The 56892-nt window shown below is 68.8% G+C and carries 57 protein-coding genes (1 of these 57 only partly in view); 26 read left to right on the forward strand and 31 right to left on the reverse strand.

Features of this window, described 5'->3' with window-relative positions:
• Positions 1 to 169 precede the first annotated feature (169 nt).
• The 5 genes from QC765_RS15550 to QC765_RS15570 are packed head-to-tail and all read right to left on the reverse strand — an operon-like array spanning position 170 to position 3376.
• Entirely contained in the window at positions 170 to 1408 is a 1239-nt protein-coding gene (locus QC765_RS15550) for a SatS C-terminal domain-containing protein (protein ID WP_278315352.1), read from the reverse strand.
• 9 nt (positions 1409 to 1417) lie between these two features.
• Positions 1418 to 1723 carry a YbaB/EbfC family nucleoid-associated protein gene (locus QC765_RS15555; protein ID WP_278315353.1) on the reverse strand — a complete coding sequence of 102 codons (306 nt, stop codon included), beginning with the start codon at positions 1721 to 1723 and terminating at the stop codon, positions 1418 to 1420.
• The gene (locus QC765_RS15560; RefSeq protein ID WP_278315354.1) at positions 1720 to 2007 is read right to left on the reverse strand and encodes a hypothetical protein; all 288 of its coding nucleotides are present in this window, start codon (positions 2005 to 2007) and stop codon (positions 1720 to 1722) included. Before QC765_RS15560 ends, QC765_RS15555 begins: the two co-directional genes overlap by 4 nt.
• Positions 2004 to 3059 (reverse strand): C40 family peptidase, encoded by a 1056-nt coding sequence (locus QC765_RS15565; RefSeq protein WP_278315355.1) that lies wholly within the window; start codon positions 3057 to 3059, stop codon positions 2004 to 2006. The genes QC765_RS15560 and QC765_RS15565 overlap by 4 nt, the downstream gene beginning before the upstream one ends.
• Positions 3059 to 3376 (reverse strand): type VII secretion target, encoded by a 318-nt coding sequence (locus QC765_RS15570; protein WP_278315356.1) that lies wholly within the window; start codon positions 3374 to 3376, stop codon positions 3059 to 3061. The genes QC765_RS15565 and QC765_RS15570 overlap by 1 nt, the downstream gene beginning before the upstream one ends.
• A 177-nt stretch (positions 3377 to 3553) precedes the next feature.
• Between QC765_RS15570 and upp the strand changes: the two genes are divergently transcribed.
• Entirely contained in the window at positions 3554 to 4183 is a 630-nt protein-coding gene (gene upp / locus QC765_RS15575; protein ID WP_278315357.1) for a uracil phosphoribosyltransferase, read from the forward strand.
• 39 nt (positions 4184 to 4222) lie between these two features.
• Here upp and QC765_RS15580 read toward each other — a convergent pair whose 3' ends face one another.
• From QC765_RS15580 to QC765_RS15600, 5 genes are all read right to left on the reverse strand, one after another.
• Positions 4223 to 5809 (reverse strand): phospho-sugar mutase, encoded by a 1587-nt coding sequence (locus QC765_RS15580; protein ID WP_278315412.1) that lies wholly within the window; start codon positions 5807 to 5809, stop codon positions 4223 to 4225.
• A gap of 59 nt (positions 5810 to 5868) precedes the next feature.
• Positions 5869 to 6699, reverse strand: coding sequence for a purine-nucleoside phosphorylase (locus QC765_RS15585; RefSeq protein WP_373876776.1), 831 nt, complete (start codon positions 6697 to 6699; stop codon positions 5869 to 5871).
• 12 nt (positions 6700 to 6711) lie between these two features.
• Positions 6712 to 7593, reverse strand: coding sequence for a universal stress protein (locus QC765_RS15590; protein WP_278315359.1), 882 nt, complete (start codon positions 7591 to 7593; stop codon positions 6712 to 6714).
• 124 nt (positions 7594 to 7717) lie between these two features.
• Entirely contained in the window at positions 7718 to 9427 is a 1710-nt protein-coding gene (locus tag QC765_RS15595; protein ID WP_278315360.1) for a sensor histidine kinase, read from the reverse strand.
• A gap of 61 nt (positions 9428 to 9488) precedes the next feature.
• Positions 9489 to 10130, reverse strand: coding sequence for a response regulator transcription factor (locus QC765_RS15600; RefSeq protein ID WP_278315361.1), 642 nt, complete (start codon positions 10128 to 10130; stop codon positions 9489 to 9491).
• Positions 10131 to 10268: 138 nt separating this feature from the next.
• On the opposite strand from QC765_RS15600, the gene QC765_RS15605 reads away from it, so the two are divergent.
• Positions 10269 to 11153, forward strand: coding sequence for a universal stress protein (locus tag QC765_RS15605; RefSeq protein WP_278315362.1), 885 nt, complete (start codon positions 10269 to 10271; stop codon positions 11151 to 11153).
• Positions 11154 to 11159: 6 nt separating this feature from the next.
• The gene (locus QC765_RS15610) at positions 11160 to 11894 is read left to right on the forward strand and encodes an SDR family oxidoreductase (protein ID WP_278315363.1); all 735 of its coding nucleotides are present in this window, start codon (positions 11160 to 11162) and stop codon (positions 11892 to 11894) included.
• Between the two features lie 123 nt (positions 11895 to 12017).
• Here QC765_RS15610 and QC765_RS15615 read toward each other — a convergent pair whose 3' ends face one another.
• Complete coding sequence (locus QC765_RS15615; RefSeq protein WP_278315364.1) at positions 12018 to 12995, reverse strand: Acg family FMN-binding oxidoreductase; 978 nt, start codon at positions 12993 to 12995, stop codon at positions 12018 to 12020.
• A 201-nt stretch (positions 12996 to 13196) separates the two neighbouring features.
• On the opposite strand from QC765_RS15615, the gene QC765_RS15620 reads away from it, so the two are divergent.
• The 5 genes from QC765_RS15620 to QC765_RS15640 are packed head-to-tail and all read left to right on the forward strand — an operon-like array spanning position 13197 to position 18886.
• Positions 13197 to 13898, forward strand: coding sequence for an enoyl-CoA hydratase-related protein (locus tag QC765_RS15620; protein WP_278315365.1), 702 nt, complete (start codon positions 13197 to 13199; stop codon positions 13896 to 13898).
• 52 nt (positions 13899 to 13950) lie between these two features.
• Positions 13951 to 15123, forward strand: a complete 1173-nt coding sequence (locus tag QC765_RS15625; RefSeq protein WP_373876777.1) for an amidohydrolase — start codon at positions 13951 to 13953, stop codon at positions 15121 to 15123.
• Between the two features lie 45 nt (positions 15124 to 15168).
• Positions 15169 to 16218, forward strand: coding sequence for an iron ABC transporter substrate-binding protein (locus QC765_RS15630; RefSeq protein ID WP_278315366.1), 1050 nt, complete (start codon positions 15169 to 15171; stop codon positions 16216 to 16218).
• Between the two features lie 14 nt (positions 16219 to 16232).
• On the forward strand, positions 16233 to 17834 hold the full coding sequence (locus QC765_RS15635) for an ABC transporter permease (protein WP_278315367.1): 1602 nt from the start codon (positions 16233 to 16235) through the stop codon (positions 17832 to 17834).
• Positions 17831 to 18886, forward strand: a complete 1056-nt coding sequence (locus QC765_RS15640; protein WP_278315368.1) for an ABC transporter ATP-binding protein — start codon at positions 17831 to 17833, stop codon at positions 18884 to 18886. The genes QC765_RS15635 and QC765_RS15640 overlap by 4 nt, the downstream gene beginning before the upstream one ends.
• Positions 18887 to 18939: 53 nt before the next feature.
• Here the strand turns inward: QC765_RS15640 and QC765_RS15645 are convergent, their stop codons facing one another.
• Positions 18940 to 19410 carry a gamma-glutamylcyclotransferase family protein gene (locus QC765_RS15645; protein WP_278315369.1) on the reverse strand — a complete coding sequence of 157 codons (471 nt, stop codon included), beginning with the start codon at positions 19408 to 19410 and terminating at the stop codon, positions 18940 to 18942.
• A 150-nt stretch (positions 19411 to 19560) separates the two neighbouring features.
• On the opposite strand from QC765_RS15645, the gene QC765_RS15650 reads away from it, so the two are divergent.
• Positions 19561 to 20964 (forward strand): NAD(P)H-quinone dehydrogenase, encoded by a 1404-nt coding sequence (locus tag QC765_RS15650; protein ID WP_278315370.1) that lies wholly within the window; start codon positions 19561 to 19563, stop codon positions 20962 to 20964.
• Positions 20965 to 21105: 141 nt separating this feature from the next.
• On the opposite strand, the gene glpK is transcribed toward QC765_RS15650, so the two are convergent.
• Positions 21106 to 22644: a glycerol kinase GlpK gene (glpK, locus tag QC765_RS15655; RefSeq protein WP_278315371.1), complete on the reverse strand. Its 1539-nt coding sequence runs from the start codon at positions 22642 to 22644 to the stop codon at positions 21106 to 21108.
• A gap of 235 nt (positions 22645 to 22879) precedes the next feature.
• Here glpK and glpD point away from each other — a divergent pair, with 235 nt between their 5' ends.
• Entirely contained in the window at positions 22880 to 24628 is a 1749-nt protein-coding gene (gene glpD / locus QC765_RS15660; RefSeq protein ID WP_278315372.1) for a glycerol-3-phosphate dehydrogenase, read from the forward strand.
• A 157-nt stretch (positions 24629 to 24785) separates the two neighbouring features.
• On the opposite strand, the gene QC765_RS15665 is transcribed toward glpD, so the two are convergent.
• The 14 genes from QC765_RS15665 to QC765_RS15730 form a co-directional block, all read right to left on the reverse strand.
• Positions 24786 to 25322, reverse strand: coding sequence for a glycine cleavage system transcriptional repressor (locus QC765_RS15665; protein ID WP_309297311.1), 537 nt, complete (start codon positions 25320 to 25322; stop codon positions 24786 to 24788).
• Positions 25323 to 25374: 52 nt separating this feature from the next.
• A complete protein-coding gene (locus QC765_RS15670) occupies positions 25375 to 26664 on the reverse strand; it encodes an alpha/beta fold hydrolase (RefSeq protein ID WP_278315373.1) in 1290 nt (429 codons plus the stop codon).
• Between the two features lie 52 nt (positions 26665 to 26716).
• Positions 26717 to 27328, reverse strand: a complete 612-nt coding sequence (locus QC765_RS15675) for a hypothetical protein (RefSeq protein WP_278315374.1) — start codon at positions 27326 to 27328, stop codon at positions 26717 to 26719.
• A 92-nt stretch (positions 27329 to 27420) separates the two neighbouring features.
• Positions 27421 to 27768, reverse strand: coding sequence for a VanZ family protein (locus QC765_RS15680; RefSeq protein ID WP_278315375.1), 348 nt, complete (start codon positions 27766 to 27768; stop codon positions 27421 to 27423).
• Entirely contained in the window at positions 27765 to 28763 is a 999-nt protein-coding gene (locus QC765_RS15685) for a malate dehydrogenase (RefSeq protein WP_278315376.1), read from the reverse strand. The genes QC765_RS15680 and QC765_RS15685 overlap by 4 nt, the downstream gene beginning before the upstream one ends.
• A gap of 75 nt (positions 28764 to 28838) precedes the next feature.
• Positions 28839 to 29204: a GNAT family N-acetyltransferase gene (locus QC765_RS15690; protein WP_278315377.1), complete on the reverse strand. Its 366-nt coding sequence runs from the start codon at positions 29202 to 29204 to the stop codon at positions 28839 to 28841.
• A gap of 42 nt (positions 29205 to 29246) precedes the next feature.
• Positions 29247 to 29675, reverse strand: a complete 429-nt coding sequence (locus QC765_RS15695) for a DUF1707 SHOCT-like domain-containing protein (protein ID WP_278315378.1) — start codon at positions 29673 to 29675, stop codon at positions 29247 to 29249.
• A 55-nt stretch (positions 29676 to 29730) separates the two neighbouring features.
• Positions 29731 to 31512, reverse strand: a complete 1782-nt coding sequence (locus QC765_RS15700; protein WP_278315379.1) for an acetyl/propionyl/methylcrotonyl-CoA carboxylase subunit alpha — start codon at positions 31510 to 31512, stop codon at positions 29731 to 29733.
• 249 nt (positions 31513 to 31761) lie between these two features.
• Positions 31762 to 32187 carry a SufE family protein gene (locus tag QC765_RS15705; RefSeq protein WP_278315380.1) on the reverse strand — a complete coding sequence of 142 codons (426 nt, stop codon included), beginning with the start codon at positions 32185 to 32187 and terminating at the stop codon, positions 31762 to 31764.
• Positions 32184 to 33080: a sulfurtransferase gene (locus QC765_RS15710; protein ID WP_278315381.1), complete on the reverse strand. Its 897-nt coding sequence runs from the start codon at positions 33078 to 33080 to the stop codon at positions 32184 to 32186. Before QC765_RS15710 ends, QC765_RS15705 begins: the two co-directional genes overlap by 4 nt.
• Before the next feature lie 134 nt (positions 33081 to 33214).
• Positions 33215 to 34111 (reverse strand): ABC transporter substrate-binding protein, encoded by an 897-nt coding sequence (locus QC765_RS15715; RefSeq protein ID WP_278315382.1) that lies wholly within the window; start codon positions 34109 to 34111, stop codon positions 33215 to 33217.
• Positions 34112 to 34219: 108 nt separating this feature from the next.
• Positions 34220 to 34879, reverse strand: a complete 660-nt coding sequence (locus QC765_RS15720) for a Maf family protein (protein ID WP_278315415.1) — start codon at positions 34877 to 34879, stop codon at positions 34220 to 34222.
• The gene (locus QC765_RS15725) at positions 34876 to 35139 is read right to left on the reverse strand and encodes an acyl-CoA carboxylase epsilon subunit (protein WP_278315383.1); all 264 of its coding nucleotides are present in this window, start codon (positions 35137 to 35139) and stop codon (positions 34876 to 34878) included. The genes QC765_RS15720 and QC765_RS15725 overlap by 4 nt, the downstream gene beginning before the upstream one ends.
• Complete coding sequence (locus tag QC765_RS15730) at positions 35136 to 36797, reverse strand: acyl-CoA carboxylase subunit beta (RefSeq protein ID WP_278315384.1); 1662 nt, start codon at positions 36795 to 36797, stop codon at positions 35136 to 35138. The genes QC765_RS15725 and QC765_RS15730 overlap by 4 nt, the downstream gene beginning before the upstream one ends.
• A 157-nt stretch (positions 36798 to 36954) precedes the next feature.
• Here QC765_RS15730 and QC765_RS15735 point away from each other — a divergent pair, with 157 nt between their 5' ends.
• The 4 genes from QC765_RS15735 (at position 36955) to QC765_RS15750 (ending at position 40515) form a co-directional block, all read left to right on the forward strand.
• On the forward strand, positions 36955 to 37797 hold the full coding sequence (locus QC765_RS15735) for a biotin--[acetyl-CoA-carboxylase] ligase (protein WP_278315385.1): 843 nt from the start codon (positions 36955 to 36957) through the stop codon (positions 37795 to 37797).
• 5 nt (positions 37798 to 37802) lie between these two features.
• Positions 37803 to 38336, forward strand: coding sequence for a PH domain-containing protein (locus QC765_RS15740; protein WP_278315386.1), 534 nt, complete (start codon positions 37803 to 37805; stop codon positions 38334 to 38336).
• Between the two features lie 106 nt (positions 38337 to 38442).
• Positions 38443 to 39129: a response regulator transcription factor gene (locus tag QC765_RS15745; protein ID WP_278315387.1), complete on the forward strand. Its 687-nt coding sequence runs from the start codon at positions 38443 to 38445 to the stop codon at positions 39127 to 39129.
• Positions 39130 to 39183: 54 nt separating this feature from the next.
• Positions 39184 to 40515 (forward strand): sensor histidine kinase, encoded by a 1332-nt coding sequence (locus tag QC765_RS15750; protein ID WP_278315388.1) that lies wholly within the window; start codon positions 39184 to 39186, stop codon positions 40513 to 40515.
• Positions 40516 to 40728: 213 nt separating this feature from the next.
• Here the strand turns inward: QC765_RS15750 and QC765_RS15755 are convergent, their stop codons facing one another.
• Positions 40729 to 41292, reverse strand: a complete 564-nt coding sequence (locus QC765_RS15755) for a GtrA family protein (RefSeq protein WP_278315389.1) — start codon at positions 41290 to 41292, stop codon at positions 40729 to 40731.
• 104 nt (positions 41293 to 41396) lie between these two features.
• Here QC765_RS15755 and QC765_RS15760 point away from each other — a divergent pair, with 104 nt between their 5' ends.
• From QC765_RS15760 to QC765_RS15775, 4 genes are all read left to right on the forward strand, one after another.
• On the forward strand, positions 41397 to 42674 hold the full coding sequence (locus QC765_RS15760) for a 5-(carboxyamino)imidazole ribonucleotide synthase (RefSeq protein ID WP_373876778.1): 1278 nt from the start codon (positions 41397 to 41399) through the stop codon (positions 42672 to 42674).
• A 75-nt stretch (positions 42675 to 42749) separates the two neighbouring features.
• Positions 42750 to 43262, forward strand: coding sequence for a 5-(carboxyamino)imidazole ribonucleotide mutase (purE, locus tag QC765_RS15765; protein ID WP_278315391.1), 513 nt, complete (start codon positions 42750 to 42752; stop codon positions 43260 to 43262).
• 161 nt (positions 43263 to 43423) lie between these two features.
• Positions 43424 to 44584 carry an acyl-CoA dehydrogenase gene (locus tag QC765_RS15770; protein WP_278315392.1) on the forward strand — a complete coding sequence of 387 codons (1161 nt, stop codon included), beginning with the start codon at positions 43424 to 43426 and terminating at the stop codon, positions 44582 to 44584.
• Positions 44585 to 44612: 28 nt separating this feature from the next.
• Positions 44613 to 45836, forward strand: coding sequence for a sensor histidine kinase (locus QC765_RS15775; protein WP_278315393.1), 1224 nt, complete (start codon positions 44613 to 44615; stop codon positions 45834 to 45836).
• On the opposite strand, the gene QC765_RS15780 is transcribed toward QC765_RS15775, so the two are convergent.
• A complete protein-coding gene (locus QC765_RS15780) occupies positions 45833 to 46834 on the reverse strand; it encodes a YdcF family protein (RefSeq protein ID WP_278315394.1) in 1002 nt (333 codons plus the stop codon). The genes QC765_RS15775 and QC765_RS15780 overlap by 4 nt on opposite strands.
• 64 nt (positions 46835 to 46898) lie before the next feature.
• Here QC765_RS15780 and QC765_RS15785 point away from each other — a divergent pair, with 64 nt between their 5' ends.
• The 4 genes from QC765_RS15785 to QC765_RS15800 all read left to right on the forward strand — a co-directional run bounded on the left by QC765_RS15785 (position 46899) and on the right by QC765_RS15800 (position 49903).
• Positions 46899 to 47600 (forward strand): response regulator, encoded by a 702-nt coding sequence (locus QC765_RS15785; protein ID WP_278315395.1) that lies wholly within the window; start codon positions 46899 to 46901, stop codon positions 47598 to 47600.
• A 114-nt stretch (positions 47601 to 47714) separates the two neighbouring features.
• Entirely contained in the window at positions 47715 to 48596 is an 882-nt protein-coding gene (gene trhO / locus QC765_RS15790; RefSeq protein WP_278315396.1) for an oxygen-dependent tRNA uridine(34) hydroxylase TrhO, read from the forward strand.
• Positions 48586 to 49506, forward strand: coding sequence for a pseudouridine synthase (locus QC765_RS15795; RefSeq protein WP_278315397.1), 921 nt, complete (start codon positions 48586 to 48588; stop codon positions 49504 to 49506). The genes trhO and QC765_RS15795 overlap by 11 nt, the downstream gene beginning before the upstream one ends.
• A 67-nt stretch (positions 49507 to 49573) precedes the next feature.
• Entirely contained in the window at positions 49574 to 49903 is a 330-nt protein-coding gene (locus tag QC765_RS15800) for a hypothetical protein (protein ID WP_278315416.1), read from the forward strand.
• A 142-nt stretch (positions 49904 to 50045) separates the two neighbouring features.
• Here QC765_RS15800 and QC765_RS15805 read toward each other — a convergent pair whose 3' ends face one another.
• Together QC765_RS15805 and QC765_RS15810 are read right to left on the reverse strand one after the other, a co-directional pair.
• On the reverse strand, positions 50046 to 50753 hold the full coding sequence (locus QC765_RS15805) for a TIGR03089 family protein (RefSeq protein ID WP_278315398.1): 708 nt from the start codon (positions 50751 to 50753) through the stop codon (positions 50046 to 50048).
• Between the two features lie 22 nt (positions 50754 to 50775).
• Entirely contained in the window at positions 50776 to 52461 is a 1686-nt protein-coding gene (locus QC765_RS15810; protein ID WP_309297312.1) for an LCP family protein, read from the reverse strand.
• 187 nt (positions 52462 to 52648) lie between these two features.
• Here QC765_RS15810 and rfbD point away from each other — a divergent pair, with 187 nt between their 5' ends.
• The 4 genes from rfbD to QC765_RS15830 form a co-directional block, all read left to right on the forward strand.
• Positions 52649 to 53566: a dTDP-4-dehydrorhamnose reductase gene (gene rfbD, locus QC765_RS15815; protein ID WP_373876779.1), complete on the forward strand. Its 918-nt coding sequence runs from the start codon at positions 52649 to 52651 to the stop codon at positions 53564 to 53566.
• Positions 53567 to 53636: 70 nt separating this feature from the next.
• Complete coding sequence (locus QC765_RS15820) at positions 53637 to 54515, forward strand: glycosyltransferase family 2 protein (protein ID WP_278315399.1); 879 nt, start codon at positions 53637 to 53639, stop codon at positions 54513 to 54515.
• Between the two features lie 6 nt (positions 54516 to 54521).
• Positions 54522 to 55667 carry a mannose-1-phosphate guanylyltransferase gene (gene manB / locus QC765_RS15825; RefSeq protein WP_278315400.1) on the forward strand — a complete coding sequence of 382 codons (1146 nt, stop codon included), beginning with the start codon at positions 54522 to 54524 and terminating at the stop codon, positions 55665 to 55667.
• 107 nt (positions 55668 to 55774) lie between these two features.
• A protein-coding gene (locus QC765_RS15830) for an NAD(P)/FAD-dependent oxidoreductase (protein ID WP_278315401.1) crosses the window boundary here: on the forward strand, positions 55775 to 56892 show its 5' portion. Its footprint extends 262 nt past the window's final position; only the first 1118 of its 1380 coding nucleotides appear in the window; it begins with the start codon at positions 55775 to 55777; its stop codon lies off the right edge, out of view.

A 56892-nucleotide genomic window follows, 5' to 3' on the forward strand; every position in this document is an offset into this window, starting at 1 on the left:
CTGCCGAGGCCCTCGCTAGGATGTTGTCCGAGGAGCCGGATCCGCCTGGTGTTGCGACGACCGCATGAATCCACCGCAGTGAAGCTGTCGTAATTCGCACACCCGCGGCTCGGGCGTCGCACACCCACGCCACGGGCGCCGAACACCCGCGGTGCCTCGCTCGACGGGGTCACATGATGCGCAGGCGCGCCTCGAGGCCGTGGAGGAGCTCGCGGAACGCTGCTGCCTCGGCATCATGGGGCGCAGAAGGCGCGAGGCGGCTCGGATCGGGCTTGAGCACGTAGGAGACGTACCAGCCGAGCGGGGTGGTCTTGGCCAGCGCGTTCTCGACGGCGTCGTCATCGGCGAAATCGGCAGCGTCGTTGAGCAACTCGACAGCGAGGTCAAGCTGATCCGCATCGACGTGCTTGGGCCCGGAGGCGAGGTCTTCGACAAGGCCGGTGAGCAGGTACGTGTTGTCGTCGATGACAGTGATGTCGAGGGAACCGTCGGTCGCGGCGGTAGCGATCTCGGGGTAGGTGCTGACCTCGGCGAGCTCGTGGTCGTGGGGGTCAGCGAGGTAGCGGGCAAGCGCGCGGGCGGTCCGGAAAGCGAGGATCGTGCCGTCCTTGCCGAGGAAAATGGGAACGTCGTCGAGGTAGCAACGCAGGGTGTAGAACTCGTCGCTCCCGTTGATGATCTTGATGGGGTCGATGCCGACGTGCGTCCAGAAATCGTCCGCCTCGTCCTCGTCGTCCTCTTCATCCTCGTCGAGCGGATCCACGTCGTCGCTGTCCTCGGCAGCGTCGTCGGCCTCGACATCATTCTCGTCGGCCGTGAGCAGCTCGGCCTCGGCGAGCGCCACAGCGGCCTCGTCGACGTCCGGCGTTGTCATCGCCCCATCGATGGCATCGAGCACCGCGTCCCAGCCGTCGACGATGGCCTTGCCGATCTGGGTCCACGCCTTGGCGCCGCTCGAACCGGCGAATGCCGCGTGACCGAGGGAGAGCTTGCCGAGGTCGGGATGCGAGTCGAAAAACTCGATGACGACGTCGAGCTCGCACACATCACCGAGGTTGCGCGCCATGGAGAGGATGTCGTCAAGCTCCGCGACCGTCAATGCATCGGGGGTGCCCGCAGCGAGCTCGGGGACGCCCACGAGGTCGAAGACATGCTCATCCTCGGGCTCGAGCTCAGCGGCGGACAATGCCTTGACGACGTGCCAGGAGGGATGCTCGGCGAGGTCGTGATCGTCGTCGTTGCGGATGAACGCGGCGAGCTCCGCGACCCCGTCGAACACGAAGAAGTCATCGTCACGACCGAGGAAGGCCTGCCACTCGTCGTCGCCCTCGCGCCACTGCGGTGCCCACAGCGTCACGACGTCGCCGTCGGTCAGACCTAGCTCGATGGGGACGATGTCTCCTGTCATGCGCACAGCCTAACCATCGGTCGCGCCGAAAGCACGACCCAGCTCCGCGTAGCGGGCGAGCCGTGATTCAGCGGCTGCCGCCGCAGCCTGGTTGGTGGCCTCGAGGATCAGTTCCGACACCTCGCGCGGGGAACGGCGGGTCACGGCATCAGCGATCTCGAGGCCGACGAGCTTGCCCTGTGCTGATACCTCGGCGACGATCTGGCCCTCCGCGCTCGTGCCGCGCCCACGCAGGGTCGAGAGGCCGGACAGGGCATCGTCGAGCGCGTCCCGCTGGGCCACGGCGCGCTGCAGGATTTCCTCGAAATCGATCACCGGGTGATTCCGATCCTGTCGAGCATGGTGGCGGAGGGCGCTGAGGCGTCGAGCTTGGCGATGTCCGTCGCGGTGGGCAGTCCCATGGCATCGAGGGTGCGCCGGTCGATGCCGAGGGCAGCGAGCTCCTGGCGCGCCTGCAGCCCTCCGATCATCGCTGCCTGGTGGCATTGCCGCAGGATCTCCGCAGCGAGCTGGTCCCCGCCGAGGCGCAGTGCCTGGTGCGCTAGGTCGATGCGGGTGGGCAGCCCGTGGTCATCGGCGCTCATTGCCACCCCGTTCATGCGGTGGGCCTATAGACGCCGTAGAACGCTTGCCCCATGTTGTCGGTGCGGATCGGCGACACGCTCACAGGATTTCCCGCCTCGACCATCTGGCCGTTGCCCAGGGCCATCGCGACGTGGCCGTCCCAGACGACGAGGTCACCAGCCATCGCTTGGTCGACCCCGACCGGGGTGCCGACACCCTGCTCCTGGGCGAGCCGGGGGATCTCGACACCGCTTTCCCGGTAGGCCCACTGGGTGAGGCCGCTGCAGTCGAACCCGGAGCCTGGCGAGGTGCCGCCCCAGACGTACGGGACGCCTTGCTGGCTGAGCGCGTTGCGCACCGCGGCGGCAGCCTCGGGAGTGGGGGCCACGGTGGTGCTCCCGTCGGGCAGCTGGACGGTGGTGCCGCCGGTGGTGCCGTCGAGATCGCTGCTGCCACTGTCGGAGGACAGCGAGACGGAGGCACCGTCCTGGCCCATCGAGGAGCCCAGCGACGGCCCCATCGAGGAGCCCGCGGCACTCATCGCTGAGGAAGTCATCTGTCCCCCTCCGCCCCCGGGCAGAGCAGGCATGCCATTTCCGATCGCGTCGAGGTTCCCGGAGGCCTTGCTGAGCTCGGTGCTCAGCCGGATCACCACATCGATGGCGCGCGAAAGGTGATCAAGAGCTTCCTTGAGCAGGACGAGCTGCCCGAGGGGGTTGCTCAGCAGTGCCTTCGAGCTCTGCAGCACCGTCACGAACGAGGCACCGATCAGGGCGAGATCGCCCACCCCGCGCAGGACCGCCTCGAGCGCGGCGAGCCAGTTGACGCTGAGCTCCTGCCCATCGTGCGCGAGCACATCTGTCGCGGCAGTGATATCCCGCGAGGCGTTCGCGGCGGCATCCGCGGCAATGCCCTGCCAGGCTGGCTCGAGCTGCTTGACCGCGCTCATGCCCGCGTCGCCCACCTGCTGCAGCGTCGTGGCGACCCGGGTGAACTCCGCCACCGGGTCGGCGCCCGGGACGATTCCCGTGCCGAGGGTCGCAGCGAGATCATCAAGCGGCTTCTTCAACAGCATCACATCGATCATCAGGCCATTCCGCCCGTCTGGAGGATGCGGGCAGCGCTATCGGCATCGCCACGCCGATACAGCTCGGCAGCATGGTGCGCGGCGTCGGCACTATGGGCGCATGCCGCGCTCGTGGCCGTGGCATTGTGCCGGAAACGCTCCTGCGCGGAGGCGTAGGCGGCGAGGAACCCCGCCCCGATCGGCCCGAGCGCGCTCGTCGCCAGCTCTGGCTTCAAGGCCGCGACGGCATCGGCGAGCCCGGCGATCTCCTCCGACTGCAGCGCTAGCCGCCGACCGAACTCATCGATGCCAGCGGGGTCCGCGGTAATCCCGGTCATGGCGCATCACCTCTCTCTAGCTACGCCAGGCGGGCGCGCTGATCGCATATTGGTCGCTACAAGAAACATGGACGCATCGAGGGACCCGTTTGGTTCCCATTGGGCCGAAAAAGTTCAGATCTGCTTTCTGGCCGTCAGGACTAGCGCCACGAGTGGGAGCGGATAGGCTCGCTAGTCATGGAGACACGGGTCGTCGATCATCCTCTGGCCGCAGTCCGGCTCACGACGCTGCGCGATGCCCGCAGCGACCGCGCGGTGTTCCGGTCGGCGCTGCGCGAGCTCACCCAGATGCTTATCTATGAGGCCATGCGCGGAGCCCCCACCGAATTGTTCGATGTGGAGACCCCGGTGGCGACGGCGAGCGGCGCGAGGCTGGCCGCGCCACCGCTGCTCGTGCCGGTGCTGCGGGCCGGGCTGGGCATGGTCGACCAGGCCAGCATGATGGTTCCCGAGGCGCAGACCGGCTTCGTGGGCATGGCGCGCGATGAGCACACGCACGAGCCGCGCCCCTACCTCGAGGCACTGCCGGCGGATCTCGCTGGCCTGCCCGTGTTCGTGCTCGACCCGATGCTGGCGACTGGTGGCTCGCTGCTGCACACGCTGGAGCTGCTCGTCCAGCGGGGGGCCACCGATATCACTGCGGTGTGCGTGGTGTGCGCGCCGGAAGGGCTCCGAGCTCTGGAGAAGTCGGGCTACCCAGTGCGCGTGGTCACCGCCGCCGTCGATGACCGGCTCAATGATGATGCGTTCATCGTGCCCGGGCTCGGTGATGCTGGGGATCGCCAATTCGGGCCGCGCAATATCTAGCCAGCCCGGCCCGACTCACCCGAATCCTGCCCCGCCCAGCTAGAGCGCGCGGGCGAACTCGCGGCCGTGCTCCAGTATCTTCTCCGCCCGCGCGCGAGCACCTTCGAGGTCGCCGCCAACGACATCAGCGACGGCCTGCAGGTAGCACTTGAGCTTCGGTTCGGTGCCGGAGGGGCGCACGACGATGCGCAGGTGATCGGTGCGGAGCACCACCGCATCGGTGCGGCGCTGCCCGCGCGCGGCATGCAGATCCTCGACGGTGACGGGCTCGCCGCCTAGATGCTCGGGCAGCGCCTCGCGCAGTCGTTGCATGGCCGCGGTGATCTCATCAAGGTCGTCGAAGCGGCGGGACACCTGGTCAGTGACGTGCACGCCATGCTCGATCGCAAGCCGGTCAAGCTCGCCGAGCAGGCTGCGTGACCGCTGCTTGAGGCGCGCGACGAGATCGCACACCGCGACGGCGGCAGCGATGCCGTCCTTGTCGCGGACGTGGGCGGGATCCACGCACAGACCAATCGCTTCCTCGTAGGCGAACACGAGCCCCTGCCCGGCACGGACGAGCCATTTGAAGCCGGTGAGAGTCTCGGCGTAGCGGGCACCGTGGGCAGCGGCGATGCGCCCCAGCATGCTCGACGAGACGATGGTGGTGGCGACGAGCCGGTCGCCGCTGGTCGCGGCGAGGATGTCGTCGCCGAGCAGCACCCCGGCCTCGTCCCCGCGCAGCATCCGCCACCCAGAAGGGCCGGGCACGCCCACCGCGCACCGGTCGGCATCCGGGTCGAGCGCGATCGCCACATCCGCGTCGACGTCGCGGGCGAGGTCGAGGAGCAGATCAGTGGCGCCGGGCTCCTCGGGGTTGGGGAAGGCGACGGTGGGGAAGGCGGGGTCGGGAGCGAACTGTTGCTCGACCACGTGCACATCGGTGAAGCCCGCGCGGCGCAGCGCTTCCACTGCGATCTCGCCCCCCACGCCATGCAGGGGAGTCAACGCGATGCGCGCATCCCGGGAGGCGCCGCGCGGCAACGCGGCGACCGTCGCGAGGTACTGCTCGATGAGCTCGGCCCCGGCCGGCTCGACTGCGCTTCGCGGCACCGAGCGGGCTGGCCCGATCCGCGCGATGGCGGCCTCGATCTCCCGGTCGGCGGGGGAGACGAGCTGCGCGCCGCCGTCCAGATAGAGCTTGTAGCCATTGTCCGCGGGCGGGTTGTGGGAGGCCGTGATCTGCACGGCAGCGGCAGCCCCGGTGGCGCGGCAGGCATGCGCGAGCACAGGGGTGGGCAGCGCGCCGGGAAGCAGGGTCACGGCGAAGCCCGCGGCAGCGAAAACCTCGGCAGTGGCGCGGGCGAACTCCGCGGAGCCGTGGCGGGCATCACGGCCGACGATGATGCGGGAACCGCCGAGGCAGCGGTCGTGCAGCCAGGTGGCCACGCCCGCGGTGGTACGGGTGACCACGGCAACGTTCATCCCGTTGGGGCCGGCCCGCACTGGGCCGCGCAATCCGGCGGTGCCGAAAGCGAGGGGCGCGGAGAAGCGGTCCGCGAGCTCGGCCGCGGGAAGGCCCGCTAGCTCGGTGCGCGTCGCGGGGTCGGGGTCATCGTCGATCCAGCGCGCCACGGCCTCCTGCAAGACCGGCGGCGCGGTCCCGGGCGGTTGGGTCCCGGGCGGCTCGGTCCCCGGCGGTTCGATCACAGTCGCGTGACCAGCTTGTGCAGGAGGGTGCCCATGCGTTGCGCGGACGCGCGACCAGCATCGAGGACTTCCTGGTGGTCGAGCGGCTCGCCGGTGATGCCGGCGGCAAGGTTGGTCACCAGCGAGATGCCGAGCACCTCGGCACCCTCGGCACGCGCGGCGATGGTCTCGTGCACCGTCGACATGCCCACGAGGTCCGCGCCCAGGGTGCGCAGCATCCGGATCTCGGCGGGGGTCTCGAAGTGTGGCCCGGGCATTCCCGCGTAGACGCCGTCCTCGAGGCCCGGCTCGATCTCCCGGGCGATGGAGCGCAAGCGGGGGGAGTAGGCATCCACGAGGTCCACGAATTGCGAACCGACCAGCGGGGAGCGGCCGGTGAGGTTGATGTGGTCGCTGATGAGGACGGGCTGGCCTACCGCCATGCCGTCGCGCAGCCCCCCGGCCGCGTTGGTCAGGATGATGGTGCGCGCCCCGGCCGCGCAAGCCGTGCGGACCGCATGCGCCACGGTGGACAGGGGATGCCCCTCGTAGGCGTGCGCGCGGCCCAGCATCACCAGCACGTGGGTGCCCTCGACGTCGAACGAGCGGATCTCGCCGCCATGCCCCGCCGCGGTGGGCTCGGCGAACCCCGGCAGCTCGGGCATCGGGATCGTCGCGGTGGGAGCGCCCAGGACGGAGACCGCGGGCGCCCATCCCGAGCCCAGCACTACCGCGATGGGGTGCTCGGCGATGCCGGTGCGCGCCGCTATGGCGTTGGCGGCGGAGCGGGCGACGACGTGTGGGCTGTCGATGTTTCGCACGTCCACCACCCTAGCGGCGATCAACACGTGCTGTGGTGCCTACCGGGCGAGGGGAACGATCATCAGGGGGCATTGCACGCTATGGGTGAGCGCGCGGGAGGTGGAGCCGAGCATCATGGTGGCGAACCCGCCCCGGCCGCGGCTGCCGACCACGACCAGCCCGGCGGCGGCCGAGAGGTCGGTGAGGTAGCGGACGGGGCGGTCCTTGACGACGAGGCGGCGCACCTCCACGTCGGGGTACTGCTCGCCGAGGCCGGCGAGGGACTCGGCGAGGCGTGCCTCCTCCTCGCTGATCAGGTCCTCCCAGGGCAGGCCCTGGTGCAGGGAGAGGCTCTTGGGAAGGGCTGTGTCGCTCCAGGCATGGACGGCGATGAGCTCGGCGCCGCGCAGCGATGCCTCCTGGAACGCGGTCTCCACGGCGGGGCGGTTCTGCTCGGATCCGTCGACGCCCACGACCACGGGGGCGGCGGGAGTGGTGTCCCATCCGGCGGGGAGCTCCTGGACGATGACCATGGTGGAGTGCACGTGCTGGATCACGGATTGCGTGACCGAGCCGATCAGGCTGGCGCGGAACGCGGAGATGCCGCGGGACCCCATGACCAGCATGTGGGCGTTCTTCGACTCGGTGATGAGGTCCACGTGCGCGTATCCGGTGAGTACCTCGCTGTCGATGTCGGTGCAGCCGCTTTCCTTGGCGGTGCGCGTCGCGTCAGCGAGGCGGGCCTCGGCGTGCTGGGTGGCCTCGGCGATGTAGGTGGAAGGGATGGCAAAGTCGCCCCAGTACTGCGGCGGCCCGTCGAGAGCGGTCACGATGCGCAGGGGCAGCTTGCGCAGGAGGGATTCGCGCGCGGCCCAGCGGACGGCGTTGGTGGCGCTAGTGGATCCGTCGATGCCGACGATGATGGGCTGGCGAGCAGGCATGGCCGTGGTCCTTCCGTGCGGTTACCGGGGTACTTCTCCAGGATTCCGCTAGGGCGGGCCGCGCGGTAGGGCCACACGTCACTGGCAAGCAGGTGACCTATGACACTTAGTGTGGGCCCGCTCGTCAGTCCGGGAGCGGGACGGACCAGTGGATCGTGGTGCCGCGGCCGGGCACGGAGGCAGTCGTGCAGGTGCCGCCGCATTCGAGCGCGCGCGCCTCGAGGTTGGCCAGCCCGCTGCGGCGGCCGGTATCGCGGATGCCGGTACCGTCATCGCTGATGGTGAGCTCGAGATCGTCGGCCACGCTGACCTTGATGCTCACGCTCGAGGCCCCCGAGTGCCGCACCGCATTGGTCACGGCCTCACGAATAACGGCGATCGCATGATTGGCAAGGTTCTCCCCGACCACCGAGGCTGGCCCGGAGACGTTGAGGGTGTGGGTGATCTCGGAGGCGTGGGTGACCTCGGAGACGACGTCATGAATGCGATGACGCAGCGTGGTGGTGGGGGTGCCGGCGCGGGAATGCAGGTCGAAGATCGCGGTGCGGATGTCCTGGATGATCTCGTGCAGGTCGTCGACGAGGAGATTGAGGCGATCGCGAACCTCGGGGCTCTTGGTGCGGGGCAGGGTGCCCTGCAGGCTCAGCCCGGCGGCGAAGAGCCGCTGGATGACGTTGTCGTGCAGGTCCCGGGCGATGCGGTCGCGGTCGGATAGGACGGACAGCTCGCGCCGCTCCTTCTGCGCGACAGCAAGGGTGAGCGCGAGCGCGGCGTGGTCGGCGAACGACGCCATCATCGAGATGTGGCGTTCCTCGAATGACGTCTTGTCCTCGCCGCGCATCATCACCAGCACGCCACTAACGTTGCCGCCGGTGCGCAGGGGCACGACGATCGCCGGCCCGGGCCGCGCATCGGGCGTCTTGAGTGAGGGATGGGAGAAGCGGTCGCTGCTCAGAGGGTTCTGCTCGACGAATGCCCGTGCGGGCAGCGAGCCGTCGATCGGGATGGACCGTTGCAGCGCGCCAGTCGATCCGGCGCCGGAGGCAACCGCGACGATCAAGGAATCCGTGTCCTCGAGAGGGAGGTCCGGGTCGTGGGGAATGGCGAGGAACGCGTGATCGGCATGCGTCAGGTCCCGGGCAAGGTCAGCCACGAGCTGCAGCGTGTGCGAGGGGTCGGAGCCGCCGAGGAGGTCGTTGCTGATCTCGTTGAGCGCCTCGAGCCAGCGCAGCCGGTCGCGGGATTCCTCGTAGAGGCGGGCATTCTCGATAGCGATGCCCGCAGCGGACGCGAGGAGCTGCACGATGATCTCGTCATCGTGGGAGAACTGGCCACCGTTCTCCTTCTCCGTGAGGTAGAGATTGCCGAACACCCGGTCCCGGATGCGGATCGGCACTCCGAGGAAGGAACTCATCGGCGGATGATGCTCGGGGAACCCCACCGAGGCCGGATGCCCCGATAGGTCCGCGAGGCGGATCACCTGCGGATCGTCGAAGAGCAGGCCAAGGATGCCCAGGCCCTCCGGGAGGTGGCCGATGCGGGCGGCGTCGGTGTCGCTGATGCCCTCGTAGATGAAGCGGGACAGCTTGGTGCCCGGCCCGCGGATGCCGAGCGCCCCGTAGCGTGCCCCGGTCAGCCGGATGCCCACGGTCACGACCCGATGGAGGGTGTCCTCGAGCCGGAGCCCGGTGGATACCTCGAGCATCGCCTCGAGAAGGCCCTCGAGGTGGTCGCGCGCCCGGCTCAGGTTGTCGAGCTGATCGCGCAGATCGCTGATCACCCCACCCGGGGGAGGGGTGCCGCGGCGATCTCGGTTCGACGGAGAATGGTTCACGATGCGATGCTTCCGGTCCTTTGTTGGTCGGCGGCAGCCAGTGGTGGCCAGCCGCGGCGGGCTAGGGCTGCTGGGGCTTCTTCAGGCGCGTGGCGAGCACCGCTGCCTGCGTCCGGCGCTCGACACCGAGCTTCGCGAGCAAGCGCGACACATAGTTCTTGACTGTCTTCTCCGCCAGGAACATCCGCTCGGCTATCTGCCGGTTCGTGAGGCCTTCCCCGAGCAGCCCGAGCAGGACCAGTTCTTGCTCGGTGAGCGTCGGGAACGGGCTCGCATCCTGAACGCCGTCCCGCAAGCGGGACATCAGCGCCGCTGCCGCGCGATTATCGAGCAGCGACTTGCCCTCGGCGACATCGGTGATCGCCTTGGTGAGATCCATGCCCCGGATGTCCTTGATGACGTAGCCGGCCGCACCGGCGAGGATCGCATCGACCATCGCTTGCTCATCGGTGAACGACGTCAGGATCAAGCACTTCAAGCCAGGATCGGCTGACTTGAGGTCGCGGCACAGCTCGATCCCGTTGCCGTCCGGCAGCCGCACATCGAGCACCACCACATCTGGCCGGGCCGCGGGGATCCGCGCGAGGGCCTGGGCGCACGAGCCGGCCTCGCCCACCACATCGAGCTCGGGATCCGCGCTGATCAGGTCAACAAGCCCGCGCCGGACGACCTCATGGTCATCGACCAGGAACACTGTATGCATCGTGGCTCCTCACACCCGGTGTCACTCATCGTAACGTGGGACCATTGGCCGATAATGAGGGTTCCAAAGCCCCTCGGAATTCACTCATGGATGCAGTGTCATGGAGATATGGCCGCTGCGGTAACGAAAGGCACACGGATGAACCAGCCCGACCCGAAGGCGCGCACCTCCAGCGGAGGTAGTGCCCCCCGTCGCGCGCCCATCGCGGTTGTCGTCGATGGCAGCGCCGAATGCCATGCCGCGATCGCCTGGTCAGCACGGGAAGCGGCGATGCACGGCACCGGCATCCAGCTGATCCACGTCCGGGGAGCCGTGCGAAACCGCTCCGGCAAGGCGGCATTCGCCGATGCGCGTGCCGTCCTCTCGGCCATTCCTGGTGGCACGAGCGTCGAGGCCACCGAGCTCGCGGTCGGCGGGCTGCTCGGCTCGGGATTCGTGCCCGTCACCGCCCGTGCGCACATGCTGGTGATCGCTGCGGGATCCACCCAGGGCAAGCGCACCAGGGTCGGAACCCCCTATCCGGCGCTGCTCGCGGCGAAGGCACTGTGCCCGGTGGTGGTCATTCCGCGCGAGGTGACCGACGGGGAGCATGTCGTCGTGGGCGTCGACGGTACCGAGAGCAGCGAGGATGCCATCGCGGTGGCATTCGAGGAGGCCGCGGGCCGGGGGGTGGCGCTCAAGGCCGTGCACACCTGGAACGATTTCCAGCTCAGTACTGCCATCGCCCATGACACCAACCTGCCCTGGGATGCGGTGGAGACCGGCGAGAAGGTCGTGCTCTCCGAGCGGCTCGCGGGCTGGCGGTCCCGGTTCCCCGACGTGCCAGTCATCGAGATCGTGACGAAGGACAGCCCCGCGCGGCAGCTCGCGCACCAGTCGCGCGGCGCAGCGCTCCTCGTCATCGGCAGTCACGGGCGCGGGCCCATCTCGGGGCTCGTGTTCCGCTCCACCAGTGAATCACTCATGTATGCGTCCCGCTGCCCCCTCGTGGTGGTGCGGAAGGGACTGCGCAAGGAAAGGTAGGCCGCCATGTCCGCGACAGCACGTGTAGCAATCATCACCGGGGCAGCCCGGGGGATCGGCGCAGCGACAGCCGAAGCCCTGCACGCCGCAGGGATGCACGTGCTCATCGCGGACGTGCTGGACGACGAGGCGCGGCAGCTCGTCGCCCAGCTCGGCGACCGTGCCGACCAGGTCCACCTCGATGTGCGGGATGAGCAGCAGTGGCGAGACGCGGCCAGCCTCGCGGCCAGCAGGGGCCAGCTCGCCGCCCTCGTCAACAACGCGGGGATCCTGCGCTTCGGGGCCATCGAGGAGCAATCCGTCGAGGACTTCCGGCTCGTTCTTGATGTGAACCTCATCGGCGCCTGGCTGGGCATCCGTGCCTGCGCGGCGCAGTTGCGCGCGAGCAAGGGCGTCATCGTCAACATCTCGTCCACCGCGGGCCTCGCGGGCTACTCCGGCATTGGTGCGTACGTGGCCAGCAAATGGGCACTTCGCGGGCTCACCAAGACCGCCGCGCTCGAGCTCGCGGGGAGTGGCGTGCGGGCCTGCAGCATCCATCCCGGGCCCATTCGCACGCCGATGACCGCCGGGTTCGATGACACGATGGTCGCCGACCAGCCCATACCGAGGTTCGGGGAGCCCCGCGAGGTCGCCGACATGGTGGACTTCCTCATCCACCGGGCCACCTACTCCACGGGCACGGAGTTCGTCGTCGACGGCGGCGCGCTCACCGGCACCATGCTTGCCCCGCCAGAGTAGGGGCGGCGGGGTAGCGCCGTGCAGGGATTCGCCTATGAGGCTCAACTAGAAGCGGGCAATCCGGACAGGTGGCGTTGAGTTTTGTAGGCCGTTTCAGTCGCCGCCGTTTCAGCCGCCGCCGTTTCAGCCCTGCAGGATCTCGTCGAGCGGGCGGCGACCGGTCTCGGGCGGCATCGCGGTATCGAGGCGCTCGCCGATGCGCATGACGACCTGCGGGTAGCGGTACATCTCGTCCGCGCTCGCCGTGGCCTCCCGGACGAGCGCGCGGCTCTCCTCGAGCTCGGTGACATGCGTTATCGGGCAGGAGCCAAGGCGCTCGGTCGTGGCGGTGAGCAGCATCGCGGACATGGCCTCGCCGCAGCGCAACCAGTCCTCGGCGGAATCGCCGCTGGTGCTCAGCACGAACAGCGCGGCCTGGTCGTCATGCCCGTGATCGCTGGTGAGCGTGCCCGCGGGGAAGTCCCGGCCCGACGGCACGGTCGGCTTGGTGCCGCTCGAGACCAGCGCGGAGCGGGGCACGCCCTCGAACAGCCGGTAGTGGCCGCTCCACCAGGACAGCTCGCGCTGGTACTGCTCGTCGTGGAGGCGCTGGGCGATGGCCACCTCGGAGGCGCGGCGGAACGCGTCCTTGCCGGTGCTGGTGATCGCTACGGCGGAGACATTGTCGTCGTGGTACGAGCTGCGAAGCTGCTCGATGGCCTCGGTGCTGAGCGCGCCGAGGGGCCGGCGGTCGCTGCGCCGCTCGAGGATCGCCTTGGCCAGCGCACGGTTCTTCTCGTCCACGTAGCGCGCGCGGGCGACGCTGACCGTGGCGAGGTGCTGCGGATCCTCGGGGTCCGGCATGCGGTCGATGGTGGTGTCGTAGCCCGAGTCGTGCAGGCTGACGCAGAGCTGGTGCAGCATGGCGCCACAGCTGATGATCATCTGCCGACCGGTGGGATCGGCCACCTGCATCTGCCGCTCGGGATCGGCGAACAGGTCGAGGTGGTCGCCGCGCAGCGTCCACGACCACGGTTGCGTATTGTGCACGGACGGAGCCCGGGAAGCTGCCGCGACGGAGTTGCGAATGATCCGTTCCTGGATGGACTGCTCATCGGTCATGGCCCGACCTCGCTCGTTGCTCGTGGTGCCAGTGCTGGTGATGCCAGCAATCGTGTTGCCACGGTGTGCATGGCTCTCCACCATCCTCGCGCTGCGCGCGTGACTCCGATAGTGCCACTTGGTGCGGGGCGCCGGGGCCAGAAGTCCCAAAAGCGAGGTGACCGATGCGCCCGGCCGGGCCGGGCGGTTTAAGCTCAGGGAATGCCATATCTGTCACGCGAGGGTGAAGTGTTCGTCCTGTACCTCGGCAACGAGGGCGAGGACGACAATGAGAGCCGGTTCCATCCGGACTGGATGGACGCCGTGCACGCGCGGCTCGACGAGGTCGAGGCGTCGGAGGGGCCGGCCGCGCTAGTGGTGACCGCGACCGGCAAGTTCTTCAGCAACGGGCTCGATGTGGAGTGGATCTTCGGCAACCTCGACGGGCTGCCCGAATATCTTGATCGCTCGCACACCATCTTCTCCCGGCTGCTGGCCTTCCCGATGCCGACGGTCGCCGCGATCAGCGGTCACGCCTTCGGTGCCGGGGCGATGCTCGCGATGTCCACCGACTTCCAGGTGATGCGCTCCGACCGTGGCTTCTTCTGCCTGCCCGAGGTGGACCTCGGCATGCCGTTCACCGTCGGCATGAGCGCGCTGCTCAATAGCCGGCTGCCGAAGCAGGCCGCGATCGAGGCGATGACCACCGGTCGCCGCTATGGTGGCGCTGATGCGCTAGCGTCCGGGATCGTCCAGGCGGCGTTGCCCGGCGAGGAAGTGCTGCCCACCGCGATCGAGCGGGCAGCCAGCCTTATTGCGAAGCGGGGCCCGAACCTCGGCAGCATCAAGCGCAGCATCCATGGCGCGTTGCTCGGGGACCTGGCCATCACTACCCGCGAGACCGGCTTCTCGTTCGGCCAGTAGCCGCGCTGTCGCGGCACGGGAGGAAGCAGCAAGCAAGCGAGGGAGAGCAGGGATGCCCGTGTGGGGCCATATCGAGCAGTGGCTGGCGAGTCATCGGGCGCAGATCGTCCAGTGGCGCCGCCACCTGCACCGGCATCCCGAGCTAGCCCGCGCCGAGCACCGCACCACTGAGTTCCTCGAGGAGAAGCTCCGGGCGGCGGGCCTCGCTCCCGTGCGGTTCCCCGGCGGCACCGGCCTGCTGCTCGACATGGGGCCCGCGGACGCGGACGGGCGCAGGCTGACGATCCGCGCGGACATCGACGCGCTGCCGATGCAGGAGCGCACCAACGCTGAGTACGCCTCGACCATCCCCGGCGTTTCCCACATGTGCGGCCACGACGCGCACGCGACGATCCTCCTGGCGACCGCGCTGGCGCTAGCGACCGTGCCGGAGCTGCCCCGGGGCGTGCGGATGATCTTCCAGCCCGCGGAGGAGGTCATGCCCGGCGGGGCGCTCGACGTGATCGCGTCCGGCGCGATGGAAGGGGTGTCGCGGATCTTCGCGCTGCACTGCGACCCTCGTCTCGAGGTGGGGCGCATCGGCATCCGAACGGGCGCCGTCACCTCGGCCGCGGACTTCGTGGAGATCGGTTTCTCCTCGGCGGGCGGGCACACCTCGCGCCCCCACCTGACCACTGATCTGGTCTATGCCATGGGCCTGGTGATCACCAGCGTTCCCGCGCTGCTCACCCGGCGGGTCGATCCCCGGACCTCCACGGTAATGGCCTGGGGCGCCGCGCACGCCGGGGATGCCGCCAACGCGCTGCCCCGCGAAGGGGTGCTGCGGGGCACCATCCGCACCGGGGACCACGCCACCTGGGCCCTGCTGGAGCCGTTGGTGCGGGAGATCATCACCTCGGTCATCGCGCCCACCGGTGTGGAACTAGAGATCCGGTACCGGCGCGGTGTGCCCCCGGTGGTCAATGATGCTGCCTCGACGGCGATGCTGCGCCGCGCCACCGAGCGAATCGGTCCCGGTGCGGCCGCGCCCACCGAGCAATCCGGTGGGGGAGAGGATTTCTCCTGGTACCTCGAGCATGCGCCGGGCGCCATGGCGCGGCTCGGCGTGTGGTCGGGCGCGGGTCCGCAGTCCGACTTGCATCAACCGACGTTCGACATCGATGAGCGGGCCCTCGAGAATGGCGTGCGACTGCTCGCGGGCCTCGTGCTCGACACGAATGGTTAGGATAGCCTAGTCGCAATTGTTCGATTCGAATCATGAGGAGCACGGGTGATCACTCGCAAGCGCATGCTCGCAGCCATGGCCGCCATCGCGGTCGCCGCACCGATCGCGGCCTGCGGCTCCGAGGACACCACCGCGACCAACGAGGGCGGCAGCCCCGACACCGCCACGCTCGTGATGTACTCCGGGCGCGGCGAGGGCCTCGTTGGTGACCTCATCCCCACGATCGAGGATCTCGCCGACGTCTCCATCGAGGTGCGCTACGGCAGCACCTCCGAGCTCGCCGCGCAGATCCTCGAGGAGGGCGACCGCTCGCCCGCCGATGTCTTCTTCGCGCAGGATGCTGGTGCGCTCGGTGCCGTAGCGAGCGCGGGGCTGCTCGCCCCCCTCGCGCCCGAGACCCTGGGCCTCGTTCCCGACGAGTACCAGGCCGCCGACGGGAACTGGGTCGCCACTTCCGGCCGTGCCCGCGTGATCGTCCATGACACCGAGGCCGTCGACGCCGCGGACGTGCCCGACACAATCGACGCCGTGGTTGATCCGCGCTGGCGCGGCAAGGTCGGGTTCGCGCCCACCAACGCATCCTGGCAGGCATTCGTCACCGCGCTGCGCGTCTCCCGCGGCGAGGACGGGGCTCGGGAATGGCTCGAGGCATTCCGCGACAACGAGCCCGTCCGCTACGACAACAACATCTCCGTCCTCAACGCCGTCGAGGAGGGCCAGGTCGAGCTTGGCCTGATCAACCACTACTACTGGTACCGGCTCGCGCGGGACAAGGGTGCCGAGAACATGCGTTCCGCGGTGAACTACCTCGCCCCCGGCGACGAGGGCGCCCTCGTGAACATTGCCGGAGCCGGCATCCTCGTCAGCTCCGAGCAGCAGGAGGCTGCCGAGCGCGTCATTCGGGCAATGCTGTCTGTCGACGCCCAGCAGTACTTCCTCGACGAGACCGCCGAGTATCCCGTGGTCGAAGCGCTCGAGGTCACCGACGAGGGACGCCCCCAGCTCGATGAGCTCCAGGGCCCCGACATCGACCTCTCCGAGCTCGAGTCCCTCGAGCAGACGCAGCAGCTCCTCACCGAGGTCGGCCTGCTCTGAGCCGGAAGCCCAGCATGAGCCAGCGCGGTCGCCCCCTGCTCGGGGCGGCCGCGCTGGCCATAGCCGCTCTCGCCACGACCCCGCTGCTCTATCTCATCGTGCGTGCCCTCGAGCGGGGGCCCATGGTCGTGCGGGAGGTCCTTGAGCGGCCACGCACCCTAGAGCTCTTCTGGCGCAGCAGCATCCTCGCCCTCACGGTGACTGTTGCCTGCATCATCCTCGGCTCCCTGCTGGCGTGGATCGTGGTGCGCACCAACCTGCGCGGGCGCCGGATGCTCGGCGTCCTGTTCACCCTTCCCCTGGCTATCCCGTCGTACGTCCTGGGATTCCTCTGGGTAGCGGAGCTGCCGCAGCTCACTGGCTTCATCGGTGCCGCCACGGTCCTGACGATCGCGAGCTACCCGTATGTATTCCTGCCCGTAGCAGCGGCCCTCGCTGCCGCCGACCCCGCGGGCGAGGAAGTGGCCCAGACCCTCGGGCGCTCCCGCGTGCGCGCGGTCCTCTCCATCACCACCCGGCAGGTCTGGCCCGCCGCCACCGCCGGGGGCCTGCTCGTCGCGCTCTACACGCTCAGTGACTTCGGTGCTGTCGCGCTCATGCGGTACGACGCCTTTACCGTCGCGATCTTCATGAGCTACCAGGGCTCCTTCGATCGCACTCCGGCTGCGATCCTTGGCCTCATCCTCGCTGCGGCGGCCATCCTCCTGACCATCGCGGAACGTCGCGCCCGCCGCGGGTTCGCCGCGCGCATCGCCACCGGAGCGCCGCGCGTGCCCCGGCCCTTCGTGCTTGGCCCGCTCGTTCTCCCGGTCTACCTGCTTTCCGGCATCGTGATCGCCGTGGGCGTCCTCCTGCCCTTCGCCGCCCTCGGGCGCTGGATGCTCCGCAGCCAGCGGGTATCCGTGACCTGGAGCGAGATCTGGTCCGCCACCGCCTCCACCATCCAGGTGGCCGGCCTCGCAGCGCTCGCCACCACGCTCGTCGCCATCCCGATCGGGCTGCTCGCCGCGCGCTCCCGCTCCCTCGCCGCCCGCACGGCCGAGTCCGTCTCCTACATCGGCTTCGCGCTGCCCGGCATCACCGTCGGTCTTGCCGTGGTCTTCCTCGGAATACGCGCGCTGCCCCAGTTCTACCAGCAGATCCCCATGCTGATCATCGCCTACATGGTGCTGTTCCTGCCGCTAGCGGTCGGCGCCATCCGCTCTGCCATCGAGGCCATCCCGGAATCACTCGAGGACGTCTCCGCCACCCTCGGCGAGCCGCGCTGGCGCACGAGCGCCCGCGTCATCCTGCCGCTCGCGCTGCCCGGCACCGCGGCCGGAGCGGCGCTGGTGTTCCTCGCTGTCGCCAAGGAGCTGCCCGCCACCCTCATGCTCCGCCCGACCACTGTTGACACCCTCGCCACGGGACTGTGGTCCCACACCGCCGACCTCGCCTACGGGGCAGCAGCGCCCTACGCCGTCGCTCTCATCCTCGTCGCCGCGCTGCCCGCGCTGCTGCTCGGCAATGTCATGGGCTGGCGCTCCACCACCCCCCGCCTGCCCCTCGCCGGCGAGTCCGACGGTCCTGAAGAGACCACATCACCTGCCGCAACGAAGGAGAGCGCCCGCGCATGAACGCACGCCCCAGCGCGCTCGGTATCAACGGCCTGGTCGCCGGCTACGGCCGCCATCAGGTTCTCGACGACATCACCCTCGCCATCCAACCCGGCGAGCTGCTTGCCGTGCTCGGCCCATCCGGATGCGGCAAGACCACCTTGCTCCGGTCCATCGCCGGGCTCCACCGCATCAGCAGGGGCAGCATCGCTATCGGCGAGCACACCGTCGCGCGCGATTCAACCGTGCACATCGCGCCCGAGCGGCGCCGCGTCGGCCTCGTCCCGCAGGAAGGCGCACTGTTCCCGCACCTCACGGTTGGCGCCAACGTCGGCTACGGTCTTCGCCGCGGCACTACCCGGGCCCAGCGCGCGGCCGCCACCGAGACCCTCCTCGACCTCGTGGGATTGCCCGGCTACGGCAAGGCCAGGCCAGCGCAGCTCTCGGGCGGCCAGCAGCAGCGCATCGCCCTAGCCCGCGCGCTCGCTCCCACCCCGGCCATCGTGTTGCTCGACGAGCCATTCAGTGCTCTCGACGCCGGGCTGCGCGCCACTTTGCGCGCGGATGTCCGGGCACTGCTGCATGAGCGCCGCATTACCTCGGTGCTCGTCACCCATGACCAGGACGAGGCCCTCGGCATGGCGGACCGCGTTGCCGTCATGCTCGGTGGCCAGGTCGCCCAGATAGGCACCCCCGAGGAGATCTACCACACGCCCGCCACGCTCGAGGTCGGCCAGTTCGTCGGCGATTCCATCACTGTTCCCGCCGATCCCGGCACGGCGCCCGACGGATGGGCCCGAACCCCCCTCGGCGCCATCCCGATCCTCAATGGCGCGACCTCGCCCGGCACCGCGCTGATCCGCCCCGAGCAGATCGACATCACACCCGCTCTCGCCGCCAGCGACTACCGCGTCTCGGATGTGCGCTTCACCGGGCCAGCCACCATCATCACCGTCACCAGCGCGGACGGCACCACTCGGGTGCGCTCGTTCACCCCGGGCGACAAGCGCCTCCGGCTCGGCGACCCGGTGGACATCCATGTCACCGCCGCGGTCCCCGTGTTCCCGGGCTAGCTGGCTCGTGCTCCGGGGACGCTGCTAGTCGAATGCCGGACCAGGCCCGACGCTCAGTCAAATGTCGGACCAGGCCCGACGTTGCGGCTCGCTCGCAATCGCAAAGCATGAACATAGACCTCGGGCGCGCCCGCTTTCTCCGCCGCATCAGCCATCACACCGATGTACCGCGCTGACGGCAAGCCACCTTCATAGGCATCGAGCACATACAGCCACGCCAGCGTCGAGCCGCCACTCTTGAGGTCGACCCGCACCCGCAGCTTGCGATGAATGCCCATCTCGGTGCCTTCCCACCGGTCAAGGCTCACCTCATCCTCGGGCGTGACGTCGTACAGCACCACGAATACCCGGGAGCCTGGCTCCTCCACGACCGTGGCGAGCGCGCCCTCCCAGCCGATATCGTCACCGCCGAAGGTCAGGCGCCACCCATCGAGCCACCCCGTGCCGGACATCGGCGAATGGGGAGCGCGAGCAAGCATCTGTTCCGGATCCATGTTCGACCCGTAAGCGGCATACAAAGGCACAGCAGAACCCCACGTCTTTCTCGTCGCACGGCGATATCACTTGCCTCCATCTTCCCCGATACAGCCACCCATGCGCACGTGATCCACGCCGACGCTATAGCGTTGGACACCGGAACGACGCTCACCCATGGCGGACGGAGGATCCCACCAATGACCCGGATAGTCATTATTGGCGGCGGACCAGCGGGCTACGAGGCCGCGCTCGTCGCAGCACAACACGGAGGCGAGGTCACCGTCGTTGATGCCGACGGGATCGGCGGGGCCTGCGTCCTCTATGACTGCGTGCCGTCCAAGACATTCATCGCCTCCACCGGTATCCGCTCCGACCTGCGCCGGGCTTCCGCGCTGGGCATCGAGTTCGACCTGAACAACGTTGGCATCTCCGTCCCGCAAGTCCATGAACGCGTCAAGAGCCTCGCCCAGGCGCAATCCGCGGACATCCGCGCGCGCCTCCAGCGGGAAGGCGTGACCCTGCTCAACGGCGTCGGCAAGCTCGTCGATTCCGCCCGGGGGCTTGCCACGCACACCGTGCAGGCCGACCTGTTCAATGGCGAGCAGTGCACCATCGACGCCGAGGTCGTCCTGATCGCCACGGGCTCCGCGCCCCGCGTGCTCCCTCGCGCGAAGCCTGACGGCAAGCGCATCCTCACCTGGCGTCATCTCTACGACCTCGAGGACCTGCCCGAGCACCTCATCGTGGTGGGATCCGGTGTCACCGGTGTCGAGTTCGTCAACGCCTACACCGAGATGGGCGTCAAGGTCACCGTCGTCACCAGCCGGGATCGCGTGCTGCCCTCGGAGGACGCCGACGCCGCCATCGTGCTCGAGGAATCCTTCGCCGAGCGTGGCGTCACCCTGATCAAGCACGCCCGCGCCGACGCCGTCGAGACCACCGCCGATGGTGTCCTCGTCACGATCGATGACGGGCGCACGGTCGAGGGCAGCCACGCCCTCATGACGGTCGGCTCGGTCCCGAACACCGGCACCCTCGGACTCGACAGCGTTGGCATCGAGACCAACGAGGGCGGCTACATCCAGGTCGATCGCGTTTCCCGCACCACTGTCCCCGGCGTGTATGCCGCCGGTGACTGCACCGGACTGCTGCCACTCGCCTCGGTCGCCGCGATGCAGGGCCGCATCGCCATGTATCACGCGCTCGGCGAGGGAGTGAACCCGATCAAGCTCAAGACGGTTGCCTCCGCCATCTTCACCCGCCCGGAGATCGCCACCGTCGGCGTCGCCCAGAGCGCCATCGACGAGGGTCACATTCCTGCACGTACCGTCATGCTGCCGCTCAACACCAACCCGCGCGCCAAGATGATGGGATTGCGCCGCGGCTTCGTGAAGATCTTCTGCCGCCCCGCCACGGGAGTGGTCATCGGCGGAGTCATCGTCGCCCCCGACGCCTCCGAGCTGATCCTGCCCATCGCCATGGCCGTGCAGAACCACCTGAGCGTCAACGACCTCGCCTCCACCTTCTCGGTGTACCCCTCGCTGTCGGGCTCCATCAACGAGGCCGCCCGGCAGCTCATGCGCCACGACGACCTCGACTAGTTTGATCGCATCCGCGAACGCGATAGAAGCCGCCGGAATCCCCAGGCGGCTTCTATCGCGTTTGACGTTTTCCCGTGCTTTTGCCGACTAGGGAGCCCAACCGCCCCAACCAGCCAGGCTCAAGCCCCGACCCCAATCCCGCTACGCCCAGCCGTAGGTGCGCTCCACGGCCTTGTTCCATTGCGCGTAGAGGTGCTCGCGCTCGTCGGCATCCATGCTCGGTTCCCAGATCTTGTCCTCGACCCAGTTGTCCCGGATCTCGTCCTCGCTGGACCAGTACCCGACGGCGAGCCCGGCCGCGTATGCCGCGCCAAGAGCGGTGGTCTCGGAGACGACGGGCCGGATCACGGGCACGCCGAGGATGTCGGCCTGGAACTGCATGAGGAGGTCATTGGCGACCATGCCGCCGTCGACCTTGAGAGCGGAGAGCTGCACGCCGGAGTCGGCGTGGGCGGCCTCGAGCACCTCGCGGGTCTGGTACGCCGTGGCCTCGAGGGCCGCGCGGGCGATGTGGTGCTTGGTGTGGAAGCGAGTGAGGCCGACGAGGGCGCCGCGGGCATCGGGCCGCCATCGGGGAGCGAAGAGCCCGGAGAACGCGGGCACGAAGTAGACGTCGCCGTTGTCGGGCACTTCGCGGGCAAGGGCCTCGATCTCGGGGGCGTCGCGGATCATGCCGAGGTTGTCGCGGAGCCATTGCACCAGCGAGCCGGTGACGGCGATGGATCCTTCGAGGGCGTAGACGGCGGGGCCGTTGCCGATCTTGTAGGCGACGGTGGTGAGCAGGCCGTGGGTGCTGGTGACAGGTTCGGTGCCGGTGTTGAGGAGCAGGAAGTTGCCGGTGCCGTAGGTGTTCTTGGCCTCGCCGGGGGAGAGGCAGGCCTGGCCGAAGGTGGCGGCCTGCTGGTCGCCGAGGATCCCGGTGATGGGGACGCCGTCGAGGCCGCGGCGGGGCCGGATGGTGCCGTAGTGCTCGGACGAGCTGCGGATCTCGGGCAGCATGGCCATGGGGATGCCGATGGCCTCGCACAGCTCGGCATCCCACTCGAGGGTGCGCAGGTCCATCAGGAGGGTGCGTGAGGCGTTGGTGACGTCGGTGACGTGGACGCCTTCCGGCTCGCCGTTGCGCGCGGGGCCGCCCGTGGCGTTCCACAGCACCCAGGTGTCCATGGTCCCGAAGCACAGCTCGCCATTCTCGGCGCGCTCGCGGGCACCGTCGACGTTGTCGAGGATCCAGCGGATCTTGGGCCCGGCGAAGTAGGTGGAGATGGGCAGCCCGGTGCGGTCGCGGAACCGGTCGGGGCCGTGCTCGGCGGCGAGCTCCTCGCAGATCGGCTCGGTGCGGGTGTCCTGCCAGACGATGGCGTTGTAGAGGGGCTCGCCGGTGGCGCGGTCCCAGACGACGGTGGTCTCGCGCTGGTTGGTGATGCCCACGGCAGCGATGGCATCCCTGGGGAGGTCAGCCTTGGCGATGGCACCGCCGACGACCTCGCGGACATTGGTCCAGATCTCGACGGGATCATGCTCGACCCATCCCGCGTGGGGGAAGATCTGCTGGTGCTCCTTCTGCACCGTGGTGACGATGCGCCCGGCATGGTCGAAGATGATGCAGCGGCTCGAGGTGGTTCCCTGGTCGATCGCGGCGATGTACTTCGACGGATCTGCGGCGGGGGTCGCGGTCATGTCTGCTCCTGCGGATGGGGCGTGCATGTCGTGCCCAAGCTACTAGGCCGAGGGAGCATGCGGCGGGCATTCCACGGTGGTTCCGCGGCTTTGGTCCACCAATGGGCATATCACGGTCGTGTGTCGCTGTTGGTGAGGCAAGTGCGGGATCGCATGGGTGCCTCTAGCCTGGGCACCGAGGCGACAATGCACTGCGGGCCCGGGCAGGGGCGCGCGGGATGATGCCGAGGGAGACATGGTGGCACACCGTTCGGACAACCACGTGCTAGGTCCGCGCCGGCGCGACGAGGCATGGAACGCGCTGACGACCGAGATGTTCGACGTGCTCGTCATTGGCGGTGGCATCGTCGGCTGCGGGGCCGCGCTGGATGCCGCGACCCGTGGCCTGCGCGTGGGTCTCGTCGAGGCGCGCGACCTGGCATCGGGCACCTCGAGCCGGTCGTCGAAGATGTTCCACGGTGGCCTGCGCTACCTGGAGCAGCTGGAGTTCGGCCTGGTGCGCGAGGCCCTGCACGAGCGGGAGCTGGCGATGAGCCGCCTCGCGCCGCACCTCGTGAAGCCACTGGAGTTCCTGTTCCCCCTCACCAAGCGCTACTGGGAGCGGCCCTACGTCTCCGCGGGCATCTTCCTGTATGACCGCATGGGCGGCGCGAAATCAGTGCCGGCGCAGAAGCAACTGACCAGGGCCGGGGCGCTGCGCATGGCGCCCGCGCTCAAGCGACGCTCCCTGATCGGCGGGATCCGGTATTTCGATACCGTCGTCGACGACGCCCGGCACACCATGACCGTCGCCCGCACCGCCGCGAACTACGGGGCGATCGTGCGTTGCTCGACACAGGTCGTCGGTTTCCTCAAGGAAGCGGACCGTGTCGCCGGAGTGCGCGTGCAGGACTGCGAGACCGGGGAGATCGGGCAGGTGCGCGCCCACGCGGTAGTCAACTGCGCCGGCGTGTGGACCGATGAGCTGCAAGAACTCTCGGGGCAGCGCGGCCGCTTCCGAGTGCGCGCGTCGAAGGGCGTGCACATCGTGGTGCCACGGGATCGCATCATCAGCGAGTCCGCGATCATCCTGCGCACCGAGAAGTCCGTGCTGTTCGTCATCCCGTGGGGCCGGCACTGGATCATCGGCACCACCGACACCGACTGGCACCTCGACCTCGCGCACCCCGCCGCGACGCGCGCCGACATCGAGTACATCCTCGCCCACGTCAACAAGGTGCTCGTGACCCCGCTGCGTCCCGAGGACATCACCGGTGTGTACGCAGGCCTGCGTCCACTGCTCGCCGGCGAGAGCGACAGCACCTCCAAGCTCTCCCGCGAGCATGCCGTCGCGGAGGTCGCGCCCGGGCTCATCGCCATAGCTGGCGGGAAGTACACCACCTACCGCGTAATGGCCGCTGACGCGATCGAGGCCGCAGTCCGGTACGTTCCCGTGCGGGTCGCGCCGTCGATCACCGAGCAAGTTCCACTGCTCGGCGCGGATGGATACCATGCGCTCGTCAACCAGGCAGACCACCTTGGCGCGCAATACGGCGTGCACCCCTACCGGGTGCGGCATCTCCTCGACCGCTACGGATCCCTCATCGGCGACGTGCTCGCCCTCGCCGAGAATGATCCGACGCTCCTCGAGCCACTCACTGATGCGCCCGACTACCTCAAGGTCGAGATCGTGTATGCCGTCGCCGCCGAGGGGGCCCTGCACCTCGAGGACATCCTGGCCCGGCGTACCCGCATCGCCATCGAGTACTCCCACCGGGGCGTCGACTGCGCCGAGGAGGTCGCCTCCCTCGTCGCGCCCGTGCTCGGCTGGAACGAGCAGGAGCGCCGCCGCGAGGTCGAGCTCTTCGACGCGCGGGTCAAGGCCGAGATCGACTCCCAGCAGCAACCCGACGACGCCTCCGCCGATGCGCTGCGTGCTGCCGCGCCCGAATCGCGCGAGTACCTCCTCGAGCCCGTCACCGACGTGGTGGACGCGCGGAGGTAGCGGGGGCTCGGGTTCGGTTGGGCTCGGCCTCGCTCCGGCGCCCCGACTGTGCGATTGTCGCGCGAGCGTGCGATAAACGACAGCTCCATCGCGATTTGCTGGCGTTTATCGCACTCTCGCCGCCGAGAACGCCAGCCGCCAGCCCGTGCGACGCCCGTCAGATGGTCGCGTCGTGCCGCTCGTCGATCTCGAGGTCGACGAGCAGCTCCGCCGCGATGCGCTCGAGGTCGGAACGGATGGAGGACACTTCGATGTCGTGTGGCAGCCGCACCTCGAGGTGTGCCTCGAAGAGCATGCCCCCGGCCATGGGTGCCTCGCGCGTGGCGGTGGTGACCTTGTCGATGCTCAGCCCGCGCGAGCTGAGGGCGGAGGAGAGCTCGTGGACGATGCCGGGATGGTCGTTTCCCAGCACGCTGATCGCGAGATGCCGCGGCTTCTCACCGGCAGCGGCGGGCCCGGCGCCCTCGTGGACCGAGACATCGAGGAGCCCGTCGAGCGCCCGTGTTGCGGTGATCAACGCGTCGACCTGCTCGGCAGGCACAGTGACCACGAGGATCCCGGCGAACTTCCCGGCTAGCTCAGCCATCTGGCTGCGTTCCCAGTTTCCGCTATGCGCGGTGATGACGGTGGCTAGCGCCGATACGAGGCCGGCGCGGTCATCGCCGATGACGGTCATGACGAGATTTCGCTGCACCCGCGAATGCTAGCAACAATCGGTGGTTGCTCGTGGTGCGCCGACGATGCTGCTAGCAGTTTCCCGTCACGGGGCGGTCGGCGATCCGGTCGTTGATGAAGGTGATGGATTCGGCGATGCCCGCGACATAGGGGAGGGCGTGGTTGACAGCGAGGCCAGGCAGGATCGGGGGCAGCGGGTTCTCGGAGAGCTGGACGGTGGCGCCGCGGGAGCACCAGTCAGCGGCGAGCTGGCGGACTTGCCCGGCGGGGATGAGGTCGTCGGCGGTGCCGAACTGCAGGAGCACGGGGGCACTGGGGTCGAGAGTGCCGAGCTTCTGGTCCGCGAGGATGCGGGCGGCGATGTCATAGCGGTCGAGGACGGTGGAAAGGGGCTCCCCGGTCCGGGTGAAGCTGCTGGTCTGCTGGAAGCCGTAGCTGAGGGCGGTCTCGGCGACGCATTGTCCGGCCACGTCGCGGAGCATGGTGGCGCCACGCTCGTTGATCTCGGATTCGAGGACGGGCTTTATCTCGGGGTAGGTCTCGGTGAAGCCGTTGATGGCGTAGCCGATGGCGCCGGTGAGGATGGTGCCGTCGATCTCCCGGAGCACGGCGGCGAGATCGGCCGGTGGCGCCCCGGCGTAGGTGCCCTTGAGGTCGAGCTCGGGCGCGTAGGTGCTGTGCAGCTCGGCTGCGGAGGCTGCAGCGGATCCGCCCTGGGAGTAGCCCCACAGCGCGATGGGGCCGTTGTTGGTGATGCGGGTGCCGGGGAGCTGCTGCGCGGCACGGGCGGCGTCAAGGACGGCATGGCCCTGGGCGAGGCGGTTGACGTAGGTGTGGTGACCGGGGGTGCCGAGTCCCTGGTAGTCGGTGACGACAACGGCGATGCCCTGGGCGAGCATGGCGGTGATGAAGGGGATCTCGTATTCGCCGCGGAGGTCGAGTGGTGGGGTGTACTGGATGAGCTGGCTGGCGAGCTTGGAGGGGGCGCATTGATCGCCCTGCCCCTGCGTCCCGGGCGCGAGGCTGACGAGTGGGCGCTGCCCGGGCCCGTTCCAGGGGACAGCAGGATCGAGGTAGGTGCCGGTCACGGTGGTGGGTTGCCCGTTGCCGTCGGTGCTGCCGTACATGATGCGGGTGCCCGCTGCGGGCAGGATGCCGTCGGGGGTGGGGATCTCGAGCAGGAGGGTGAGCGGCTCGGCCTTGACGATGTTCCCGGGGCTGGCCGTGCTGGCCGCGGCCGGAGGGTTGTAGAAGCCGGGCGATTGGGCCTGGGCGCTGGTCGCGAGGCTGGTCGCGGCGATAGTGGTGAGCGTGGCGAGCGCGATCGCGGCCCACCGCTTCGATCTGGTGATCCCCGGCATTACAGCAGTGTAGGCGATGGTGATCGTTGCCGTATCGAGACCTTTGATCTTGCTAGATCTTGCTGATGGCGAACTTCATGTAGCCGGGATACCGCAGGGGATGCAGCGGATTTCGGCGGCGCTGCAGCTCGACGGCCCGCACGTGCTGGAGCCGGGCGAGCGAATCCCGATTGCGCGACCGTCGCGGCACCAGCCCGGAGGTCTTGGTCTCCTTGCCCACCTCGTTGAGGCATTCGCGGGCGGCGTGGAGGCGGCGGCGGATGCGGCGGTCCCGGACTGTGCGCGCGAGGATCTGCAGTTCCTGCTGCACAGCGCGCAGGATCTCCGCATCGCTCGCTGTGAGCACGGGGGGATCGGGCTCGGGGGACGGGCGGGGCGTCAGCGTGTGGGAGGCATGCACGATCGCATTGCGAGCCGGGGTGAGCGCGCCCTTCGCCGTCTTGCCGAGATGACCGGGGACCGCGACCACGGAGCGCAGCGCATCGGGAACCCGCCCGTGGTGGGACGCGGGATCGTTGCCGCTTGGCTCGAGCGGTTCGGGCACGAGATCGCGGTGGTGGCCATTGCCGCCGAGGGAGAGGGGAAGCGGCAGCCTCAGGCGGACGCGCGACGTTCTCGCTACCGGGCTTTCCGGTGCGGATTCCTTGTCGCGCGCATTGCTCACAATTGCTACTCTACCGCTTCCGGTACGCGGGGCGGGGTGCACTGGACGTGCCGTCGGGTGAATCGTTCTCTTCGTGAACGGGACTTGAACGGTCACGCAGTATCCTCGCTTCGCGCATCAAAAAGCTTGTTGTACAACAGGATTCCCATTATCGCACCAAACGCGTCGGCGACCGCGTCGATGGGATCCGGGGACCGATCAATGGGCAGCGCGCCCTGCAAGACCTCCGACGCCACCGCGAACAGCAGCAGCCACCCGAGGCTCGCCATCACGGGAATGCGGGCGAATCGCGAGGCCACGGCGAGCGCTACGAACATGCCCGCATGAATCGCCTTGTCGAGGTGCGGTATCGCGCTGCTGGTCTCAGGCGCGGGGGAGAACAGCATCACGCACACCACCACGAAGGAGGCCAGCAGCGGCAGCGCGCGCACCACGATCACCCCGGCAGCAGCCCCAGCGCCTCGACCGCCGATCGCTCCTCCTCGAGCTCCGCCACCGATGCCGCGATCCGTCGCCGTGACAGCTCGCCATGCTCGAGCCCCTCGACGATCTCCCACTCGCCGCCCCGCGAGACCACGGGGAACGAGGAAACCAGGCCCTCGGGCACGCCGTACAAGCCAGGGGAGGGCAGTGCTACCGAGGTCCACGTGTCCTCGGGCGTGCCGAGCGACCAGTCGCGCACATGATCAATCGTCGCGTTCGCCGCGGACGCCGCGGAGGATGTGCCCCGCGCCTCGATGATCGCCGAACCGCGCTGCGCCACGGTGGGGATGAACTGCTCGGTCAGCCAGGCCTCATCGCGAGCGAGCTCGGCGCCGGGCTTGCCCGCTACGTCCGCATGGAAGATGTCCGGGTACTGGGTCGCGGAATGATTGCCCCAGATCGTCACGTTGCGCACCTGGCCCACCGGAACGTCGGCCCGGATGGCGAGCTGCGCGAGCGCGCGATTGTGGTCGAGCCGCGTGAGCGCGGTGAACCGCGACGCGGGAACATCGGGGGCATGCGCCCGCGCGATGGCGGCGTTGGTGTTCGCGGGATTGCCCACTACCACGATGCGCACGTCCTCTGCCGCGACGTCGTTGATCGCGCGCCCCTGCGGGCCAAAGATCGCTCCGTTGACCTCGAGCAGGTCCTTGCGCTCCATCCCCACGGCGCGCGGGCGGGCCCCCACGAGCAGGGCCACCGAAGCGCCATCGAATGCTTCCCGGGGATCATCGGTGATGTCCACGCCATCAAGGAGAGGGAATGCGGAGTCGGCGAGCTCCATGGCAACGCCCTCGGCGGCGCGCAGGGCCTGCGGGATCTCCAGCAGGCTCAGCCGGACCGGGACATCCGAGCCGAGCATGGCTCCCGACGCGATGCGGAACAGCATCGAGTACCCGATCGTTCCTGCCGCGCCCGTGACCGCGACCCGGATGGGTGAGCGAGTGGACATGAGCACCTCCCTGAGCCTCGTCTCCTGATCACGCTACCCGCGGCTCCGGGTGGATGGCCCGCGCGGCCGACAAGATCACATCTGGTCCGCCAGCTCGAGGCCAAGCCCACCGCGCGCGAAGCGCAGCACCGACGCGCGCGCGGTGGCGATGGCCTCCTCGGTCCCGGCGACCCCCCAGGACTCCAGGCGTGCCGCGCCACCCTCGCGCACGGGCGGGTCGACCGGCTCCACGATGACCTCGCCCAGCATCTCGCCCGTGGTGGGCTCGCACACTGCCCAGGTGAGCCGCTGCTCGCTGGCCCAGTCGCTCGAGCATCGGGCGACGTATTCCGCGGGCTCGGTGATGCCGTGAGCCCGTAGGGCGGCGGAATCATTGACGCGCTCGTCATGGCGCAGGGCCCGCAAGTACCACTGGCCGGCATTGATCTCGACTGGTTCCATGCCCCCCAGTCTGCCGTGTCGCTAGTCCGCCTTATCGCGGGGCTAGTCCTTGCCGGAGTCCTCACCGCAGCCTTCCTCGTCCCCGGCGTAGAGCACGATGCCCATCACTGGGATCAGGAGGAACAGCAGCCAGTCGTTCGGGAAATCGAGGATGATGAACAGCGCGAGCGCCACGAACGGCGAGAGCGCCATGATGGTGTCGCGGGGGATGCGCTGCCGCAATGGCGTGGGGTCCTGCGGCGCAGCCGGCACGGCGGGCACGGCGGTTGTGCTGCCGAGCGCGGGCAGGTCGTCGAATAGCGGCTCGAGCTCGGCGCGAGTGAGAGCCGCTGCCGCGCGCGCGGTCCGCTCATCGAACTCGGGCAGCGTGAGCCTGCCCTCGCTGAAATGCTCGGCCAGCGCATCAAGGGCAGCCTGCCGCTCGGCATGGCCGATGCGCACTTCTGGACGTCTATCCGGAGAATCCCCCATGCTGCCGATTGTATCGGCAGCATGGGGGATCCGTGGGTCGTGAAAGCTGCCGGTGCTACTTGAGCTCGAGCAGGACTGTGCCCTGGGTGACCGCGGTGCCGGGGCTGACCTCGAGCCCGGTGACGGTTCCGCTCTTGTGCGCGGTGACGGGGTTCTCCATCTTCATCGCCTCGAGGACGACCACGAGCTCGCCCTCCTGGATCTCCTGGCCCTCCTCGACCGCGACCTTCACCACGGTGCCCTGCATGGGCGCGACGACGGCATCACCGGAGGCTCCCGCGCCGCCGGCCGCGCCGCGGGTGCGCGACTTCGGCTTCTTGCGGGCGCCGCCATTGCCGTTCGCAGCGACGGAGAAATCACCGGGCAGCGAGACCTCGAGGCGCTTGCCGCCGACCTCGACGACCAGCTTCTGCCGGGGCAGGACTTCCTCCTCGGGGGCAAGGCCGCCGCCGAACGGCTCGACGTTGTTGTCCCACTCGGTCTCGATCCAGCGGGTGTGCACCTCGAACCCGTTGGCGTCGCCGATGAAGGCGGGATCCTCGATGACGGCCCGGTGGAACGGGATCACCGTGGCCATGCCATCGACGACGAACTCGGCGAGCGCGCGGCGGGACCGCTCGAGCGCCTCCTGGCGGGTAGCGCCGGTGACGATGAGCTTGGCGAGCATCGAGTCGAACTGGCCACCGATGATGCTGCCTGCCTCCACGCCCGAGTCGACGCGAACGCCGGGGCCGGAAGGAACCTCATAGGTGGTGATCGCGCCGGGGGCGGGCAGGAAGTTGCGGGCCGCGTCCTCGCCGTTGATGCGGAACTCGAACGAGTGGCCGCGCGGCTTGGGATCCTCTTTGAGGTCGAGGACCTGGCCCTCGGCGATGCGGAACTGCTCGCGCACGAGGTCGATGCCGGAGGTCTCCTCGGTGACTGGATGCTCCACCTGCAGGCGCGTGTTGACCTCGAGGAACGAGATCAGCCCATCCTGGCCGACGAGGTACTCGACGGTGCCAGCACCGTGGTAGTGGGCCTCCCGGCAGATGGCCTTGGCGGAGCTGTGGATCTCATCGCGCTGCGCGTCGGAGAGGAACGGGGCGGGTGCCTCCTCGACGAGCTTCTGGAAGCGGCGCTGCAGCGAGCAATCACGGGTGCCGACGACCACGACGTTGCCGTGCTTGTCGGCGATCACCTGTGCCTCGACGTGGCGGGGCTTGTCGAGGTAGCGCTCCACGAAGCACTCGCCACGACCGAACGCCGAGACTGCCTCGCGGGTGGCGGAGTCGAACAGCTCGGGGATCTCCTCCATCGTGCGGGCGACCTTCATGCCGCGGCCGCCGCCACCGAATGCTGCCTTGATCGCGATGGGCAGGCCATGCTCCTTGGCGAAGTCCACGACCTCGTCCGCGTTCGCGGCGGGATCGGCGGTTCCGGGCACGAGCGGGGCACCGGCGCGCATCGCGATGTGGCGCGCGGTGACCTTGTCGCCGAGGTCGCGGATGGACTGCGGGTCCGGGCCGATCCAGATCAGCCCGGCGTCGATCACCGCCTGCGCGAAGTCGCCGTTCTCGGAGAGGAACCCGTAGCCGGGGTGGATCGCGTTCGCGCCGGACTGGCGGGCGGCGTCGATCACCTTGTCGAAGACGAGGTAGGACTCCGCCGAGGTCTGCCCGCCAAGGGCGTAGGCCTCATCGGCGAGCCGCACGAACGGAGCGTTGGCATCGGGCTCGGCGTACACGGCGACGCTCGCGATGCCCGCGTCCCGGGCCCCCCGGATCACCCGCACCGCAATCTCGCCACGGTTGGCAACGAGGACCTTGGTGATGCGTGCAGTCGTCTCGCTGGGCACTGACCCTCCTGGGTTCAACAAGGTTGCTCACCGGGGGCCGGCACGGTCGTGCGACACCCCCCGGGAACAACGGATCGAGGTTGCGTCGGTGATGAGTCTATGCAGTCGGCGCCGGTATGTGTGAGCCGGCTGCCGATCTGGGGAGAACTCGTTACCCCTGACTCTCGCAGAACAGGGGACGCAACGGAGTGACCGACGCGACAGAATATCCACCGGAATCCTGTGCGCGCCGGTCCTGGACCTGCTGCCTCAGCCCTCGCGGACGCGGCGCTTCACCCGCGTGAGCATGGCGGACATGCCGCGCAGCCGCAGCGGGCTGACGATCGACTCGAGACCGAGCTGCAGGTAGAAATCATCGGGCACGCCGAGGATCTCGTCGGCGCTGAGCCCGTCGAGCCCCTGATGGAGGATGGAGGCGAACCCGCGCGTGGTGGGTGCTTCCTGCGGCGCGCTGAAGTGCAGCACGACCGCGGCCCTGTCGGTGGCATCGACGGAAAGGAACAGCGGCGACTGGCATTCGGGCACTGGTTCCATCGCCGCCTCCTCGAGCTCGGGCGGCAGCGGGGGCAGCTCGCGGCTGAACTCGAGCAGCAGCTGCACGCGCTCCTCGCCCTCCATGGCCTGGAAGTCGTCGATGATCTCCTGCAACGATCCGGGCACCGTGCTGCCTGTCATGATGCAGCGGGAGCCGGACCGGGCTGCTCGCCCTTGGCGATCGGGACACGCACCGTGTTGCCCCACTCGGTCCACGAGCCGTCATAGTTGCGCACGCGGGTGAATCCGAGCAGGTAGGTGAGGACGAACCAGGTGTGGCTCGAGCGCTCGCCGATGCGGCAGTAGACGATCGTGTCATCGGTGGGAGCCATGCCGCCGTAGACCTCCTCGAGCTGGGCGCGCGACTTGAAGCGGCTGTCGCTCGCCGCGGCCTTCGCCCACGGGATGCTCACGGCGGTGGGGATGTGCCCGCCGCGCAGGGCGCCCTCCTCGGGGTAATCGGGCATGTGGGTGCGCTCGCCGGTGTACTCCTGCGGGGATCGCACATCCACCAGCGGGCCGCCGCCGAGGTGCTCGAGCACCTGGTCCTGGTAGGCGCGGATCACGGTGTCATCCCGCTCCACCACCGGGTAGTCGGTCGGGGGGAGCCGGGGCACGTCGAAGCTCGTATCGCGCTCCTCGGAGATCCACGCGTCGCGCCCGCCATCGAGGAGGCGCACATCGGGATGCCCGAACAGCGTGAAGACCCACATCGCGTAGGCGGCCCACCAGTTGGACTTGTCGCCGTAGACGACGATGGTGTCGTCGCGGCTGATGCCCTTGCGGCTCATCAGGGCGGCGAACTGCTCGCCATCGATGTAGTCGCGCTGCACGGGATCATTGAGGTCGAGGTGCCAGTCGATCTTGATGGCGCCGGGAACGTGACCGATGTCGTAGACCAGGACGTCCTCGTCGGACTCCACGACCTTCAGCCCGGGCCTGCCCAGGTTCGAGGACAGCCACTCGGTGGAAACCAGGCGCTCGGGGTGGGCGTACTCGGCAAACGCTGGGTTGTTCTCAGGAGGTACAGGCACGGTGTCAGCTCCTTTTGAATGCCCGTGGAAATGTTGTCACCTCAACGGTAGCGGTTTCCACGCGCGGCGACGATCACCTCATCCGTATCTCCGCCCGCCCACAGGTGAGGCGCATCACACTTTCGACGGTCGCGCTAGCGCCCGAGCAACTGGTCCATCTGCATCAGGATCTCCAGCGCCGTGTACAACGAGCCGTAGCCAACATCGCCGGTGACGACGAGACGTCCATCACGGACGGCGGCTAGCGTGCCGAACACCTCATCGTCGGCGAGGGACGCCGCATCCAGGCCAGGTTCATTGGAGACCACCAGGAGACGATCCGCGCCCGCGAGCACCTCACCGGCCTCGCGCCCGAGCTGCTCGTCCGCGGACCGCGTGAAGCGCAGCACTGGCACCTCGAGATCAGCAAGCACCATGGACGGCACTCCGGGCGGATGGCTGAGATCGCCGACGCGGCCAGGGGTGCGAAGGTCCAGCACCGCGACCGTCTCCGTCATCGCCGCTGTCCCGTGCCGCTCCCGGACTCGCTGCAGCCTTTCGTCGTACCGTTCCAGCGCGTCGCGCGCGGCCTGCTCAGCGCCCAGCCAGCCCGCGACCGCGCGCAGGTTCTCCGGCCATGGGGCCTCGGGATCGATCGGCAGCACCGGCGCTACCTCGGCCAGCCCGGGCGCGAGCCAGTAGGGGTCCTCGATGTTCGTCGCGAGAATGAGGTCGGGGCCAAGCTCCCGGACCTCCTCCACATCCACCGGTGATTCCAGCGATTCCGCCCCACCACCGAGCGGCACCCATGGCGGTACCGCCCGCGACGTGTAGCCCACCACGGGGAGACCGAGCGCGAGCGCGATCTCGAGGTCCTGCCGCGTGTCGATCGCCAGGACACGCTGGGGCTCGGCCGGGATCTCTACCTCCCCCAGGGGAGTGGAGACTGTCCGGGTGGGCGCGCGCTCCTCCCCGGCATCGCCGTTCCCCGAGCATCCCGCGAGCAAGACCGCGGTGGCGGAGAGGGCGAGGAAATCACGGCGCGTGGGCATGCAGATCGTCAACCGTCCGTTCGTTTGGCTGGGACGGCACCATCATGCCAGTCACGCTCATCCTCGGCCGTCACCTGCTCATGCGGGGCGTGCGCTGTGAGCACGTGCCTAGCGCCACAGCGTGGAGACGGTGACCCCGACCTTGCCGAGCAGTTCCCGCACCAGCGGGAGGCCGATCCCGATGACCGAGGAAGGGTCGCCCTCGATGCGGTCGATGAACCAGCCGCCGAGCCCGTCGAGAGTGAACGCCCCCGCCACCTCCAGGGGCTCCCCGGTAGCCAGGTACGCCTCGAGGTCCGGCTCGGACGGCGCGCCGAAGTGCACGCGCGTGGTGGAGCAGCCGGTGGCCTCATCGACGATAGCGCCGTCGCGGACCCGGACCACGCAATGACCGGTCAGCAGGTCGCCGGTGCTCCCCATCATCGTTTTCCAGCGGTCCCGTGCCACGTCCCGCGAAAGTGGCTTGCCCTGCAGCTCCCCGCCGATGCGCAGCATGGAGTCGCAGCCGATCACCACGCAATCAAGCACATCCTCGGCACCCGCCCAGCACACCCCATCGAGGTCGGGGACGATATCGTTCGCCACCGAATGCGCCTTGGCCTGCGCGAGCCGGATCACCGTCTCCTCGGGGCCCGCTCCCGGCCCGAGGCTTTCGATGATCGCTTCCTCGTCCACCCCGGAGACCTGGACGAGCGGCTCGACGCCGGCGGCCCGCAGCACCGCGAGCCTCGCCGGCGACGCCGACGCGAGCACGAGGCGGGTCGTCACCGCCACGCGCGCCCGTTGACATATGCGCGCGGCGGCAGGGGCGGGTTGTGCCGCAGGTTGTCCACGGGGTCGCCCCACAGCTCGCGGGGACGCGGATCCTGGACCCCGGCCCCGGCGCTCGCGGCAGCGGCACCGGCAAGGACCGCCACCACGGCGGCGAGCTCATCGGCGGTCGGCTGGCCCCGCTCCACCCGGAGGAATACAGGAGCGCTCTCTTCTGGGGCGCTCGCTTCTGGGGCGCTCGCTTCTCCAGTACTCACAGCGGAATGTTCCCATGCTTCTTCGCCGGCACATTGACCACCTTGCGCTCGAGCAGGCGCAGCGCGGTGGAGACATGCCAGCGGGTGTGCGACGGCGGGATCACCGCATCGAGGTAGCCACGCTCGGCCGCCATGTAGGGGTTGACGAGCGTGTCCTCGTACTCCTGCTGGAGCTGCAAGCGCAGCGCGTCGACGTCCTCGCCGTTCTTCGCGGCCTCGAGCAGCTTGCGGCGGTAGACGAACCCGACAGCGCCGGACGCGCCCATCACCGCGATCTGGGCGGTGGGCCAGGCGATGTTGACGTCGGCACCCATGTGCTTGGAGCCCATCACGTCGTAGGCGCCGCCGTAGGCCTTCCGGGTGATGACAGTGATCTTGCCAACGGTGGCCTCGCCGTAGGCATAGAGCAGCTTGGCGCCGCGCCGAATGATGCCGTTGAACTCCTGGTCGGTGCCGGGCAGGAAGCCGGGCACGTCAACAAGGGTGAGGATCGGCACGTTGAACGCGTCGCAGGTGCGCACGAACCGGGCTGCCTTCTCCGACGCGGCGATGTCGAGCGTGCCCGCGAACTGGGTGGGCTGGTTGGCGACGATGCCGACGCTGCGGCCCTCCACGCGCGCGAACCCGCACAGGATGTTCATCGCCCGCTGGGCCTGCACCTCGAGGAACTCGCTGTCATCGACAATGCGGGCAATCACATCGTGCATGTCGTACGGCTGGTTGGGGGAGTCGGGGATGATCGTGTCAAGCTCGAGGTCCTCGGCGGTCAGGGAGTCCTCGGCACTGCCGGAGATGGGGGAATCGGCTGGGAAGCGGGGCGCCTCGCCGCGATTGTTGCTCGGCAGGAAGCTCAGGAGCTCCCGGACATAGTCGAGAGCGTCGGTCTCGTCGTTGGCGACATAGTGCGCCACGCCGGACTTCACCATGTGCGTGTGGGCGCCACCAAGCTCCTCCATGGTGACTTCCTCGCCGGTGACCGTCTTGATGACGTCCGGGCCGGTGACGAACATCTGGGACTTCTGGTCCACCATGATCACGAAGTCCGTCAGCGCGGGCGAGTAGACGTGCCCGCCCGCCGCGGCACCCATGATCAGCGAGATCTGCGGGATCACGCCGGAGGCCAGCACGTTGCGGTGGAATATCTCGCCGTAGAGGCCGAGGGAGACGACGCCTTCCTGGATGCGCGCGCCCGCGCCCTCGTTGATGCCGATCAAGGGCCGGCCGGTCTTGATGGCGAGGTCCATCACCTTGACGATCTTCTCGCCGTACACCTCGCCGAGGCTGCCACCGAACACCGCGGCATCCTGGCTGAACACGCACACCTCGCGGCCGTCGATCGTGCCGTAGCCGGTGACCACTCCATCGCCGAGCGGCCGGTTGTCGGCCAGCCCGAAATTGGTGGACCGGTGCCGGGCGAGCGCGTCGAGCTCGACGAACGAGCCGTCATCGAGCAGCAGCTTGATCCGCTCCCGCGCGGTGAACTTGCCCTTGTCGTGGACCTTCTGCACCGCGGCCTCGCCCACCGGGTGCTTGGCCTCCTCGAGGCGGCGCTGCAGATCGGCGAGCTTTCCCGCTGTGGTGTGGATATCCGCCTTCGCCGCATCAGTGCCGGGGGACGCGTCGGGCGAGGTTCGCTCTGGCTCGGTCACACTGGTCATGGCGGCGAGTGTATCGAGAAACCTTGGTCCCTCGCGGACAGTGGTCTCCAAAACCTGGGACGTATACCTAAGCGATACCGCCAAAAACCTGCCCCAGCGCCTGCCAACTGCACCAGGAAGGCCCAACGGAGCGGTGCCCGCGCGTAGCGTCAGCACCATGACCGAGAACCAGCCTCCCGAACCTGCTCGCGCCGGATCCGAGGGGGCGCGCCCACCCCTGAATGCTGCCGAGCTCGCGCCCCGGCTCGCCGAGGCGGGCTGGAACAGCGTGAAGGTTGTCGGCTCGACCGGCTCGACCAACGCGGACCTGCTGGCCAGTGCCTCCACGGCCACGGACCGCACCGTGCTCCTCGCCGAGCAGCAGACCGCCGGCCGCGGCCGCCACTCGCGCACCTGGGAGACCACCCCCGGCACTTCCCTCATCGCCTCGGTGCTGCTGCGCGCCGCGGGCGTGCCGCCTGCGCGGCTTGGCTGGCTCCCGCTCCTCACCGGCGTGGCCCTCGCCTCTGCGATCCGGGACGAGACCGGCGTGCAGGCCACCCTCAAGTGGCCCAACGACGTGCATGTCGACGGCAGGAAAGTGGCGGGCATCCTCGCCGAGGTGGCGCCCATGCCTGGTCCTGCGACAGTGGTCGTCGGATTCGGCATCAACGCCTCGACCGAGCGCGGCGAGCTTCCAGTGACCGATGCCACATCGCTGTACCTGGAGTCCGGCAGCGTTCCTGACCGATCCAGCCTTGCCGTTGCCGTGCTGTCCCGGCTCACCCGTGCGGTGGACGTGTGGATCGCGAGCGGCGGGGCACCCGGTCCCTTGCGGGACCAGTACGTTGCCCTCTCGTCGACCCTCGGGGCCGAGGTGTCCGTGGCGCTGCCGGGCAGAACCGTCACCGGGATGGCCGAGCGCATCGACGAGGCTGGCTGCCTGGTCATCGCAGTGCCCGGGGAAGGGGAGCGCGTCGTCTCGGCGGGTGACGTCACGCACCTGCGCAAGGCACAATAACGCTCATGGAGTTTCCGGGTGCAGCGCAGGGCGAGCGCGTGCTGCTGCGCCGCCATCCGCATTGGAAGATGATGCTGGGCCCCGCCATCCTGATGATCGTGCTGACCGGGATCGCGGGGCTGATAGTGGGGTTCCTCGAGGCCCAGGCCCCCGTCGAGGTGCGGGGAATCGCGATCCTCCTCGTCCTCGCGATCTGGGCGCTGATCGTCGCGCGGAAGTTCGTCAAGCCCTTCATCGGGTGGTGGCGCACCGCGCTGATCGTCACCTCGCACCGCATCGCGGTCCGCGAGGGACTGCTGCGCACCCGCGGGTTCGACATCCCGCTGCAGCGGGTCGCCGGGATCCGGTACCGCCGCGGCATGCTTGACCGCCTCGTCGGCACCGGCACGCTGCTGATCGCGCCGATCGGCGAGCCGCCATTCGAGTTCGCCCACGTGCCCGAGGCGCGGCTCACCCATGCGGTGATCTACCACCAGGTGTTCGGCAATCAGCCCATTGCGCGGCCCCGGCGGTTCCTCGATGCGTTCCGCGCGCGCTGACCGGCGGCCGGAATGTGATTCCCGCCACGAGCTTTGGCAAGGGTGGCGCTGCACATGGTCATCGAGGATGCGAGCCATCTCCGGGCATTCTTACTAGGCTAGTGCCGTGAGGACCGTTCTGCTCGCCGAAGATGATGACGCCATCGCTGCCCCGCTCGCGCGGGCGCTGGAGCGAGAGGGCTATGAGGTGCGCATCGCGCCCACCGGTGATGAGGCATACGCGCTCATCGTCGAGGACCCGCCGGACCTGCTGCTCCTCGACCTGGGCCTGCCTGGCATGGACGGGCTCGAGGTGTGCCGCAAGATGCGCTCGCAGGGCATCGACCTGCCCGTGCTCATGCTGACCGCCCGCACCGATGAGGTCGACTTCGTGGTGGGCCTCGACGCTGGCGCCGATGACTACGTGGGCAAGCCGTTCCGCCTCGCGGAGCTCCTTGCCCGCGTGCGCGCGCTCATGCGCCGCCGTGGCAGCAGCGCTGACGATGCGGTCATCGAGATCGGTGACATCATCCTGGACAAGCCCGCTCGCCGCGTCACCCGCGACGGGAGGGAACTGACGCTCGCGAACAAGGAGTACGAGCTGCTGAAGTTCCTCATGGAGCATGCCGGGGAGGTCGTCGAGCGCGAGGAGATCCAGCGCGAGGTATGGGGCGATGTGGACCTGCGCGGCTCCAAGACCCTGGACATGCACATGTCCTGGTTGCGCCGCAAGATCGGCGACGAGGGCAAGGAGCTAGGGCGCCGCATCGCCACTGTCCGGGGCGTAGGATTCCGCTTCAATGCGGACCAGTAGCGCGCCAGGCCCCGGTGATCCAGGCCTCCGGGATCCAGGCCTCGGGGATCCACGGTGAAGCGGCGGATCCTGCTCTCCACCGTCGCGGTCGTGGTGCTCGTCGTGCTCATGCTCGGACTTCCGCTGCTTCTCGCATCCTGGCGCCTCGTCGAGGACTTCACCCGCGCTGACCTCAAGCGCAGGCTCGATCAGATGGCTGTCGAGGTGCGGGACCAGCAAGGCCAGGAAGGACTCGTGCCCGGACGGCTCGACACCGAGCAGCTGCGCCTCGTGGTCCCGCCCGGAGGACGGCTCGAGGTGATCTATCCGACGCCTCTCGATAGTGCCTCCCGCGCCTCCGTCGGGGCCGCCTACGTGGAGAACGCGATCATCGAGTCGCTGTCGCTCGGTGTATCGGGATCGCTGCGGCTCGAGGTTCCGCCAGAGGAGATGCGTGCCGCGCAGTGGAGATCGGCGGCCGTCGTGACGGCCCTCGTGGCAGCGTCCGTGCTCGCTGGCTCTGTCGTCGCCCTCGTCACGGCGCGGCGCCTCTCCGACCCACTGCGCGATGTGGCGGCCCGCGCGGCGCGCCTCGGAGCCGGTGATTTCCGCCCCGACCCGAAGCGCTACGGCATCCCCGAGCTCGACCGTGTCTCCGATGTGCTCGATGCCGCGAGCGTCGAGATCTCCGAGCGGCTGCAGCGCGAGCGCAGCCTCGTCGGGGACGTTTCCCACCAGTTGCGCAGCCGCCTGACCGCGGTGCGCCTGCGCCTCGACGAGCTCTCCTTCCATAGCGACCCTGATGTCGTGGAGGAGTCCACCGCAGCGCTGTCCCAGGTGGACCGGCTCACCCAGGCCGTCAACGACCTCGTGCGCGCCTCCCGCGACCAGAACCGGTCGGATGTCACGGCGATCGACGTCATGCAGGAACTGCGTGTCGCCATCAAGGACTGGGAGAAGCAATTCGGCGAGGCGGGACGGCAGATCAAGCTGTTCGGCCACAACGGCACTCTCGCCCACGCCACCGCCCCCCGGCTCCGTGAGGCGGTCGCCGTTCTCGTGGATAACGCGCTCGCCCACGGAGATGGCACCTGCACCCTCTCCGTGCGCCACGTGAGCAGCGATGACCGTCGCACCATGGTGTGCGTCGAGGTCGCCGATCAGGGCCCCGGCGTGCCCGACGATATCGCGCCGCGGATCTTCGAGCGGGGCTTCTCTGGCCGCGGCTCGTCCGGGGTGGGGCTCGCGCTCGCTCGCGCGCTCGTCGAGGCCGATGGCGGGCGCATGGAGCTCCAGGCTCGCAGCCCCGCGCGGTTCGCGATCTTCGTGCCCGCGCGCGACCCGCACCTGCCGCTCGGTTCCGGAGGGTCCAGCACCATTCGCTTGGCGCCGCCGGAGCCGCGCTAGGCGAGCGAGGCGGCTGGGGACCGGTCGGCGCCTTCGCCGGAGTCCGCTGGCCACCTTCGCCGGGGCAAAAGCACGAGAAACCGCTAAACGCGATAGAAGCTGACCTGGGATTTGCGCGGTTTCTCTCGCGTTTACGGGCGCGGCGACGACAGCGGTGCGAATGCGGTAGCAGCGCGACGGCAGGGCGGGCGCTACGGCAGCCGCGATCCCGGCTCAGCTGTGCCCGAGCTGCTCCTCGTACAGGTCCACGGGGGTGGGCAGCACAATCGTGGATCCCGCGGCAGCGCCCCGCACGTCCTCGTCGGGGAAGACCCATTTGCGCATCGCCCAGAACCGGAACGCCATCTGCAGGAGGTTGCCGATCAGGTAGGCGCTGATGAAGTCGGCGATGTTCTCCACCGTGAGCGACACGTTCGGCTGGCGGAACCCGAGCATGTACGACGAGATCCACAGTGGGATGAACGCCAGGACCACGCCACCGGCGCTGACCAGGAAGAACAGCATTGCCTCGTGGTGCCGCTCGCGGCCGCCCCGGTTCTTGAACGACCATTCCCGGTTGAGGACGTACGACAGGATCACGGCCATGACGCCGGCGATGATCTTCGCGGTGACCGGGTTGCTGTCGAGGATCGTCAGCTTGAGGGTGTAGAAGATCGCGAGATCGAAGATGAACGTGGTCCCGCCGACGATGGCGAACTTGATGAACTCACGATGCTTCAGCGCGATCGCCCGGTAGGGCTGCGGTATGCGCGAGATGACGCTGTCGGCCAGGGACACAAAACCGGAGTCTACTGAACGCGCGCAAGGCTGTACGGCCATCGGGGGTGTTCGGCGTGGGGCGGGACGCGTTTTCCATCCCGGCGCATCGTCTGCCACCATAGATGCTTGTGGAATCAGACCAGTTCACGCCTGCTGCCAGGACGGCGCCCCGCTATCACCGCGATGCCTCTGGTGTGCCGACTGTCACCATGATCGGTGGCGGCCAGCTCGCCCGCATGACGCACCAGGCCGCGATCGCGCTCGGGCAGTCGGTACGCGTGCTCGCCGCCAGCCAGGGGGAGTCCGCCGCCCAGGTCGCTCACGATGTGGTCCTCGGGCGCCACGACGATCTCGTCGCGCTGCGCGAGGCGGCGCAGGGCAGTGACGCGCTGACCTTCGATCACGAGCATGTGCCGCCGCAGCATCTCGAGACCCTGATCAGCGAGGGCGTGAACGTGCAGCCCCCGCCAGGGGCACTGATCCACGCCCAGGACAAGCTCGTGATGCGCGAGCGCCTCGCCGCAATGGGCGCGCCCGTGCCTCCGTTCGTGCCGGTCCGGGAGATCGACGAAGCGCTGGCGTTCGGCACCGAGCATGGCTACCCCTTCGTCCTGAAGGCCACCCGCGGTGGCTATGACGGCAAGGGCGTGTGGATGATCGACACCCCCGAGCAGGCCGAGGCGCGCGTCGGCGAGCAGCTCGAGGCAGGCGTTCTCCTGCTCGCCGAGGAGAAGGTCGCGATGCGCCGCGAGCTCTCCGCGATGGTGGCGCGCTCCCCGTTCGGGCAGGGCGCCACGTGGCCGGTTGTGGAGACCATCCAGCGCGACGGGGTGTGCGCGGTCGTCACCGCCCCCGCGCCCGGGCTCGATGAGCACACCGCGGCCGAGGCGCAGGCACTCGCGCTGCGCATCGCCACCGAGCTCGGGGTGACGGGCTGCCTCGCGGTGGAGCTGTTCGAGACGACCGATGGCGGCATCCTCGTCAACGAGCTGGCCATGCGCCCGCACAACTCCGGGCACTGGACGATGGACGGGGCAGTGACCTCGCAGTTCGAGCAGCACCTGCGCGCCGTCCTCGACTATCCCCTCGGCAGCACCGCGCCCACGGCACCGGTGACGGTGATGGCGAACGTGCTGGGCGCGGCCGAGCCGCCCGCGATGAGCATGGACGAGCGCGTGCATCACTTGTGCGCGCGCATGCCGGAGGCCCGGATCCACCTCTACGGCAAGGGCGAGCGCCCCGGCCGGAAGCTCGGGCACGTGAACATCGTCGGCCCGCCCGGCGGCAGCAGCAACGACCCCGACTACGTCCGCGCCGTGCGGGAGCGCGCGGAGCTCGCCGCGCAATGGCTCATCCACGCCACCTGGGCCGATGGCTGGGACTCGCACTCGGGCAGCTAGCCTGCTCTACGCTCCACCACGACAGCAATCATGCTCCCGCGCCACGGTGCGCATCCCACGGAACGAGGAGGCAGGATGACCACCGCTACCGGGCCCCAGGTCGGATTGATCATGGGCAGCGACTCGGACTGGCCCGTCATGCAGGCCGCGGCCGAGGCGCTCGCCGAGTTCGAGGTCCCTTTCGAGGTCGGCGTGATCTCCGCGCACCGGACCCCGCAGCGCATGCTCGACTACGCCACCGGCGCCGTGGCGGCAGGAATCAAGGTGATCATCGCGGGCGCCGGGGGAGCGGCCCACCTGCCCGGCATGGTTGCCTCGGCCACGCCACTGCCCGTGATCGGCGTGCCGGTGCCGCTCAAGCATCTCGACGGCATGGATTCCCTGTTGTCGATCGTGCAGATGCCCGCTGGTGTGCCCGTGGCGACAGTGTCCATCGGCGGCGCGCGCAACGCGGGATTGCTCGCGGTACGGATACTCGCCGCCCAGGATGCCGCGCTGCGCGAGCGCATGGAGGCATTCCAGCAGCAGCTGCACCAGATGGTGCTCGACAAGGACGAGAAGCTGCGCCGCTCCCTGCTCGGCGGCTAGCCTGGCAACCGGGCGGCGAGCGATGCTGCCTTCGTGCTCCGCGCGCCCCGCCGGTATTGTCAGCACTAGGGAACTCTCCTGCACAACGACGGGAGCACGGTCCCTGCGTACGCAAACCCGTACCCGATAATCGCACTATCGCACGCGAAGGAGCTCCACGAATGGCCGGCAACCCCGATTTTGATCTCTTCCAGCTCGCTGACGAGCACAACGAGCTGCGGGCCGCCATCCGGGGCCTGTGCGAGAAGGAGATCGCGCCCTACGCCGCCGATGTCGACGAGAACGAGCGCTTTCCCCAGGAGGCCCTCGATGCGCTTGTCGCTTCCGGCTTCAACGCGATCCACGTGCCCGAGGAGTATGACGGCCAGGGCGCTGACTCCGTCGCCACCTGCATCGTCATCGAGGAGGTCGCCCGCGTGTGCGGGTCCTCGTCGCTGATCCCCGCGGTCAACAAGCTCGGCACCATGGGCCTGATCCTCAGCGGCTCCGACGAGCTCAAGGCTCAGGTCCTGCCCGCCATCGCGTCGGGCGAGGCGATGGCGTCCTACGCGCTTTCCGAGCGGGAGGCCGGTTCCGACGCGGCAGCCATGCGTACCCGGGCGAAGGCCGATGGCGAGGACTGGATCCTCAACGGCTCCAAGTGCTGGATCACTAATGGCGGCAAGTCCTCCTGGTACACCGTCATGGCCGTCACCGATGCGGAGAAGGGCGCGAAGGGCATCTCGGCGTTCATGGTCCACAAGGATGATGAGGGCTTTGTCGTCGGGCCCAAGGAGAAGAAGCTCGGCATCAAGGGCAGCCCCACCGCCGAGCTGTACTTCGAGGATTGCCGCATCCCCGGTGATCGCATCATCGGGGAGCCCGGAACCGGATTCACGACCGCCCTGCAGACTCTCGATCACACCCGCCCCACCATTGGCGCGCAGGCCGTGGGCATCGCCCAGGGCGCCCTTGATGCGGCGATCGAGTACACCAAGGACCGCAAGCAGTTCAAGACCGCCATCGCGGACTTCCAGGGCGTGCAGTTCATGCTCGCGGACATGGCGATGAAGCTCGAGGCAGCCCGGCTGATGGTCTACCACGCCGCTGCGCGCGCCGAGCGCGGCGAGAAGAACCTCGGGTTCATCTCCTCCGCCTCGAAGTGCTTCGCCTCCGATGTCGCCATGGAGGTCACCACCGATGCCGTGCAGCTGTTCGGCGGCGCCGGGTACACCCGCGACTTCCCGGTCGAGCGGATGATGCGCGACGCGAAGATCACCCAGATCTACGAGGGCACCAACCAGATCCAGCGGGTCGTCATGGCCCGGACGATGCTGCGCTGACCGGATTGCGCTGACCGTCTCCACGACCATGGCACCGGCACCAGTCTCGCCGCGCGATCCGCGGCGGGCTGGTGCCGGTCTCGTCGAGCGGTGGTTCCGGTTCACGCGAGCGCACTGGCTTGGCATCGACATCGCCATCGCGGCGGTCGTCACGCTTGTCGCGCTCGCGTCGCAGCGCGGACTGTTCACCGGGCCGCACGAGGTGCTGCTCGCCGTGCTGATGACGGTGCCCCTGGCATGGCGGCGCCTGCGACCGGCCTGGTCCGGCTTCACCATCGCCGCGGCCGCGTACCTGCACCTGCTGGTGTTCCAGGACACGACCAGCGCTGGGCTCGGCGTGCTCTTTGCTGTGTATGGGCTCGCTGCCTATGCCGGCCCCTGGGCGAGCCGGATCGCCTGGCCACTGGCTGCCCTTGGCGTGGGCGTGTCGACGTACCTCAGCGCGGCCGAGTTCGACCGCGACCTGCGCTCGGCCGCGATCAACATCCTCTCCATCGTCGCCCTGACCACCGTGATCTACCTTTTCGGCCTGATCCGGCGATTCCGGATCAACGAGGTTTCCGGGCTCACCGAGCGGGCGCGGCTCCTCGAGCTCGAGCGGGAGCAGGAGACCAAGCTCGCCGCCATCACCGAGCGCACTCGTATCGCCCGCGAGATGCATGACATCGTGGCGCACTCGCTGACTGTTGTCATTGCCCAGGCCGACGGTGGCCGCTATGCGGCGCGGGCCAGCCCGGAGGCGGCGGCGCGGGCGCTCGAACAGATCTCCGCCACGGGCCGGCAGGCGCTGACGGACATGCGGGCCCTGCTCTCGGTGCTGCGCGATGGCGCTCCGCGCGATACCGGCAGCACCCCGGTGATCGGGGACATTCCCGCCCTGATCAACGACATGCGCCGCAGCGGCCTCGATATCGAGCTCACCGTCGACGGCGAGGCCCGCGACCTGCCCGCCGGGACCTCGCTCACCGCCTACCGCATCGTGCAGGAATCCCTCACCAACGTGCTCAAGCATGCCGGGCCTCGCGCCAGGGTGGGCGTGGACCTCGAGTGGACGGAAAAGGCCTTGCGGCTGCGCATCTCCGACGATGGGAACGGCATCGCGGGAATCCTCCCGAGGCCAGAGACCGCGGGGCAAGGCGTGCGGGGAATGCAGGAACGCGCGCGCCTCTACGGCGGCGAGGTCACCGCGGGGCCGACCGCAGCGGGCGGGTACGAGGTGGCGGCCCGGTTGCCGCTCACCACCCCGCGCTAGCGCCCGGCGACGATCCCCGCCAGAGTTGCAAGGCCCGCGCAACCTGCCAGCACGACGATCGTGATCCGGGCGCGCTCGACCAGGATCGCGACGAACTCGCGGAGGAACGCGCTCGGCAGGAAGTACGCGGCCGTGGGCGATCCCACCACCTCGGCGTCGAGCCCCACTGCCCGGGATGTCAGGGCAGCGCGCAGGGCGTGATAGTTGCTCGTCACCACTACTACTGGGCCGGGGATCGCGTATGTGGCGAGCAGTCGCGAGGAGTACAGCAGGTTCTCCTCCGTATCCCGGGCCTGGTCCTCGACCAGGATGCACCCGTCCGGTATGCCCGCCGCCAGCAAGTACTCCGCCATCGCCGAGCCTTCCGGACGAGGCTCATCGGGTCCCTGCCCACCACTGGGGACGAGAACTGGGCGCGCACTCGCCTCCGATGATCGCCACAGCGTGATCGCCCGATCGAGCCGATGCCGCAGCAGCGGGGGAACGCTGCCATCAAGCAATCCCGCGCCGAGCACCACGATTGCGCCCGGTGCTGGCACGCGCACCACCAGGCCGTAGAACACCGCGTAGGCAGCCACCACGAGGAACAGCACTGTCAGGTAGGTGCCCGCAAGGAACAGGAACACCGCTAGGCCAGCAAGGGGCGGTTGGCCCGTCCGCAGCAACAGCAATGCCACCAGTGGCACCGCCAGCAGCGCGATGCCCACGAGGAACGACAGCAGGTTGCCGAGGTTGCGCCCCTCCCGCTGCATCATGACCACGCCGTTGACGAGCAGGAAACCCACCAGCGCGATCGCGAGCAAGGGCAGCAGCAGGAACGCGGCGAACCACACGATCCGCACCCCGGGTATCGCCGTCGCCACCAGCTCCACCACCGCGATGGTCCCGAACCACACCGTGCCCAGGAGCAGGAAGCCGTTGCGCAGCCGCCGCTTCTCCGAGCTCCAGCTGTGCCACAGGGCAAGACCAAGCACCAGGGCGATCACGAGGCTGAGCACGCCCCATTACATCACTGCGGCGGCCACCACGCCTGTCACCAGCCAGGCCGCATAGGGTGGATCCATGGTGGAGCAGCCGATCAAGGTAGCACTCGTCGACGACCAGCAGCTCGTCCGTGCTGGGTTCCGCATGGTGATCGATTCCCAGCCCGATATGCAGGTCGTGATCGAGGCCGCCGACGGCCAGCAGGGAGTGCGCGAGATCGCCCGCACCGGCTGCGACATCGTGCTGATGGACGTGCAGATGCCCACGATGAACGGCATCGACGCGACCCGCGCCATCACCAGCGGCAGCGCGGGCGCGCCGCGCGTGGTGGTGCTGACGACCTTCGACAACGATGAATACGTCCTCGGCGCGATCAGTGCCGGAGCGAGCGGATTCCTGCTCAAGGACGCCGACCCCGAGCAGCTCCTCGACGCCATCCGCACCGTCCACCGTGGCGACGCTGTCATCGCGCCCCGCGCCACCCGCAGCCTCCTCCGCCAGCTCGGCCCCCTGATCGCCACCGGGGCCACCCGCGAGGAGAACACCGCCCGCGCGCTCCCCAGCGAGCTGACCCCCCGCGAGGCGGAGGTGCTCGCCGCCATGGCGCGCGGGCTCACTAATGGCGAGATCGCCGAGCAGTTCTTCGTCTCCGAGGCGACAGTAAAGACCCACGTCGGGCGCATCCTCGCCAAGACACAATCCCGCGATCGGGTGCAGGCTGTCATCCTCGCCTACCAGACAGGGCTGGTCCATCCCGACGATGTGCTGCGCGACGCCTAGCGCGCACGTGCGTTCGGCGCGGTTGGGCCACGAGCGCGTGGCACGGCAGAATGGACACGCACACCATCCGGCCCCGCCTGCCCGCGCGGGGGAGAAGCCCCAGGAAAACTCGCCGTGTCGATACCCAAGATCGTGCTGTTCTACGTGTTCGCCCCATTGCCCGACCCCGAGGCGATCCGCTTGTGGCAGCTATCCCTGTGCCAGTCCAATGGCCTGACAGGGCGCATCATCATCTCCGGGCACGGCATCAACGTGACGGTGGGCGGCGAGCTCGCGGCGGTCAAGCGATACGTCCGGGCCACGCGCGAGTACACGCCGTTCAAGAAGGCCGACATCAAGTGGTCCGATGGAAAAGGCGAAGATTTTCCCCGGCTGAGCGTGCGGGTCCGCCCGGAGATCGTCACGTTCGGCGCGCCCGAGGAGATCAAGGTCGATGCGGATGGCGTGATCGGCGGGGGAGCGCGACTGGGCCCGGAGGAATTGCACCAGCTCGTCGCCGATCGGGGCGACGTGGTGTTCTTCGATGGTCGCAACGAGCTAGAGGCACGCCTGGGCCGGTTCCGTGGGGCTGTGGTGCCAGATACCTCGACGACCCGCGATTTCCTCGCCGAGATCGAATCGGGCAAGCTCGATCATCTCAAGGACAAGCCCGTGGTGACGTACTGCACGGGCGGCGTGCGCTGCGAGGTGCTGACCGTCCTCATGCGCAACCGCGGCTTCTCTGAGGTCTACCAGCTCGACGGCGGCATCGTGCGCTACGGGGAGAAGTACCGCGACGAGGGCCTGTGGGAGGGCGCGCTCTACGTCTTCGATGGCCGCATGACCACCACGTTCTCCGACGCGGCGCAGGTCATCAGCACGTGCGAGCTGTGTGGCGCTCCGACGACCCGGCTGGAGAACTATCCCGATCCGCACGGCCGCGATCTGACGCTGGTGTGCGAGGCGTGCAGCCCGCGCGCGCAGGTGCTGGAGCGAGCAGCGTCCGATGGCGGCTAGGCCACCCCTGCCCGCGCGGGACGGCCTTGGCCCGGCGCGGGTACGCATCGAGCATGGCGCCACCGCGGTCACGATGCTCGAGTATCTGGTCGAGCGATTCCCGGGCAGCGAGGGCTTCTGGCAGGCCGAGATGAGCCGCGGGCACGTCGTTGACCAGCACAGCCGCGCAGTGACAGACACCAGCCCGTACCGGCCCGGCCGCATCCTGTACTACTACCGCCAGCCCGTGCCCGAGCGCGCGGTGCCGTTCGAGCTGCGAGTGCTGCACCAGGACGAGGCGATCGTGGTGGTGGACAAGCCGCATTTCCTGGCGACCATCCCGAGGGGGCAGCATGTCACCGAGACGGTGCTGGTGCGTGCCCGGCGGCAGCTGGGGATCGATGATCTAGTGCCCGCGCATCGCCTCGATCGCATGACCGCGGGAGTGCTGGTGCTCGTCGCTGATCCGCGCTGGCGCAAGGCCTACCAGGAGCTCTTCGCGCAGCGGCAGGTGCGGAAGGTCTATGAAGCGATCGCTCCGCATGCGCCGGAGCTGAGCCTGCCACGCGCTGAGGAGAACCTGCCGCGCACGGTACGCAGTCGCATCGTCAAGCAATCCGGGGTGATGGTCGCCGAAGAGGTTCCAGGCGAGCCGAACAGCGAAACGCTCGTCGACCTTCTCGAGGTGCACGGTGAGCTCGCCCGCTACCGGCTACGACCAGTGACCGGCAAGACCCACCAGTTGCGCCTGCATATGGCATCGCTCGGTGTTCCGATCCTCGGTGATACCTACTACCCGGTGTATCGGCCCTCGCGCGGGGACGATGACTTCACCGATCCACTGCGCCTGCTCGCGCGGTCGCTGGAGCTCACCGACCCCATCACCGGCGCGGAGCGTCGTTTCGACAGCAGGCTCGCGCTCCGGTTCTAGAGTGGACAGCGTGGGCGATACGTTCTGGGGGCGGGTCCGGGCGGCGGCGCGGGGACGTGCCTCGGTGATGCTGGTGACAGTGCTCGCGCTCGGTTGGGCCCGTGCGTGGGGCGGGCGGCCGCGGTTCGTGCCGGGGCATTGGTTCTTCATCGCCCCGGGCATGCGGGGTGGCTTCGCGCGCGGCGGCACCACCGTCGGTGGCGTGTTCCTGACGGACCGGGAGCCTTCCCATCGCGTGATCCGGCACGAGGCGATCCACGCGGACCAGTGGGCGCGGTCCGGCCTGCTGTTCCCGCTGCGGTACTGGCGGGAGGAACTGCGGCACCCGATGGCGCGCAACCGCTTCGAGATCGAGGCCGGTCTCGAGGATGGCGGCTACCGGGCGCCCCGGAGTTAACTGGCCTCGCTGGCTAAATGCCCGTCGGCAAAAGCACGAGAAGCTGTCAAACGCGATAGAAACCGACCTGGGTTTTCTGCGGCTTCTATCGCGTTTGCGGTACTAGCGGCGGCGGCACCGGCGGAACTAGCGGCGCCAGCCGCTAGCCGATCCGGTGCGTGGCCTTCTCGCTCGCGGCGATGCGCCCGAGGGCGGCGGCATCGGCGTTGGCGACCTGCACGAGCGATGCGCCCACGGCAAGGACGGCCACGAATCCGACGATGATGGACTCCGCGTCGGTCCATGACAGCGTGGAGACGATGCGGGAGCTGCTATCCCAGCCTTGTTCTTGCGCGAAGGACCTCGCCCGGGCAAGCACGCTGGTCACTACGATTCCGTCGAGGGCCGGTGCATCGGTGCCGGGCGTGGCCTGGAACTGATCCCCGTGCCCGGGCACGGTGGTGGCGAAGTCGGTGACGCCGATGGGCAGATCGAGCAGGCCGCGGCCGAATGGATCGAGCGAGAGCGCCGCGATCTCCTCGGCGTCGTCTGCGCCGGGCAGGGTCTGCGCCGTGGTGAAGGCCAGCCTGGCATCGTGAGCCTGCCCCGCGAGCACCTCGCACCCGGCCCACCAGGAACCGAGCAGCACGGTCGCGGTCTGCCAGTGCGCGGGCAGCAGCACTGCCACGCGATCGCCCGCCGCGAGCCCGAACTCGTCGCGCACCATGTTGCCGGTCTTGGCCGCCCAGTTGGCGGCCGTCGTCCCGGAGAGCTCGATGCGCTCGCCACTGGCCTGGTCGTAGTAGGTGACCAGGGGGCGGGCGGCCTGGGATCGGAGGATCGGGTCGAGCAGGGTCTCGGTCAGGTTCACGGTTCTCCCATCGATCGAGGGATCAGTCCACGCAGGGCGGTCCGGCGTGCTCGGCGCTGACCGGGGGTGGCACGTCGCCCTCGGCGAGCACCACGGCCTCGCCGGCCTCACCATCCTCGGGGGGTGGTGGTGGACCGGCGGCGCCGGGGCCATTGTAGTGGGTGGTGAGCACTACCTGGATCTGGTCCTTGCGAAGGTCGAGGTCCTGCTCGAGCGGAAGGCCGCCAAGATGATCGGCGATGGCCCGCGCGGTCTCGCTGCTGGTATCGGCGGTGATGACCTTGCTATGCATGGTGGGCTTGCCCAGCCAGTTGCCGACCTCGCCCTCGACGAACCCGACGCGGTTGAGTTCCTCCGCAACCCGATTGGCGAGCCCCTCGAGGAGGCTGGCGTTGGCGACATTGACGGTGATCTCGGAGGGGTCGAACCCGAACTCGGGGACCGGTTTCTCCTCGGGCTCGGCAGCCTCGGCGAGGACATCAGCGAATCGCGATTGGACAGATTCGGGATCGACCTCGACGACGCTTTGCGAGCCGTCGTTGCTCCAGGCGTTGGTGGTGACCACGGGAATGGTCTCGAACTGCACGTTCCCCGCGGCGAGGTCCTGGAACTGCTTGGCGAACGCGAGGACGTCCCAGTCCTCGTCGATGACGACGGAACGCTGGATGGCGCTGCTCAGCTCGCTGAGCTTGGACGGGCTGGTGAGCACATCAGTGCTCAGGACGCGCCGGGAGAGCGACGCCATGAAGACTTGCTGGCGATTGATCCGGCCGATGTCCATGCCGGGCAGGCCCTCGCGCTGCCGGACGAAGCTCAGGGCATCGGCGCCATCAAGGACCTGCTGCCCGGCGGGAAAATCCGCACCTGAGAGCGGGTCGTTGACCGCATTGTTCAAGCACACCTCGACGCCGCCGATCGCATCGGTGAGCAGCAGGAAGCCGAGCAATCCGATCTCGGCGTAGTGATCCACCGATACACCGGTCAGCTCGGCCACGGTCTTGATGAGCGCATCGCGGCCCGCGGCAGTGGCGATCGGCTCGGCCTTGGCGCGTTCCATGCCCTCATCCTCGACGAGCCGCACGAGCTCCTGGAAGCGGGTGGAGCCAAAGACGCTGTTGATCTTCACCTTGCGATCCTGCGGCCAGTCATCACCGGGAACCTCGTCGGGAACCATCACGTAGGAGTCGCGGGGAATGGAGAACGCGGCAGCAGATTGGCCATTGTCGGGCACCCGTATCAGCACGATGGTGTCGGTATTGGTCGAATCCGCCTCGCCCGCGCGGAGCTTGTCCCGCTCCTCCTCGGTGAGTGGATTGCCATGCGCATCGGTGCGGCTATCCGTTCCCACGAGCAGGATATCGGTGGCTCCGTCGGCATCCTGGCCGAGGTCGAGGCCCGCGGCGGTGGCCAGGCGCGAGGCGAATGCATCGTACTGCTGCCAGGCGAGGCCGGTGGAGAGCAGAACGATGATGGAGGCGGCCGCGACAAGTGCCTTGGCCCGCCGCTCGAAGCGAGAGCGGGGCGCGCGCCCGCTGTCCTGACGGCCACGTGCCGGGCGAGCAACGCGCGGCGGTGGCGTCCGGCGGTCCCGGCCGACGGGCGGCGGGGTGCTGCCGCTGCGGGAACGTGCCTGATCCGGCCGGGGAGCCCGCGATCCTGGGCGGCGTCCCGTCCGGCGGGGGCGTCCTGGCTCCTCCCACTCGGGCACGGTGCTTGTCCTTCCTCGGTGCGGCGGGCGATCTTTCATAACGACTTAGGACTCTCAGGCTAACGAGGAGTCATCAACTATCGTTGGCGGCGCTCCGGAGCACGAGGTGACGTGCAACACTGGATTCATCGAGTGGGGCCGTTGCGTGCCGGACGGGCACGACCAGACATAGGGACAGGTGCTGAGCGTGCGGATCATCGTGATCGGAGCATCGGGACAACTCGGCAAGCAGGTGGTGCGCCTCACGGCGGGGGCCGCCCACGATGTGCTGGGGTGGTCATCCCGCGACGTCGATATCACGGACGAGAATGCTGTGGCCGCTGCCATCGAGGCAGCGCGCCCATCGGTAGTGATCAACTGCGCGGCCTACACGGCCGTCGATGCCGCGGAATCAGATTATCGCGCCGCCGCAGCGGTCAACATCTCCGGCGCGGGCAACGTCGCCGCCGCGTGCACCCGCTCCCGGGCTCATCTGATCCACGTCTCCACCGACTATGTATTCCCGGGCGACGGCCGCGAGCCCTACGAGCCCGGATCGCGCGTGGGTCCGCGCACCGTGTACGGCCAGACGAAGTACGCGGGGGAGCTCGCGGTGCACGCCGTCCTCCCCTCGGCGCACATCGTGCGCACCGCGTGGGTATTCACGGGCGCCGGCAGTGACTTCGTGGCCACGATGCTGCGTCTCGAGCGCGAGCGCGACACCCTGCGCGTGGTCGACGACCAGTGGGGCTCACCGACCTATGCGGTGGACCTCGCGGCGGGATTGGTCGAGCTAGCGACCAGCAGGCGGGCTGGCCCGCTCTCCACCGTGCGAGCCGCGCCCGGGGGGACGATCCTGCACGCCACGAATTCCGGGATCACCACCTGGTGGGGGCTCGCGCGCGAGGTCTTTGCCGCGGCAGGCGCCGACCCGGAGCGGGTGCAGCCATGCTCGACCGCCGAGTTCCCGCGTCCCGCGCCGCGCCCGGCGTACTCCGTGCTCGGGGGCGAGTCCTGGCGCGCTGCCGGGCTGCGGCCCCTGCGGCCCTGGCGCGAGGCCGTCCGGGAGGCCGTGGGGATCGCCATAGCGGATCATCACCGGATGATCGTTTCCGAGAACCTGTGATCGGGCTGTCCGCCGGGGCGTCGTAGTGGCATCGCGCGCGCACCGGACCGCGTTGGCTACGCTGGCCGATGTGCAGAAGCGACTTCCCGTGGTGACGGTGACCTACTCTCCCGGCGAGCATCTGGCTGGGTTCGTGACGTCCCTGCCGGAGGCGACCCGGCTCCCCGTCGATGTGATCCTTGCCGACAACGGTTCGATCGATGGCGCTCCGGAGGCCGCGGAGCGTGATCATCCGAACGTCCGGTTGCTGCGCACAGGCGGCAACGTCGGCTATGGGGGAGCGATCAACCGGGCCGTGGCCGAGGTGGATCCCGAAGCCGAGTTCGTGATCGTCGCGAACCCTGATGTGCGGTGGGCGCCGGGGTCGATCGATGCCCTCCTCGAGGCCGCGCTCCGATGGCCGCGCGCTGGAGCGCTCGGTCCGCTCATCCGGGATCCCGATGGCACCGTGTACCCCTCCGCCCGGCATGTCCCCACGCTGTGGGGCGGCGCGGCGCACGCGATCCTCGGCGGGATCTGGCCGTCGAACCCCTGGACGCGGGCGTACCGGCAGGAGGACAAGGACATCAGCGAGCGCGCCGTCGGCTGGCTCTCCGGCTCGTGCCTGCTGCTGCGGCGGGCCGCGTTCGATTCCGTCAATGGCTTCGACTCCCGCTACTTCATGTACATGGAGGACGTGGATCTCGGTGACCGCCTCGCGCGGGCGGGTTGGCTCAATGTGTTCGTGCCGACCGCCGAAGTGACGCATGCTAAAGGGCATGCGGCAGGCAGGCATCCCGAGCTGATGCTGCCGGCGCATCACCAGAGCGCGTACAGGTTCCAGGCGGACCGGCATCCAGAGTGGTGGCAGGCTCCGTTGCGCGTTGCGCTGCGTGGTGGCCTCGGCGCGCGGTCACGGATCGCGGTGGCAGTGGCAGGGCGCAAGCAACGTGGGCAGAAAGGAAACTAAGAGGTCATGGCAGGCAGAGTTTTTCGCTTCACGCAGGGACCGAGCGCGCAGGCCACGCCGAGCGCGGTGGACCGCAGCCTCGCCGAGAACACCGATGCGGTGGTGCTCGTCGGAGGCAAGGGAACCCGGTTGCGCCCGCTGACGCTGTCCGCGCCCAAGCCGATGCTGCCGACCGCGGGCCTGCCGTTCCTCCAGCACCTGCTGTCGCGGATCAAGGCAGCGGGCATCACCCATGTGGTGCTGGGCACGTCCTTCAAGGCCGAGGTGTTCGAGCAGCATTTCGGCGACGGCTCCGAGATGGGCCTCGAGATCGACTACGTGATGGAGGAGGAACCGCTCGGCACTGGTGGTGGCATCCGTAACGTGTACCCCAAGCTCCGGGGCGACACGGTGCTGGTGTTCAACGGTGATGTGCTGGGCGGCACCGACCCGCTCGCGGTGCTCGGCACGCATCACGAGAAGGGCGCGGATGTGACAATGCACCTGGTGCGGGTGAGCGATCCGCGCGCGTTCGGCTGCGTCCCCACCGACAGTGATGGCCGCGTGCTGGAGTTCCTGGAGAAGACGCAGGATCCACCGACCGACCAGATCAACGCGGGCTGCTACGTGTTCAAGCGCTCGGTGATCGAGCAGATCCCCGCCGGGCGCAACGTGTCCGTGGAGCGGGAGGTCTTCCCGAAGCTGCTCGCCGATGACTCTCGCGTCTACGCCCATGTGGACTCGGCCTACTGGCGCGACATGGGCACCCCGGAGGACTTCGTGCGGGGCTCCGCTGACCTCGTTCGTGGCATTGCGCCGTCGCCCGCGCTGGAAGGGCAGAGCGGCGAATCGCTCGTCCACGAGGGGGCGGGAATCGCCCCTGGCGCGCTGCTGATCGGCGGCACCGTCGTGGGACGCGGCGCGGAGGTCAGTGGCGGTGCGCGCCTGGACGGCGCTGTCATCTTCGATGGCGCGAAGGTCGACGCCGGCGCGGTCGTGGAGCGCTCGATCATCGGCTACGGTGCACACATTGGCCCGCGGGCGCTGATCCGCGACGCGGTGATCGGCGATGGCGCACAGGTCGGTGCCCGCTGCGAGCTGGTCGGTGGTGCTCGCGTGTGGCCGGGAGTCATCATCCCCGACGGTGGCCTGCGCTTCTCCACCGACGTCTAGCAAGCCCGCCGAATCGGTCGTCGCCGCAGCGTGCGGTGGACTACGGTTGGCGTGGACGTCCGTTCCTGGGGCGGCCGCTGGGTAACCATGTACGAGGAGTGATCACTGTGGGAGATCGGCATGCTCAGCCGGGGCGGCATCATGTCGTCATCATCGGGTCGGGCTTCGGCGGCATGTTCGCCGCCCAGAAGCTGAAGAACGCTGATGTGGACATCACGTTGATCGCCCGCACCACCCATCACCTGTTCCAGCCCTTGCTCTACCAGGTGGCCACCGGGATCCTCTCGGTCGGCGAGATCGCGGTGCCAAACAGGGTGATCCTGCGCAAGCAGAAGAATGCCCAGGTGCTGCTCGGCGAGGTCATCGACATCGATGTGCGCAACCAGACGGTGACCTCCGAGTACTCCGACCAGCAGCGCGTCACCTCATATGACAGCCTGATCGTCGCGGCGGGCGCCGAGCAGTCCTACTTCGGCAACGATCATTTCTCCGAGTTCGCCCCCGGCATGAAGACCATCGACCATGCGCTCGAGCTGCGCGGCAAGATCATCGCCGCCTTCGAGGAGGCGGAGCTGTCGACGGATCCCGCCGAAGTGGAGCGGCTCCTGACTTTCGTCGTTGTTGGCGCGGGACCCACTGGCGTCGAGATGGCCGGGCAGATCGCCGAGCTCGCCCGCGATACGCTCGCCGGTGCCTACCGCAACATCGATACCTCGATGGCCCGGGTGATCCTGCTCGACGCCGCGTCCCAGGTGCTGCCGCCCATGGGCAAGCGGCTGGGCGCCAACGCGCAGCGCCAGCTCGAGAAGATCGGCGTCGAGGTGATGCTCGATACCTTCGTCACCGATATCGATGAACGTGGCCTCGTGGTCAAGCAAGGCGACAGCGATCCGGTGCGCCTCCCCGCGAACTGCAAGATCTGGGCGGCAGGCGTCTCCGCGAGCCCGCTGGGCAAGGTCCTCGCCGAGCAGACCGGCACCGAGCTGGACCGCGCGGGACGCGTCCAGGTCAATCCTGATCTGACGATCCGCGATCACTCCAACATCTTTGTCGTTGGCGACATGATGGCGCTCGAGGGAATCCCCGGCATCGCGCCCGCCGCGATCCAGAGCGGCCAGTACGTCGGCAAGCTGCTCCGCGCCGAGTCCGAGGCCGCGAGCAACGGCGAGCAGCCTGCCGAGCGCAAGCCCTTCAAGTACCTCGACAAGGGCAGCATCGCGGTGGT

Source organism: Hoyosella levis (assembly GCF_026008515.1).
GTDB lineage: Bacteria > Actinomycetota > Actinomycetes > Mycobacteriales > Mycobacteriaceae > Lolliginicoccus > Lolliginicoccus levis.

Coding starts and splice junctions, on each gene's coding strand:
- QC765_RS15670 (WP_278315373.1), bottom strand. CDS start 26,664: ATGCCGGGGATCACCAGATCGAAGCGGTGGGCCGCGATCGCGCTCGCC.
- QC765_RS15715 (WP_278315382.1), bottom strand. CDS start 34,111: ATGCCCACGCGCCGTGATTTCCTCGCCCTCTCCGCCACCGCGGTCTTG.
- QC765_RS15785 (WP_278315395.1), top strand. CDS start 46,899: ATGGTGGAGCAGCCGATCAAGGTAGCACTCGTCGACGACCAGCAGCTC.
- QC765_RS15560 (WP_278315354.1), bottom strand. CDS start 2,007: ATGAACGGGGTGGCAATGAGCGCCGATGACCACGGGCTGCCCACCCGC.
- manB (WP_278315400.1), top strand. CDS start 54,522: ATGGCAGGCAGAGTTTTTCGCTTCACGCAGGGACCGAGCGCGCAGGCC.
- QC765_RS15605 (WP_278315362.1), top strand. CDS start 10,269: ATGAACCAGCCCGACCCGAAGGCGCGCACCTCCAGCGGAGGTAGTGCC.
- QC765_RS15600 (WP_278315361.1), bottom strand. CDS start 10,130: ATGCATACAGTGTTCCTGGTCGATGACCATGAGGTCGTCCGGCGCGGG.
- QC765_RS15610 (WP_278315363.1), top strand. CDS start 11,160: ATGTCCGCGACAGCACGTGTAGCAATCATCACCGGGGCAGCCCGGGGG.
- QC765_RS15770 (WP_278315392.1), top strand. CDS start 43,424: ATGGCCGGCAACCCCGATTTTGATCTCTTCCAGCTCGCTGACGAGCAC.
- QC765_RS15620 (WP_278315365.1), top strand. CDS start 13,197: ATGCCATATCTGTCACGCGAGGGTGAAGTGTTCGTCCTGTACCTCGGC.
- QC765_RS15695 (WP_278315378.1), bottom strand. CDS start 29,675: ATGGGGGATTCTCCGGATAGACGTCCAGAAGTGCGCATCGGCCATGCC.
- QC765_RS15795 (WP_278315397.1), top strand. CDS start 48,586: ATGGCGGCTAGGCCACCCCTGCCCGCGCGGGACGGCCTTGGCCCGGCG.
- QC765_RS15705 (WP_278315380.1), bottom strand. CDS start 32,187: ATGACAGGCAGCACGGTGCCCGGATCGTTGCAGGAGATCATCGACGAC.
- QC765_RS15735 (WP_278315385.1), top strand. CDS start 36,955: ATGACCGAGAACCAGCCTCCCGAACCTGCTCGCGCCGGATCCGAGGGG.
- upp (WP_278315357.1), top strand. CDS start 3,554: ATGGAGACACGGGTCGTCGATCATCCTCTGGCCGCAGTCCGGCTCACG.
- QC765_RS15685 (WP_278315376.1), bottom strand. CDS start 28,763: ATGTCCACTCGCTCACCCATCCGGGTCGCGGTCACGGGCGCGGCAGGA.
- glpK (WP_278315371.1), bottom strand. CDS start 22,644: ATGACCGCGACCCCCGCCGCAGATCCGTCGAAGTACATCGCCGCGATC.
- QC765_RS15590 (WP_278315359.1), bottom strand. CDS start 7,593: ATGCCTGCTCGCCAGCCCATCATCGTCGGCATCGACGGATCCACTAGC.
- QC765_RS15760 (WP_373876778.1), top strand. CDS start 41,397: ATGCTTGTGGAATCAGACCAGTTCACGCCTGCTGCCAGGACGGCGCCC.
- QC765_RS15615 (WP_278315364.1), bottom strand. CDS start 12,995: ATGACCGATGAGCAGTCCATCCAGGAACGGATCATTCGCAACTCCGTC.
- glpD (WP_278315372.1), top strand. CDS start 22,880: ATGGTGGCACACCGTTCGGACAACCACGTGCTAGGTCCGCGCCGGCGC.
- QC765_RS15650 (WP_278315370.1), top strand. CDS start 19,561: ATGACCCGGATAGTCATTATTGGCGGCGGACCAGCGGGCTACGAGGCC.
- QC765_RS15570 (WP_278315356.1), bottom strand. CDS start 3,376: ATGACCGGGATTACCGCGGACCCCGCTGGCATCGATGAGTTCGGTCGG.
- QC765_RS15740 (WP_278315386.1), top strand. CDS start 37,803: ATGGAGTTTCCGGGTGCAGCGCAGGGCGAGCGCGTGCTGCTGCGCCGC.
- QC765_RS15550 (WP_278315352.1), bottom strand. CDS start 1,408: ATGACAGGAGACATCGTCCCCATCGAGCTAGGTCTGACCGACGGCGAC.
- QC765_RS15635 (WP_278315367.1), top strand. CDS start 16,233: ATGAGCCAGCGCGGTCGCCCCCTGCTCGGGGCGGCCGCGCTGGCCATA.
- QC765_RS15640 (WP_278315368.1), top strand. CDS start 17,831: ATGAACGCACGCCCCAGCGCGCTCGGTATCAACGGCCTGGTCGCCGGC.
- QC765_RS15775 (WP_278315393.1), top strand. CDS start 44,613: ATGGCACCGGCACCAGTCTCGCCGCGCGATCCGCGGCGGGCTGGTGCC.
- QC765_RS15565 (WP_278315355.1), bottom strand. CDS start 3,059: ATGATCGATGTGATGCTGTTGAAGAAGCCGCTTGATGATCTCGCTGCG.
- QC765_RS15625 (WP_373876777.1), top strand. CDS start 13,951: ATGCCCGTGTGGGGCCATATCGAGCAGTGGCTGGCGAGTCATCGGGCG.
- QC765_RS15690 (WP_278315377.1), bottom strand. CDS start 29,204: ATGGAACCAGTCGAGATCAATGCCGGCCAGTGGTACTTGCGGGCCCTG.
- QC765_RS15730 (WP_278315384.1), bottom strand. CDS start 36,797: ATGACCAGTGTGACCGAGCCAGAGCGAACCTCGCCCGACGCGTCCCCC.
- QC765_RS15800 (WP_278315416.1), top strand. CDS start 49,574: ATGCTGGTGACAGTGCTCGCGCTCGGTTGGGCCCGTGCGTGGGGCGGG.
- purE (WP_278315391.1), top strand. CDS start 42,750: ATGACCACCGCTACCGGGCCCCAGGTCGGATTGATCATGGGCAGCGAC.